At 71.6% G+C, this 56,073-nt stretch carries 46 protein-coding genes; 23 read left to right on the top strand and 23 right to left on the bottom strand.

Annotated elements, in window-relative coordinates; translation table 11 throughout:
* Window positions 1-152: 152 nt before the first annotated feature.
* The 13 genes from uppS to RM704_RS15215 all read right to left on the bottom strand — a co-directional run bounded on the left by uppS (window position 153) and on the right by RM704_RS15215 (window position 19,635).
* Window positions 153-2,012, bottom strand: a complete 1,860-nt coding sequence (uppS, locus tag RM704_RS15275) for a polyprenyl diphosphate synthase (protein WP_033525228.1) — start codon at window positions 2,010-2,012, stop codon at window positions 153-155.
* A gap of 218 nt (window positions 2,013-2,230) precedes the next feature.
* Window positions 2,231-4,783: a polynucleotide kinase-phosphatase gene (locus tag RM704_RS15270; RefSeq protein WP_033525227.1), complete on the bottom strand. Its 2,553-nt coding sequence runs from the start codon at window positions 4,781-4,783 to the stop codon at window positions 2,231-2,233.
* Window positions 4,780-6,264, bottom strand: coding sequence for a 3' terminal RNA ribose 2'-O-methyltransferase Hen1 (locus RM704_RS15265; protein ID WP_033525226.1), 1,485 nt, complete (start codon window positions 6,262-6,264; stop codon window positions 4,780-4,782). The genes RM704_RS15270 and RM704_RS15265 overlap by 4 nt, the downstream gene beginning before the upstream one ends.
* A gap of 128 nt (window positions 6,265-6,392) precedes the next feature.
* Window positions 6,393-9,251 carry an esterase-like activity of phytase family protein gene (locus RM704_RS15260; protein WP_078936930.1) on the bottom strand — a complete coding sequence of 953 codons (2,859 nt, stop codon included), beginning with the start codon at window positions 9,249-9,251 and terminating at the stop codon, window positions 6,393-6,395.
* A 108-nt stretch (window positions 9,252-9,359) separates the two neighbouring features.
* Window positions 9,360-10,295, bottom strand: a complete 936-nt coding sequence (locus RM704_RS15255; RefSeq protein WP_033525225.1) for an ABC transporter permease — start codon at window positions 10,293-10,295, stop codon at window positions 9,360-9,362.
* A complete protein-coding gene (locus tag RM704_RS15250) occupies window positions 10,292-11,446 on the bottom strand; it encodes an ABC transporter permease (protein WP_052145815.1) in 1,155 nt (384 codons plus the stop codon). The genes RM704_RS15255 and RM704_RS15250 overlap by 4 nt, the downstream gene beginning before the upstream one ends.
* Window positions 11,443-13,047, bottom strand: a complete 1,605-nt coding sequence (locus RM704_RS15245) for an ABC transporter ATP-binding protein (RefSeq protein ID WP_052145814.1) — start codon at window positions 13,045-13,047, stop codon at window positions 11,443-11,445. The genes RM704_RS15250 and RM704_RS15245 overlap by 4 nt, the downstream gene beginning before the upstream one ends.
* A gap of 29 nt (window positions 13,048-13,076) precedes the next feature.
* A complete protein-coding gene (locus RM704_RS15240) occupies window positions 13,077-14,168 on the bottom strand; it encodes a BMP family lipoprotein (RefSeq protein WP_033525224.1) in 1,092 nt (363 codons plus the stop codon).
* 120 nt (window positions 14,169-14,288) lie between these two features.
* A complete protein-coding gene (locus RM704_RS15235) occupies window positions 14,289-15,191 on the bottom strand; it encodes a purine-nucleoside phosphorylase (RefSeq protein ID WP_311590645.1) in 903 nt (300 codons plus the stop codon).
* Window positions 15,188-15,937, bottom strand: coding sequence for a glutamine amidotransferase (locus tag RM704_RS15230; RefSeq protein WP_033525223.1), 750 nt, complete (start codon window positions 15,935-15,937; stop codon window positions 15,188-15,190). The genes RM704_RS15235 and RM704_RS15230 overlap by 4 nt, the downstream gene beginning before the upstream one ends.
* 190 nt (window positions 15,938-16,127) lie before the next feature.
* Window positions 16,128-17,171: a LacI family DNA-binding transcriptional regulator gene (locus RM704_RS15225; RefSeq protein ID WP_052145813.1), complete on the bottom strand. Its 1,044-nt coding sequence runs from the start codon at window positions 17,169-17,171 to the stop codon at window positions 16,128-16,130.
* Entirely contained in the window at window positions 17,161-18,534 is a 1,374-nt protein-coding gene (locus tag RM704_RS15220; RefSeq protein WP_052145812.1) for an amidohydrolase family protein, read from the bottom strand. Before RM704_RS15220 ends, RM704_RS15225 begins: the two co-directional genes overlap by 11 nt.
* A 177-nt stretch (window positions 18,535-18,711) precedes the next feature.
* Window positions 18,712-19,635 carry an LLM class F420-dependent oxidoreductase gene (locus RM704_RS15215; protein ID WP_033525221.1) on the bottom strand — a complete coding sequence of 308 codons (924 nt, stop codon included), beginning with the start codon at window positions 19,633-19,635 and terminating at the stop codon, window positions 18,712-18,714.
* 238 nt (window positions 19,636-19,873) lie between these two features.
* Here RM704_RS15215 and RM704_RS15210 point away from each other — a divergent pair, with 238 nt between their 5' ends.
* Entirely contained in the window at window positions 19,874-20,041 is a 168-nt protein-coding gene (locus RM704_RS15210; RefSeq protein WP_192829562.1) for a hypothetical protein, read from the top strand.
* Window positions 20,042-20,274: 233 nt separating this feature from the next.
* On the opposite strand, the gene RM704_RS15205 is transcribed toward RM704_RS15210, so the two are convergent.
* The 4 genes from RM704_RS15205 to RM704_RS15190 form a co-directional block, all read right to left on the bottom strand.
* Window positions 20,275-20,751 (bottom strand): DUF6099 family protein, encoded by a 477-nt coding sequence (locus tag RM704_RS15205; RefSeq protein ID WP_033525220.1) that lies wholly within the window; start codon window positions 20,749-20,751, stop codon window positions 20,275-20,277.
* A gap of 192 nt (window positions 20,752-20,943) precedes the next feature.
* Window positions 20,944-21,261, bottom strand: coding sequence for a nucleotide pyrophosphohydrolase (locus tag RM704_RS15200; protein WP_033525219.1), 318 nt, complete (start codon window positions 21,259-21,261; stop codon window positions 20,944-20,946).
* Between the two features lie 187 nt (window positions 21,262-21,448).
* Window positions 21,449-22,624, bottom strand: coding sequence for an AAA family ATPase (locus tag RM704_RS15195; RefSeq protein ID WP_033525218.1), 1,176 nt, complete (start codon window positions 22,622-22,624; stop codon window positions 21,449-21,451).
* A 218-nt stretch (window positions 22,625-22,842) separates the two neighbouring features.
* A complete protein-coding gene (locus tag RM704_RS15190; RefSeq protein WP_033525281.1) occupies window positions 22,843-23,232 on the bottom strand; it encodes a cell division protein SepF in 390 nt (129 codons plus the stop codon).
* Between the two features lie 435 nt (window positions 23,233-23,667).
* Between RM704_RS15190 and RM704_RS15185 the strand changes: the two genes are divergently transcribed.
* Window positions 23,668-27,933 (top strand): bifunctional nitrate reductase/sulfite reductase flavoprotein subunit alpha, encoded by a 4,266-nt coding sequence (locus tag RM704_RS15185; protein WP_033525280.1) that lies wholly within the window; start codon window positions 23,668-23,670, stop codon window positions 27,931-27,933.
* A gap of 148 nt (window positions 27,934-28,081) precedes the next feature.
* Here the strand turns inward: RM704_RS15185 and RM704_RS15180 are convergent, their stop codons facing one another.
* A complete protein-coding gene (locus RM704_RS15180) occupies window positions 28,082-28,684 on the bottom strand; it encodes a response regulator transcription factor (RefSeq protein ID WP_033525217.1) in 603 nt (200 codons plus the stop codon).
* Window positions 28,681-29,937 carry a sensor histidine kinase gene (locus RM704_RS15175; protein WP_052145811.1) on the bottom strand — a complete coding sequence of 419 codons (1,257 nt, stop codon included), beginning with the start codon at window positions 29,935-29,937 and terminating at the stop codon, window positions 28,681-28,683. The genes RM704_RS15180 and RM704_RS15175 overlap by 4 nt, the downstream gene beginning before the upstream one ends.
* Window positions 29,938-30,230: 293 nt before the next feature.
* Between RM704_RS15175 and RM704_RS15170 the strand changes: the two genes are divergently transcribed.
* The 10 genes from RM704_RS15170 to RM704_RS15125 all read left to right on the top strand — a co-directional run bounded on the left by RM704_RS15170 (window position 30,231) and on the right by RM704_RS15125 (window position 36,740).
* Entirely contained in the window at window positions 30,231-30,908 is a 678-nt protein-coding gene (locus RM704_RS15170) for a hypothetical protein (RefSeq protein WP_033525216.1), read from the top strand.
* A 304-nt stretch (window positions 30,909-31,212) separates the two neighbouring features.
* Entirely contained in the window at window positions 31,213-31,587 is a 375-nt protein-coding gene (locus tag RM704_RS15165; RefSeq protein WP_033525215.1) for a hypothetical protein, read from the top strand.
* Window positions 31,584-32,222, top strand: coding sequence for a class F sortase (locus RM704_RS15160; RefSeq protein ID WP_033525214.1), 639 nt, complete (start codon window positions 31,584-31,586; stop codon window positions 32,220-32,222). The genes RM704_RS15165 and RM704_RS15160 overlap by 4 nt, the downstream gene beginning before the upstream one ends.
* A gap of 73 nt (window positions 32,223-32,295) precedes the next feature.
* Entirely contained in the window at window positions 32,296-32,796 is a 501-nt protein-coding gene (locus RM704_RS15155) for an RNA polymerase sigma factor (protein ID WP_033525213.1), read from the top strand.
* Window positions 32,780-33,229 (top strand): hypothetical protein, encoded by a 450-nt coding sequence (locus RM704_RS15150; RefSeq protein WP_033525212.1) that lies wholly within the window; start codon window positions 32,780-32,782, stop codon window positions 33,227-33,229. Before RM704_RS15155 ends, RM704_RS15150 begins: the two co-directional genes overlap by 17 nt.
* Window positions 33,230-33,418: 189 nt before the next feature.
* Complete coding sequence (locus RM704_RS15145) at window positions 33,419-33,919, top strand: hypothetical protein (RefSeq protein WP_033525211.1); 501 nt, start codon at window positions 33,419-33,421, stop codon at window positions 33,917-33,919.
* Between the two features lie 94 nt (window positions 33,920-34,013).
* Window positions 34,014-34,664 (top strand): DUF305 domain-containing protein, encoded by a 651-nt coding sequence (locus RM704_RS15140; protein ID WP_033525210.1) that lies wholly within the window; start codon window positions 34,014-34,016, stop codon window positions 34,662-34,664.
* Between the two features lie 226 nt (window positions 34,665-34,890).
* Complete coding sequence (locus RM704_RS15135) at window positions 34,891-35,079, top strand: hypothetical protein (RefSeq protein ID WP_311590638.1); 189 nt, start codon at window positions 34,891-34,893, stop codon at window positions 35,077-35,079.
* 360 nt (window positions 35,080-35,439) lie between these two features.
* Window positions 35,440-35,808 (top strand): BlaI/MecI/CopY family transcriptional regulator, encoded by a 369-nt coding sequence (locus RM704_RS15130; RefSeq protein ID WP_033525208.1) that lies wholly within the window; start codon window positions 35,440-35,442, stop codon window positions 35,806-35,808.
* A 20-nt stretch (window positions 35,809-35,828) separates the two neighbouring features.
* Window positions 35,829-36,740: a M56 family metallopeptidase gene (locus RM704_RS15125; RefSeq protein WP_033525278.1), complete on the top strand. Its 912-nt coding sequence runs from the start codon at window positions 35,829-35,831 to the stop codon at window positions 36,738-36,740.
* Between the two features lie 97 nt (window positions 36,741-36,837).
* Here RM704_RS15125 and RM704_RS15120 read toward each other — a convergent pair whose 3' ends face one another.
* Window positions 36,838-37,548, bottom strand: a complete 711-nt coding sequence (locus RM704_RS15120) for a DUF5134 domain-containing protein (RefSeq protein WP_157856641.1) — start codon at window positions 37,546-37,548, stop codon at window positions 36,838-36,840.
* Between the two features lie 246 nt (window positions 37,549-37,794).
* Here RM704_RS15120 and RM704_RS15115 point away from each other — a divergent pair, with 246 nt between their 5' ends.
* Window positions 37,795-38,367: a DUF4396 domain-containing protein gene (locus tag RM704_RS15115; RefSeq protein WP_107072210.1), complete on the top strand. Its 573-nt coding sequence runs from the start codon at window positions 37,795-37,797 to the stop codon at window positions 38,365-38,367.
* Window positions 38,368-38,639: 272 nt separating this feature from the next.
* Here RM704_RS15115 and RM704_RS15110 read toward each other — a convergent pair whose 3' ends face one another.
* Window positions 38,640-39,182 (bottom strand): DUF1707 SHOCT-like domain-containing protein, encoded by a 543-nt coding sequence (locus tag RM704_RS15110; protein WP_033525207.1) that lies wholly within the window; start codon window positions 39,180-39,182, stop codon window positions 38,640-38,642.
* Between the two features lie 482 nt (window positions 39,183-39,664).
* Between RM704_RS15110 and RM704_RS15105 the strand changes: the two genes are divergently transcribed.
* From RM704_RS15105 to RM704_RS15070, 8 genes are all read left to right on the top strand, one after another.
* On the top strand, window positions 39,665-40,087 hold the full coding sequence (locus RM704_RS15105) for an effector-associated constant component EACC1 (protein ID WP_192829564.1): 423 nt from the start codon (window positions 39,665-39,667) through the stop codon (window positions 40,085-40,087).
* A 6-nt stretch (window positions 40,088-40,093) separates the two neighbouring features.
* The gene (locus RM704_RS15100; RefSeq protein WP_033525205.1) at window positions 40,094-44,041 is read left to right on the top strand and encodes a caspase, EACC1-associated type; all 3,948 of its coding nucleotides are present in this window, start codon (window positions 40,094-40,096) and stop codon (window positions 44,039-44,041) included.
* A gap of 439 nt (window positions 44,042-44,480) precedes the next feature.
* Entirely contained in the window at window positions 44,481-44,759 is a 279-nt protein-coding gene (locus RM704_RS15095; protein ID WP_033525204.1) for a hypothetical protein, read from the top strand.
* Window positions 44,749-45,804, top strand: coding sequence for a polyprenyl synthetase family protein (locus RM704_RS15090; protein ID WP_033525203.1), 1,056 nt, complete (start codon window positions 44,749-44,751; stop codon window positions 45,802-45,804). The genes RM704_RS15095 and RM704_RS15090 overlap by 11 nt, the downstream gene beginning before the upstream one ends.
* Before the next feature lie 107 nt (window positions 45,805-45,911).
* Window positions 45,912-47,069: an oxygenase MpaB family protein gene (locus RM704_RS15085; RefSeq protein ID WP_033525202.1), complete on the top strand. Its 1,158-nt coding sequence runs from the start codon at window positions 45,912-45,914 to the stop codon at window positions 47,067-47,069.
* A gap of 136 nt (window positions 47,070-47,205) precedes the next feature.
* On the top strand, window positions 47,206-48,891 hold the full coding sequence (locus RM704_RS15080) for a ribonuclease J (protein WP_033525201.1): 1,686 nt from the start codon (window positions 47,206-47,208) through the stop codon (window positions 48,889-48,891).
* Window positions 48,892-49,000: 109 nt separating this feature from the next.
* On the top strand, window positions 49,001-49,792 hold the full coding sequence (locus RM704_RS15075; protein ID WP_311590634.1) for a polyamine aminopropyltransferase: 792 nt from the start codon (window positions 49,001-49,003) through the stop codon (window positions 49,790-49,792).
* 52 nt (window positions 49,793-49,844) lie between these two features.
* On the top strand, window positions 49,845-50,378 hold the full coding sequence (locus tag RM704_RS15070; protein ID WP_033525200.1) for a TerD family protein: 534 nt from the start codon (window positions 49,845-49,847) through the stop codon (window positions 50,376-50,378).
* A 256-nt stretch (window positions 50,379-50,634) separates the two neighbouring features.
* On the opposite strand, the gene RM704_RS15065 is transcribed toward RM704_RS15070, so the two are convergent.
* Both RM704_RS15065 and RM704_RS15060 read right to left on the bottom strand, forming a co-directional pair.
* The gene (locus tag RM704_RS15065; protein ID WP_033525199.1) at window positions 50,635-51,963 is read right to left on the bottom strand and encodes a class I SAM-dependent RNA methyltransferase; all 1,329 of its coding nucleotides are present in this window, start codon (window positions 51,961-51,963) and stop codon (window positions 50,635-50,637) included.
* A gap of 126 nt (window positions 51,964-52,089) precedes the next feature.
* Entirely contained in the window at window positions 52,090-54,165 is a 2,076-nt protein-coding gene (locus tag RM704_RS15060) for an APC family permease (protein ID WP_033525198.1), read from the bottom strand.
* A gap of 476 nt (window positions 54,166-54,641) precedes the next feature.
* On the opposite strand from RM704_RS15060, the gene RM704_RS15055 reads away from it, so the two are divergent.
* Window positions 54,642-55,313 (top strand): potassium channel family protein, encoded by a 672-nt coding sequence (locus RM704_RS15055; RefSeq protein WP_033525197.1) that lies wholly within the window; start codon window positions 54,642-54,644, stop codon window positions 55,311-55,313.
* A complete protein-coding gene (locus RM704_RS15050; RefSeq protein ID WP_033525196.1) occupies window positions 55,313-55,990 on the top strand; it encodes a potassium channel family protein in 678 nt (225 codons plus the stop codon). The genes RM704_RS15055 and RM704_RS15050 overlap by 1 nt, the downstream gene beginning before the upstream one ends.
* The last annotated feature ends 83 nt before the right edge of the window (window positions 55,991-56,073 follow it).

Raw genomic sequence — 56,073 nt, 5'->3', positions numbered from 1 at the left:
CCGGCGGGGGCGCGCCCCCCGGCGGCCCCGGCGGCGGCCGTTTCTTGGGGTGGGGGGGGGGGGGGCTTCTCGCGCCGTTCCCCGCGCCCCTACCGGGCCGCAGGCCCCTGACGGGGCGCGGCCCTGACGGGGCGCGGGGAACTGGGCGAGAGCTACTCCGCCCCCTCCGCCGGGGCCGGTGCCGACGCCGCGCCCTTGCGGCGTTTGCGGTGGGTGTAGGCGACCACCGCTTCCCACAGGTCGCGGCGGTCGACGTCGGGCCAGGGCTGGTCGGTGAAGTGGAGTTCGGCGTAGTGGGCGTGCCAGGGCAGGAAGTTGGAGGTGCGGATCTCGCCGCTGGTGCGCCACAGCAGGTCGACGTCGGGCAGGGCGTGGTGGGGCAGATGCGCGGCGAAGAGCTGCTCGGAGACGCGGGCGGGATCGACCTCACCCGCGAGGGCGGCCCGGGCCAACGACGCGCCCGCCTGCGCGAGTTCGGCACGGCCGCCGTAGTTCACGCAGACGTTGAGGGTGAGGCCGGTGCGGTTGCGGGTGGCGTGCTCCTGGGCACGGAGGACTTCCACCACGTCCTCCGGGAGGCCGTCGGGGGACCCCACCCAGCGCAGGCGTACGTCGTGGTCGAGCAGTTCGCCGTCGAGGAGCTCGGCGCGCATGATCGCGAAGAGCTTGGAGACCTCGTCGGGCGACCGCTTCCAGTTCTCGGTGGAGAAGGCGTAGACCGTCAGATGGGCGAGGCCGATCTCCAGCGCGCCCTGGACCACGTCACGCAGCGCGACCGCTCCGGCCCGGTGTCCCTCGTCGCGGGGCAGCCCGAGCCCGGTGGCCCAACGGCCGTTGCCGTCCATGACGATCGCCACGTGCTGGGGGAGGTGTGCCTCGGCTATGGCGGGCGGGCGGGCGCCGTCGCGGTGCGGGCGCGGGGGCAGCGGCGGTTCGGCGACGCGCGTGGTGAGCCGTTCGGGCCCGGCGAGCAGAGCCGGTGCCGAGTCGTCACCCGACGCACCGGCGGGCCGGTGCGCGGCCGTCCTCGACGCCTCGGCGGCCGCGTCCCTGCCGGGCGGGAGCGTCAGCCGCCACACCACGGCCGCCCGCGCCCGCGCCGGACCGAGGATCCGCCACTCGATGGGCCGGGGCACCCGTACCTGCCGGTGCAGGGCGGCCGAGCCGGCCCGGACGAACGCGTCCAGCTCGGCACCGAACAGCGCGACGGCGGAGTCGAGCACGATGGCGGGACCCAGCGGCAGCGTGTTCCGCAGCGCGCGACGGGAATCCTCCAGCCATTCCCGTGCCTGGTCGGCGAGGTGGGCGACGAGTCGGCGGACGGCGGGGGTCCACTCACGGGCCAGCAGCTCCGCCCGGGTGACCTGGAAACGGTCGAGGACCTCCGTCGGGAACCACACGTGCCCGCCGTCGAGGTCCTCCGGGAGGTCGCGGAGCATGTCGGTCAGGAACAGCCCCTCCACGAACCGGGTGAAGCCGGGCAGATCCCTCAGCCGCACGGGGACGGGGAGTCCGACGCGGACCAGCATCCGCATGAGTTGTTCGGGCCAGCTCATGTTCTGGGCGTGGGCCCGCTCCCGCCACTCCGCCCAGGTCGCGACGGACCCGCGGTCGTCGTCGCGCTGGAGCGCGTCGAGGGCGCCGAGCAGATCACCGAGGTCCAGCCCCCAGTGCCACACCGCGTCGGTCAGGGCGAGCCGGACCGGGTCGTCGCTGGTCCCGCTCGCGAGGTCCGCCTCCAGCGCGGCCCGCCACTCCCGCAGCAGGCGGCCCCGCTCCTCGGGGGCCTCGACGGAGCGGTCCAGCAGGTCGTCGGCGAAGGCGAAGGCGGCGTACAGGGCCCAGGAGACAGGGCGGGCCACCGGCGGCATCAGCTGCATCAGGGCGTACTCGGTGGGCCGGGTCGTGCGGACCAGGCGGCGGCACTCGTCGTACGCGGCGTCGAGTGCCGACAGCTCTCGTCCGGACCGCGTTCCGGGCCGTGTTCCGGACCGCGTGGTGGTGCGACGCATGGGAAACCCCACATACCTTCGACTGGGACCGATGGGACCGACTCGGGTGACAGCGGTCGCCTGCGATCGGCTGCGATCGCTGTCCCCCCGAGCACCGCCGGAACCTCTCGAACGCGGAACACGGCCACGCCTGCTCGCGACATTATCAGCCGCAATGTCACGTCCCGGGCGCGGGTCCGCCCGCCACGGACGAGGGTCGTCCGTGGCGGGCGTCGCTCTCACAGCCGGGGGTCGACCGGCTCCGACTCCAGGGCCAGCACCCCGAACACCGCCTCGTGCACCCGCCACAGCGGCTCCCCCTCGGCGAGCCGGTCCAGCGCCTCCAGGCCCAGGGCGTACTCGCGCAGGGCGAGGGACCGCTTGTGGTTGAGGAAACGCCCGCGCAGCCGGGCGAGGTTCTCCGGGCGGGTGTACTCCGGGCCGTAGATGATCCGCAGGTACTCCCGGCCCCGGCACTTGATGCCCGGCTGGACCAGTCGTCCCCGGCCGTCGCGCACGAGCGCCCCGACCGGCTTGACGACCATGCCCTCGCCGCCCCGGCCGGTCATCTCCAGCCACCAGTCGACGCCCGCCCGCACCGAGGCCTCGTCCCCGGTGTCGACGAAGAGGCGCCGGGTGGTCTGCAGCAGGCCGCTGACGTCGTACTCCACGAGCCGGTCGAGGAGGGCCAACTGCTCGTCGTGCGGGAGCCCGGCCAGGCTGCGGCCCTGCACGGCGAGGATCTGGAACGGGGCGAGCCGGACGCCGTCCAGGCCCTCGGTGGGCCAGCAGTAGCGCCGGTAGGCTTCGGTGAACGCGGCCGCGTCGGCGGCCCGCTCACGCTGCCTGCCCAGCAGGTCGCCCACGTCGACGCCGCGTGCCGCGGCGCCCTCCAGGGCGGTCAGCGCACTCGGGAACACCGCGCCGGAGGCGGCGCCGACGGCCGCGTACTGGGTGCGCAGCAGCCCGGACGCCTTCAGCGACCAGGGCATCAGCTCGGCGTCCAGCAGCAGCCAGTCGGTGTCGAGTTCGTCCCAGAGTCCGGCCGCCGTGACGGCTTCGCGGATCCGGGCGAGGACCAGCTCGGTGCGCGCCTCGTCGTCGAAGAACGGGCGGCCGGTACGGGTGTAGAGAGAGCCGGTGTGCCCGTCGACACCGAAGCGGGAGCGGGCCGCGTCCGCGTCACGGCAGACCAGGACGACCGCCCGCGAACCCATGTGCTTCTCCTCGCACACGACCCGCGCGACACCGTCCTCCTTGTACTGCGCGAACGCCTCCGCCGGGTGCTCCAGATAGCCGTCGACGCGCGAGGTCGCGGTCGGGGCCATGGTCGGCGGCAGGTACGGCAGCACACGCGGGTCGACCGCGAAACGGCTCATCACCTCCAGGGCGGCGGCCGCGTTCTCCTCGCGCACCGAGACCCGGCCCGCGTGCCGGGTCTCGACGACCCGGCGGCCGTGCACGTCCGCCAGGTCCAGCGGCCGGCCCTCGTGTCCGCCGGGCGCCTCGGTGGCGAGCGGCCTGGCCGGCTCGTACCAGACCTTCTCCGCCGGGACCTCCACGAGTTCGCGCTCCGGCCAGCGCAGCGCGGTGAGCTTGCCGCCGAAGACGGCGCCCGTGTCGAGGCAGATGGTGTTGTTCAGCCAGGTGGCGGTGGGCACCGGGGTGTGGCCGTAGACCACCGCCGCGCGCCCCCGGTAGTCCTCCGCCCACGGGTAGCGCACCGGCAGTCCGAACTCGTCGGTCTCGCCCGTGGTGTCGCCGTACAGGGCGTGGCTGCGGACCCGGCCGGAGGTGCGGCCGTGGTACTTCTCCGGCAGACCGGCGTGGCAGACGACCAGCTTCCCGCCGTCGAGGACGTAGTGGCTGACGAGCCCGTCGATGAACTGCCGCACCTCCTGCTTGAACTCCTCGCTCTCGTCCTCCATCTGCGCGATGGTCTCGGCGAGCCCGTGGGTGTGCTGGACGTTGCGGCCCTTGAGGTAACGGCCGTACTTGTTCTCGTGGTTGCCGGGCACGCAGAGCGCGTTGCCGGAGCCGACCATCGACATCACCCGGCGCAGCACGGCCGGGCTGTCCGGGCCCCGGTCGACGAGGTCACCGACGAAGACGGCCGTACGGCCCTCCGGGTGGACGCCGTCGACGTAGCCCAACGTGCCGAGCAGCGTCTCCAGTTCGTTCGCGCAGCCGTGGATGTCGCCGACGATGTCGAACGGGCCGGTGAGGTGGGTGAGGTCGTTGAAGCGCTTCTCGGTCACCACCGTGGCGTTGTCGACCTCCTCGACCCCCCGCAGCACGTGCACCTTGCGGAAGCCCTCGCGCTCCAGCTGCCTGAGGGAGCGGCGCAGTTCGCGGATGTGGCGCTGGATGACACGACGCGGCATGTCGGCGCGGTCGGTGCGGGCCGCGTTGCGCTGGGCGCACACCTCCTCCGGTACGTCGAGCACGACGGCGATCGGCAGCACGTCGTGCTTGCGTGCCAGGTCGATCAGCTGCCTGCGGGACTCCTGCTGCACGCTGGTCGCGTCGACGACGGTACGGCGGCCGGCCGCGAGGCGCTTGCCCGCGATGTAGTGGAGCACGTCGAAGGCGTCCTTCGTCGCGCTCTGGTCGTTCTCGTCGTCGGAGACGAGGCCCCGGCAGAAGTCGGACGAGATGATCTCGGTGGGCTTGAAGTGGCGCCGGGCGAACGTGGACTTGCCCGAGCCTGAGGCGCCGATCAGGACCACGAGGGAGAGGTCGGTGACGGGCAGGGTGCGCCCCTTGCCGGTCTGCTGGGTGGTCTCGCTCATGCTGCCTTCGCCTCCTTCTCGTCGGTCCTGTCGGTGTCGCGCTGCTTGAACACGCCCATCTGGGTGGGCGGGCCGACCTCCGGGTCGTCGGGGCCGACGGGGACGAACTCGACGTCGTAGCCGTGCCGTTCGGCGACCATGGACGCCCAGGTCCGGAACTCCTCACGGGTCCACTCGAAGCGGTGGTCCCCGTGACGGGCGTGGCCGGCGGGCAGGGTCTCCCACCGGACGTTGTACTCGACGTTCGGAGTGGTCACGAGGACGGTGCGAGGACGGGCCGAGCCGAACACCGCGTACTCCAGGGCCGGCAGCCGGGGCAGGTCGAGGTGCTCGATGACCTCCGAGAGCACGGCCGCGTCGTAGCCCTTGAGCCGCTTGTCGGTGTAGGCGAGGGAACTCTGGAAGAGCTGGACGCGCGAGGCCTGTCGCTCGCCCATGCGGTCGAGCTTGAGGCGGCGGGAGGCGATGGTGAGCGCGCGCATCGACACGTCCGTCCCGACGATCTCGGTGAAGCGGACGTCCTTGAGCAGCGCCTGCACCAACTGGCCCTGGCCGCAGCCGAGGTCGAGGACGCGGGCGGCCCCGGAGTCCTTGAGCGCGGCGATGATCGCGTCCCGGCGCTGCACGGCGAGCGGCGTCGGCTTCTCCTCGGCCTCGTCGTCCGCGGGCTCCTCGACGGCGTTGTCGATGTCCTCGACCTCGCTGTCGTCGGCCTCGGCCAGCCGTACGAGTTCCAGGCGCTCCATGGCCTGCCGGGTCAGCGACCAGCGGCGGGAGAGGTAGCGGCTGGTGATCAGCTTGTGCTCCGGGTGGGCCGGGAGCCAGCCCTCGCCCGCCCGCAGCAGCTTGTCGACCTCGTCGGACGACACCCAGTAGTGCTTGGCGTCGTCGAGGACCGGCAGCAGGACATAGAGGTGACGCAGCGCCTCGGCGAGCGTCAGCGACTCGGATTCCAGGACGAGCCGTACGTAGCGGGAGGCGCCCCACTCGGGGAACTGGGCGTCCAGCGGCACCGCCTCGGCGGTGACGCTCCAGCCGAGCGGCGCGAAGAGCTTGACGACGAGGTCGGGCCCGCCGCGGGCGGGCAGCGCCGGTATCTCGACGCGCAGCGGCCGGACCTGCTCCGGGAGCTCGGGGCGGGCCTTGCACTGGCCGCGCACGGCACTGGAGAAGACGTCGTTCAGCGCGACGGCGAGCAGCGAGGAGGCCGCGTACGGGCGGTCGTTGACGTACTGGGCGAGCGCCGCGTCCGGGGCGCCGCCGCGGCCCTTGCCCTTGCCCCGTCGGACCAATGCCACCGCGTCCACCTCCAACAACAGCGCGGCCGTGCACCGCTCGACGTCCGCCTCCGGATAGAGGACGTGCGCCTTGCCGTAGGAGGTGCTGAACGCCTGCGTCTTGTCGGGATGCTTGTGCAGCAGGAAACCGAGGTCGGTCGCTGGGCGCTCTGGGGAGCCGGTGGTACTGATCGTCAGGAACACGGTGGAGTGGCCTCATGGTGGGTGTCTGATGGACGCCCAACGTACAGCGAAGGATCGGGGCGCACTCAGGCATTTTCGCCACGTCGTGGCCGCGGCCGTGCCCCGCGGCCACGACGTGGGTCCGGACGTCAGGGCAGTTCGGTGACCCGGTCGGTGCCCGGTGGGGCGACGGGACTCCTCGCGGTGAGGTAGTCGGTGAGGGCGGTGATGTCGTCGCCGCCGCCGACCGTGTTCCTGCCCTCGGCGAAGGTCGTGAAGCCGTCACCGCCCGCCGCGAGGAAGGTGTTGGCGGTCACCCGGTAGGTGGCGTCCGGGTCCAGGGTCTCGCCGTCGAGCTCGATCGACGAGGGGTCGACGCGGTCGCCGACCGGGGCGCTGCGGGAGTAGGAGTAGGTCAGGCCCTTGGAGACACCCAGCATCAGGGTGGGCGCGCGGGTCCCGGAGTCGTCGAACTGTTCCTCCAGGATCTTCTCGATCTGCGCTCCGGTGAGGTCCACCGACACCAGGGACCCGGCGAAGGGCTGCACGGCGAAGGCCTCGGCGTAGGTGATCTCGCCGGGTGCCTCGCCGCCCGTCGAGGTGGCGTGGGTGAGGTCGGCCCGTACGCCGCCGGGGTTCATCAACGCGATCTGCGCGCCGCCCCGTTCGGGTGCCGATGTCGCCGCCAGCTGGGCGTCGGCGACGAGGTTGGCGAGGTCCGACTCGGCGTCGCGGGTCTCGGAGCGGGTGATGTCGGCGGTGACGCTGCCGACGACCCGGTTGGCGAGCGGCGCGGCGAGTGCCTTCCACTTGTCGATGACGGCGCTCTGGTCGGTGTCCTTGGTGCCGGTGCGGGTGACCAGGTGGTTCATCGCGGCGACCTGCTCGCGTACGACGTCGCCGGTACGGCGGTCCACCGGGAGCCGTGTCTCGGTCACGACGCGGCCGAAGGAGGAGGCCGAGGTGACCGTGCGCGGGTTGCCGGCGGGGTCGGGCAGGGAGCAGATGTAGGGCTGGTGGGTGTGGCCGGTGACGACGGCGTCGATGGCCGGGTCCAGGTGCTCGGCGATGTCGACGATCGGACCGGAGATGCCGTCGCACTGCCCGTAGGAGCCGGCCTGGACGCCGCCCTCGTGGAGCAGGACCACGATCGCCTCGACGCCCTGGCGGCGCAGCGCGCGGGCGGCGGCGTCGGCGGTCTCGACCTCGTCGGTGAAGCGTACGGACGTGATGCCGGACTGGCCGGTGACCGCGGGGGTGCCCTCCAGGGTCATGCCGATGAAGCCGATCTCGACGCCGTCGACCTCCTTGACCCAGGTCGGCGCGAGGAGCGGCTCGCCGGTGGTGCGGTCGAGGACGTTGGCCGCGAGCCACGGGAAGGCGGAGCCGTCGTAGGGCCGGCCCTCGATGTAGCAGCCGTCCTCGGGGTGGCAGCCGCCGTGCTGGATGCGCAGCAGTTCCTCGGTGCCCTCGTCGAACTCGTGGTTGCCGACGCCGGTGACGTCCAGCCGCAGTTTCTCCATGGCCTCGACGGTCGGTTCGTCGTGGAAGAGGCCGGAGAGGAAGGGGCTGGCACCGATGATGTCGCCCGCGGCGACGGTCAGGGAGGCGTCGGTGCCCTCACGGAGCTGTCCGAGCCGGGTCGCCAGGTACTCGGAGCCGCCGACCGGGGTGGACTTCGGGTCCAGCTTGGAGCCGAGGGTGGCGTCGCGGCCCGTGGGCGGCTCCAGGTTGCCGTGGAAGTCGTTGAAGGAGAGGAGTTGGACGTCGACGGTGTCCGGCTGCTTCGGGGTGGCGGGGGCACCGTCGGCCAGGGTGCCGGGGCGCAGCGAGAGCAGGTGGAACTTGGTGACGCTGCCGTTGAAGCCGAAGTTGTCGTCGGCGACGAGGACGAGGGTGCGGGAGCCGTCGGGGAGGGTCGGGCCCCAGGTGATGCCCTCGACGTTGTCGGCGTCCGTGCCGGAGAGGGTGAAGTCGTAGAGCAGCTTCTTCGGCATGGGTCGCTCCGTGCCGGACAGTCTTCGCTCGCCGTGCACGTCCGTCGCGCCGCGTGTGGTGGTCCAGTAGAGGCGGATCGCGAAGCCCACGCCGGAGGCGAAGGAGCGTTCGACGGTGAGGTAGTCGGTCCTGTTGATCGCGAGGATCTCCGAGACACCCCGGTCCGCCGCGTAGGTGCCGACGGGGGCCGGCAGCGGGGCGGTGGGCGCGGCGGATATCGGGTCGACCTCGTAGACGTGTTCGGCCTCGGGCTTGCCGGTGCGGCGGTCCATGACCAGCAGACGTGAGGGGCTCTTCGCGGTCAGTCCGGCCGCCGGGCCGTCCTGGACGAGCGCGTTCTCGGTGATCGTGACGGCCTTGCGGCCGTCCGGGGAGAGGGTCAGCCCTTCGAGGGCCTGGTTGTTGCGGACGCCGGCGGTGAGGGTGCCCGACTCCGCGCGGACGGGGGCGTACGCCTTCGGCAGCGGCAGTTCGCGTACATACGCGCCGGACGCGGACGTCTCGCGGACGAAGGCCGGCTGCCCGGAGGCGGAGGCGCCCTCGCTGGTCCACAGCAGGCCCTTGCCGCCGGGGTTCCAGCGGATGGCCTCCGGGTCGACGGCCTTGGCGGCGAAGGGTTCACCGGTGGTGTCGTCGAAGACGGTCAGGGCGTCCAGGGTGGGCTTGTCCTCGGCGAACTTCTGTCCGCTGAGGGGCAGTCGGAGTGTGTAGAAGCGTGCCTTGCCGTTCTCCGAGCGGTCGTCGCTGAGGGCGGCGTACGTGCGGGTCTTCGGGTCGTAGTCGATGCCGGACAGGCCACCGAAGGGCATACCGAGTTCGGTCGTTCCGGCGGGGACGGTGAGCGTGTCGAGGAGGGTCACACCGTTCTGGGTCTTCCGCGGGCCGCCCGGTGCGGGGGCGGCGTCCGCCGCGAAGCCGCCGGCGTGGGCGAGGCCGCCGAGGAGGGCGGAGGCGGTGAGGCCGGCGAGCGCGACGTGTCCGCGGCGCACCCGCTGTCGGTGTCGGGGCATGGGTGGGTCCCTTCCGGGTGGGGTGAGGGTGGTCTTCCGGGCAGGCCGGAGCAACGGACGGCTCGACCGCCTTGCGCACGCGGTCGGTCGAACCTTGGGAGGGTGAGCTCAGAGCGAGGCCGGAGCCACCTCGCCCACGCCCCGCCGCTTCCTGCGCCACGCGTACAGCGCGAGGGCGACGAGCGTCATGGCGTACGGGATGGTCGACACCAGCTGCGGTGGTACGTCGAGGGTGCCGAGTTGTACCGCCAGGGCCTCGGCGGCGCCGAAACCGAGGGCGGCGAGGAAGACGCCCCAGGGGCGCAGGCCGCCGAGGAAGACCGCGGCGAGCGCGATGAAGCCGCGGCCGGCGGTCATGTCCCGGACGAAGAAGGAGACGTACCCCATGCTGAGGAACACCCCGGCGAGGCCGGCCAGCGCGCCGCTGAGGGCGAGGCCCGCGTACTGGACGCGCCGCACCGCGATGCCGACCGAGGCGGCCGCGTCCGGCATCTCGCCGACCGCGCGGAGGTGGAAGCCGAAGCGGGTGCGGTAGAAGAGCCAGGCGACGAAGGGGGCCGCGAGGAAGGCCAGCCAGGTCAGGATGTTCTGGCCGCTCAGCACGTCCCCCACCACCGGGATGTCCTCGATGCCCGGCAGGGTGACCGTGGGAAGCGTTCCGCTCTTCAGGCCCGAGGTGCCGCCCTTGTCGCCGAGGAGGGTGAAGACGGCGTAGGCGGTGGCGCCGGACGCGAGCAGGTTGAGGCCGATGCCCGCGATGATCGCGTCGGCGCCCAGTTCGAGACGGAGCGCGGCGAGGAGGAGGCCGAGGAGGACGGCCACCGTCACGCCTGCGAGGGCGCCGGCCGCGACCGATCCGCTGTAGCCGGCGACCAGCGCGCCCGTGCAGGCGGCGCTCAGCATCTGGCCCTCCAGGGCGATGTTGCTGATGCCGGCGCGTTCGGCGACGAGTCCGCCCATGGCGGCGAGCAGGTAGGGGGTCGCCACGCGCAGCACGGCCGCGAGGAAGGCGCTGCTGAGGACGACGTCGAGGACGGAGTTCATCGGGTGCCCGCCTTCCCGCGCGCGGCGCCCGCCTGCCCTCGCGAGGTGTCGGCCTGCCTGCGTGCGAGGCGGCGTTTGAGGAGGTCCGGGAGGGCCTGGGCGGTGACCAGCAGGACGATGACCGCCTGGATCACGACGACGATCTCCGTGCCCACGTCCGTCTGCTGTTCCATGATGTCTCCCCCGGCACGCAGATAGGAGTAGAAGAGGCCGGCGACCACGACGACCAGCGGGTTGTTCCGGGCGAGCAGCGCCACCACGATCCCCTCGAAGGCGAGGCTCCCGGCGAGCCCGGGTTCGAGGCGCCCGTACACGCCCTGCACGAGATGCGCTCCGGCCAGGCCCGCGACGGCCCCGCCGATGACGAAGCTCCACTCGATGGCGCGGGGCACCCGGATGCCGCCGTACTCGGCGAAGTGCGGATTGGATCCGGTCATGCGGATGCGGTAGCCGAGCGGGGTGCGGGTGATGAGCAGCCACAGGGCGACGGCGGTGAGCAGCATCACCAGGAAGCCGACGTTGGCGCGGCCGAGGGGAACGCCGAGCCATTCGGTGAGCGGGGTGAGGGCCGAGTCCGGCTGGATGCGCTCCGAATGGACGGCGCTGCTGCCGGACTCCTTCAACGGTCCGTTCACCAGGTAGTCGTAGACGCGGACGACGATGGCGTTGAGCATCAGCGTCGCGACGATCTCGTTGGCGCCGAGCCGTGCCTTCATCGACCCGGGTACGAAGCCCATGCCGGCCCCGGCCGCCGCCGCGGCGACCAACGGGACGATCACGGCGGCGACGGGCGGCAGCGGCAGGAAGATCGCGACCGTGGCCGCCGCCAGGGCGCCCGCGTACAGCTGGCTCTCGGCGCCCAGGCTGATCTGGCGGGCCCGAAAGGGAATGGCCACCGACAGACCGAGCAGGGTGAGCGTGGTCGCGTCCTCCAGCCAGCGGCCGACGCGGAAGGAGCGCTCCAACGGGCCGGTGAGCAGGGCCTCGTAGGCGGCGACCGGGTCCTTGCCGGTGGCGAGCATCACGAGGAAGCCGATGACGAGGGCCGCCAGGATGGTCGCCAGGGTCATGCTGAGGTCGACGACGAGGCCGCGGCGCCGGGTGGCCCGGTACTCCCTGCGGTCCTCGCTCTCGATGAGGGTGCTGGTCACGAGGCCGCCGCCTTCCCCGGGTCGCCGGAACCGCCGTCGTCCAACCCGGTTCTCAGCCGTTCCCGTGCGTGGTGCTCGACGCCGAGCATGTAGAGGCCGACCCGCTTCTCCGTGAGGTCCGTCGTGTCGTCGAAGCGGCCGACGAGCCGGCCGTCCTTGAGCACGAGCAACCGGTCGGAGAGGGCGAGGAGTTCGGTGAGGTCGGCGGAGATGAGGAGGACCGCGGCGCCCCCGTCGCGGGCGGCGACCAGCCGCTCGTACATGAAGCGCATGGCGCCGATGTCCACGCCGCGCGTGACCTGGGAGGCGATCAGAAGCCTCGGCTCGGCGGAGAGTTCGCGGGCGACGACGACCTTCTGCATGTTGCCGCCGGACAGGGCGCGCACCGGGACGGACGGGTCGGGGGTGCGGATCGCGTAGTCCCGGACGAGTCCCTCGGCGTGGGCCCGCACGGCTGCCGGGCGCAGCACGCCGCGGCGCGCGAGGGGCGGGCGGTCGTGCCGGTCGACGACGAGGTTGTCGGCGATGGACTCGTCGAGCGCGGCCCCGTCGTGGAGGCGGTCCTCGGGGACGTACCCGATGCCGGCCCGGCGGTGTCCCGCGACGTCCAGCCCGGCGGTGTCGGTGTCGCCGACCCGTACGGTCCCCGTGCTCGGTCGTCGCAACCCGGCGAGGATCTCGGCGAGTTCGGTCTGCCCGTTGCCCTCGATGCCGGCCACCCCGACGATCTCGCCGGCGGCGACATCGAAGTCGAGGCCGTGCAGGGACTGACCGGTCGGGGCGGTGTATCCCAGGTCCCGCACCCGCAGCGTGGTCCCGGCTCGCCGGGGCGGGGCCCGGTCCACGTCGAGGGACATCTCGCGGCCGACCATCATCGCGGCGAGTTCGCGCTCGGAGGTGTCCGCGGTGGCGACGGTCCCGGCGAGGGCGCCTGCCCGCATCACGCTCACCCGGTCGCTGATCTCCCGCACCTCGCGCAGCTTGTGGGAGATGAACAGCACGGTCATCCCGCCGTCGCGCAGGCGTCGCACGGCGGCGAAGAGGTCCTCCGTCTCCTGTGGGGTGAGGACGGCGGTGGGCTCGTCCAGGATCAGGGTCCGGGCGCGGCGGTGGAGGGCCTTGAGGATCTCGGCGCGCTGGCGCATGCCGACCGAGACCTCGTCGATGCGGGCCAGTGGGTCGACGGCGAGGCCGGCCTCCTCGGCGAGCCGGGCGGTGGCCTCGACGGCCGCCTTGGCGTCGACCAGGCCGCGCCGGCCGGGCTCGACGCCGAGGACGACGTTCTGGGCGACGGTGAAGGACGGCACCAGCATCAGGTTCTGGTGGACCATGCCCACGCCGAGCGCGATCGCGGCTGCCGGGCCGCGCAGGACGCGGGGCCGGCCGCCGATCAGGATCTCGCCGGACGTGGGCTGCTCCAGACCGTAGAACAGCTTCATCAGCGTGGACTTGCCGGCGCCGTTCTCGCCGACGACCGCGCGGATCTCGCCGGCCGGTACGTCGAGGTCGACGCCCCGGACCGCGCGGACGCCGTTGGCGTAGGTCTTGGTGACCGCGCGGGTGGCGACGGCGGGCCCGGCCGGGTCCCATGACTCGTTCATCTCAAGGCCGTTCGGGGTGGGTTCGGGGGTCAGAAGGCGCTGGGGACCGTGAGGGAACCGGACTTCACGCGGTCGGCCGCCTCCTGGAGCTCGGTGCGGATCTTCTCCGGCACGATCTCCTGGAAGTGGGTGTCGTCGACGTAACCGACCGCGTCCTCGGCGAGACCGACGCTCTCCACCGCGCCGTACTTCACGGCGTCCTTCTTGTCGTCCTCGGCGGCCTGGTAGAGGGCGTTGCCGACGTTCTTGAGGATCGAGGTGACGACGGTGTTCTTCTGGGCGTTGTCGGTGAGGGTCCGGTACTGGTCGGAGTCGACGCCGAAGGTGTAGCGGCCGGCCTTCGCGGCCGACTCGAAGGTGCCGAGTCCGGAGAGCCCGGCGACCGGCCAGACGAGGGCGGCGCCCTGCCCGTACATCGCGGTGGAGATCTCCTTGCCCTTGGCGGGGTCGCCGAAGGGCTTGTCGCCCCCGACGTACTGGGTGAGGACGTCGGAGTTCTTCCCGCCGGCGGCCTTGAATCCGGCCTTGAATCCGACGATGAAGTCCTCGATGACGGGGATCTTCACGCCCCCGACGACGCCGACCTTGTTCAGGGATTCGGCGCCCTTGAGGGCTTTCTCGGCGACCAGCTTCTCGGCGAGGAATCCGGCCAGATATCCGCCCTCGTTCTGCTTGAACGTCACCGAGTAGACGTTCTCGCACTTGTTGGAACAGCCGTTCTTGCCGGTGTAGTCGACGGCGGAGTCGAACACCCAGAACTTCTTGTCCGGGTACTGCGGGGCGAGTTCACCGATGTAGTCGGTGACGTCGAAGGTGCCGGCCGCGAGGATGTCGTAGTCGTCGGCCGCCGCCGCGTCCTCGAATCCCGGCTCCCACTTGGTTCGGTCCTGCCCCAGTTCCACCACCTTCAACTCGTAGCCGAGCTCGCCCTCGGCACGCTTCAGCCCCTCGTACGCGGAGTCGAAGAACGACTTGTCGCCGAGCCCGCCATTGACCACCAATTTGATCCGGGGCTTTCCGGAGGACGCCTCCCCGGAATCGTCCGAGCCCGATCCGCCGCACGCGCTCAGCACGAGCATTCCCGCCACCACGGCAGCGGCTCCCGGCCCGTAACTTCTCATCGCCCTCGGTCTCCTGATCATTTTCCCTGCTTTCTCTTTACTCGCTGACAGCGACAGTAAGAAGTGCAAAACGTTTTGGCTACGTCGAACGGTTTCTGTTTGATTTCTTCCAGGGGAATTTCAGTCGTCGGGCAGCAGTGCGGCCGCGGCGATGCGAACGGCCCGGTCGAAACCGGTCTCCCGGTCCGCGGCGGACAGGGCCTCACCGGTGCGGACGTGGTCCGACACGGTCAGTACGGCCAGCGCCTCGCCGCCCTCCGCCGCGGCCACGGCGTACAGCCCGGCCGCCTCCATCTCGACGGCGAGGGTGCCCCGGCGTTCGAGGGCGTCGAGGACCGCGGGCCGGTCCAGGTAGAAGTGATCGCTGGAGAACACCGGGCCGATGTGCACGGCCGGGCGTTCCGATCCGCCGGAGCCGCCACCGGAGCCGCCACCGGAGTCCGCCCGTCCTCGCGGTGCGTCCGGGCCGTGCCGGTCCTCCCGTTCGACGGTGCCCGCCGCGTCCACGGCCGCGCGCAACGACAGGTACGACGCGCCGAGGGACAGGGTCACGCCGTCCACCAGGAGGCGGCTGACGCTGGAGTCGGTGTGCGCGGCGGAGGCGATGACCACGTCCCGGAGGGCGACCGAGGTGGACAGCGCGCCCGCCGTGCCGACCCGGACGATCCGACGGACCCCGTAGTGCCGGAACAGCTCCGTCGCGTAGATCGACACCGACGGGATGCCCATGCCGGAGGCGAGCACCGACATCGGCACACCCTTGTACGTGCCGGTGTAGCCGAGGATGCCGCGCACCTCGGTCACGAGCCGCGCGTCCTCGAACACCGTCTCGGCGATCCGCCGGGCCCGCCGCGGGTCACCGGGCATCAGCACGAGCGGCGCGAAGTCGCCGGGGGCGGCGGAGATGTGGGGGGTGCCGACGGACACGGACGGGCCGACGGACGCGGACGGGCCGACGACCCCGGGATCGCCGAGGGCCCCGGCGGTGCCGACGGGTTCGGCTGCGGCCTCGGCGGCCGTCACAGCTCCTCCCCCGCGAGCCAGCGGACGAGGCGGTCCCACAGTTCGGGGTAGCCGTCCCATTCCAGGAACGGGGGCGGGGCCCAGTGCGGCGCGACATCGGAGGTGAAGGCGGCCGAGCGGCCGCTTCCATGGCCGCCGACGGCCAGCAGCGGATGTCCGGCGCACTCGGCGAGCAGCGCGGCGTCCGGTCGTACGGTGACCTCGTTGAGGCCGAGGAGCGCGGGCCAGGTCCGGTCGAGTCCGGCGACGACCGGGTGCGGGCCCACCACCTCGGGGACGGCCCCGGCCGTCAGCTCCACCCGGTCGTCGCGGTCGAGCATCGACACCGGCAGGGCGGCGGCCAGTGGTGTACGGCCCCAGCGCGCACGGGCGTCGATGCCGCTGAAGGTCAGATAGCCGCCGATCATCAGCACGCCTCCGCCACGCTCGACGAAGTCCCGCACCAGCTCCGAGCGGTCGGTCGCGGGCTCGGACCGATTGAAGGTCTCCGGCGGCAGCTGGAAGCTGTTCGCGCCGACATCGCTGATGACCACGACGTCGAACGCGTCGAGGCCGTCGGGGGTGTCCGGGACCCGGGCGGGTATCTCGTGCGCGGGCACGTACGTCACCTCGTGACCGCGTGAGCGCAGCGCGCCGAGGAAGACGCCACCACCCTCGGTGTACTCGGCGGTGTGGAAGGCGTCGAAGCCCTTCTGGTGGACCGTGTACGTGAACCAGGACTCGCCGACGACGAGGACTCTGGGCATGGGCGAACCGCTTTCTCTCGGGGGATCGGGGGGCTCGGAGCCGTGTCCGGGCATCTCGGGCAGGGCACAGGGACATGGCCGCGCGTCGCGGTGACCGTGATCGCGGAGGGTGTGCTCGTGGTGGATGTGCTCGGTGGGGTGTGGTCGTGGTGGGCGCGATCGTGAGGGACCCGGTCGCGGTGGGCGTGGCTCAGCGGGCGGCGGGCGGCGCCGTGCTCCCCCGTACCTTCAGCTCCACGGGGAGGGTGTGCCGGGACGCGGGCGGGACCTCGCCCCGGGAGACGTACTGGAGGAGTTGCGCGGTGGCCGTGCGCCCGACGTCGTAGGCGGGCTGGTGGACGGTGGTCAGCGGCGGGTTGATCAGCGAGGCGGCCCGGATGTCGTCGAAGCCGACGACGGAGACGTCGTCCGGCACGGACAGCCCGGCCTCCCGCAGCGCGGCGAGCGCGCCGAACGCCATCAGGTCGTTGGCCGCGAACACGGCGGTGCGGTCCGCGAGCCCGCCGTCGTCGAGCAGTTCGGCGACGAGGCGGTGTCCGGACTCCTCCTTGAAGTCGCCCGTCCGCTCGACGACATCGCCGTGGAAGGCCTGACGGAAGCCGTGCGCGCGGGCCGCCCCGCTTCGCAGGTCGCGGGGGCCGGTCAGCATCAGGGCCCGGCGGTGGCCGAGCGCCCGCAGATGCTCGCCGACCAGCCGCCCGCCCGCCTCGTGGTCGGCGCTGGCGATGAGCGCCCCGCTCAGGCCCTCCACCTCCTCGTCGGCGAGCGCGATCGGGAACTTGCCCATCAGCGCCTCCAGCCGCCGCCGGGACGGGGGCGACCCGGAGGCGTACACCATGCCGTCGATGAACCGGCTGCGGATCATGCCGAGGTAGCGGTCCTCGCGGTCGGCGTCGAACTCGGTGTTGCACAGGATCAGCCCGTACCCGAGGTCGTGGGCGGCGTCCTCGGCGCCCTTGGCCAGCTCGGCGAAGAAGGTGTTGCTGATGTCCGGGATCAGCAGGCCGATCACGGAGGTGGCACCGGCCTGGAGGCTGCGGGCCAGCGACGCCGGCACGTACCCCAGCCGGTTGACGACGCTCCGCACCCGGGCGGCGGTCTGTTCGTTGACGGGACGGTTCCCGCTCAGCACGTGCGAGACGGTGGTGGGGCTGACCCCGGCCGCCGCGGCCACGTCCTTGATGGAGGCGGCCCGGCGCACGGCGGACCGGTCATGGGCGGTGTCACGGGTCATAGTGCTGCACCGCCCTCCCGTGGGAGGTGTCGAGGATCCGCGCCACGCGCGCGTCGGCCTCGGCGAGCAGCGCGGGCTCGTCGACGGTGAGGAGCCGGCCGTCGCGCATCAGCACCCGCCCGTCGACGACCACCGTGCGGACGTCACTGGCGCGGGCGCTGTAGACGAGCGCGGCACGCGCGTCGTGCAGGGGACGGCAGTGCGGGCCGGACAGGTCGGTGAGGACGATGTCGGCGCGCATGCCGGGCTCCAGCGCACCGATCCGGTCCTGGAGCCCCAGGGCCCGGGCCCCGCCCCGCACGGCCGTCCGCAGGGTGTCGGAGACCGTCATCCAGGTCGCGTCCCGCACCGCCTGCTTCTGCGTGAGCGCCACCAGCCGGAGCGCCTCCCACACGTCGAGGGTGTTGTGCCCGGCGGCGCCGTCCGTGCCGACGGCCACCGTGATCCCGGCGCCCAGCAGGTCGCGGACCGGCGTCAGCGGGGACAGCGCGTGCTTGAGATACACCTTGGGGCAGCAGGCCACGGCGGTCCTGTCCGCGTACTCGGCCAGCAGCGACAGATCCCGCTCGACGATCCCGCACCCGTGCGCGATGAGGGCGCCCGCGTCCAGGACACCGGTGTCGTACAGCACCCGGACCGGGGTGATCCCACGCCGCTCCAGGCTGGACTGTGTCTGCTCCAGGTGCTCGGCGGCGTGGATGTGCATCCGCACCCCGAGCCGCCGGGCGTGGTCGGCCAGGGTCCGCAGGTCCTGGTCGTCGACGGTGTACGGCGCGTGCGGCCCGAGCGAGACGGTCACCCGGCCGTCGGCCCCGCCGTGCCAGGCCTCGGCGAACGCGACGCCGGCCTCCAGCGCCGACGCACCGCCGCTGCTGAAGTAGGTGGGCGCGATGTCGGCGCGCAGCCCCGTCTCGGCCACCGCCTCGGCGATGCGGTCGGGGAAGAAGTAGTGGTCCGCGAAGGTGGTGACGCCCGACCGGATCATCTCCGCACAGGCCAGCAGCGCACCGGTCCGCACGTCCTCGGCGGTCAGATTGGACTCCATCGGCCAGACGCGGTCGTTGAACCACCCCTCGACCGTGACGTCCTCGGCCGCGCCCCGCATCAGCACCATCGGGCTGTGCGTGTGCGCGTTCACCAGCCCGGGCAGGGCCAGCAGGCCCCGCCCGTCGACGACCTCCGTGCCCGGCTCCTCCGCCCGCTGCGCCCGCGTCGGCCGTACGTCCACGATGACGCCGTCCGCCACCACGATGTCCCGCCCGGACAGGACGTCGCACTCGCCCTCCACCGGGACGCGCAGCACGTCACAGCCACGCACCAGGAGGCGGCGCCGGGTGACGGAAGGGGGCGTTCTGTCGCTCATGCGGCACAAGCTAGATATCCAAAACGTTTTGCACAACAACCGGACGCTTCGGATATCGGAGCGGCCCCCGGTGCTCCGGGGCCTGGCCGGGACCGCTGCGGACGGCACCGTCCCGCGCCTCCACCGTCCCGCGCCTCACCGTCCCGCGCCTGACGGGGCGCGGGACGGAATGCGCGCTTACGACAGCTGCGACTGCACCTGGCCGGAGATCAGCTCCAGATGGTCCAGGTCGTCGAGGTCGAGGACCTGGAGGTAGACGCGCTGGGAGCCGATGGCCCGGTAGCGGCCGAGCTTGTCGACGACCTCGGCCGGGGAGCCGGCGAGGCCGTTGGCCTTGAGCTCGTCGACCTCACGGCCGATCGCGGCGGCGCGCCGGGCGACCTCGGCGTCGTCCTTGCCCACACAGACGACCAGGGCGTTCGAGTACACGAGGTCGTCGCCCTTGCGGCCGGCCTCCTCGGCGGCCTTGCGGACCCGGCCGAACTGGCGCTCGCTGTCCTCGATCGACGCGAACGGCATGTTGAACTCGTCGGCGTACCGCGCGGCGAGCCGCGGGGTGCGGACCGCGCCGTGGCCGCCGACGAGGACGGGCAGCTTGGCCTGCGCGGGCTTGGGCAGCGCGGGCGAGTCGGTCAGCTGGTAGTGGGTGCCCTCGTACGAGAACGTCTTGCCCACCTCGGTGGCCCACAGGCCGGTGACGATGGCCAGCTGTTCCTCCAGGCGGCCGAACTTCTCCTTGGGGAACGGGATGCCGTACGCCTTGTGCTCCTCCTCGAACCAGCCCGCGCCCAGGCCGAGTTCGACCCGGCCGCCGGACATCTGGTCGATCTGCGCGACCTGGATGGCGAGCACACCCGGCAGGCGGAAGGTTCCTGCAGTCATCAGGGTGCCGAGGCGGATGCGCTTGGTCTCGCGGGCGAGTCCGGCCAGGGTGATCCAGGCGTCGGTGGGTCCCGGCAGGCCGTCCGACGAACCCATGCGGAGGTAGTGGTCGGAGCGGAAGAAGGCGTCGAAGCCGAGGTCCTCGGTGGCCTTGGCGACGGCGAGGAGGGTGTCATAGGTCGCCCCCTGCTGGGGCTCGGTGAAGATGCGAAGATCCATGCCTCCATCCTGCCCGCTCACCCCCCGGTCAACGGCACCGGTCCCACCGGTGCCTTGGGGCCACGGTCGGGTGAAAATCCGTCAACCCGGCTCCCGGCACGGACGAGGTCAGTGACCGGCCGGAACGGTGATCGTTGCTCGGGAGGAGCCGGACCGCCCGGCACCCGTCGCCGGCGGCCGCTGCCGGGACGCCCGCACCACGTGCCCCTCAGGGGGCGAGGGCCGAGGAGGCCGTCACATGTCCCAGGAAGCCGTGCCGGAGCAGGCTGCCGTGCCTGCGCAGCCGAAGGGTCTGCTCCAGCAGATGGAGGAGCTGATGGCTGCCCTGAACGCGGACCTGTCCCAGCTCGACGCGGAGTTCTCCGCGCCGCGTGCCGCCGCCGCGGAGGAGAGCGACCCCGCCTGACCTTCTCCGAGCCACGAACCCCGACGCCCGGCCACGCCTTCCGGCCGGGCGCTCGCCGTGTTCGGGGCCGCCCCACTTCTCCTGCCCCTGGGGCGGGTCCGTCCGGCGCGGGCGGGTGGGCAGGGGCCGGTGGCGCAGTTCTCCACACCCCCGGCAAAAGCCCGCGGGGGCCCCCGCTTTCGAAGAGCTCGGCGGCGGCGTGCGCGGCCGGGGAACACCGTCGGCCGAACAACTCACCCCGCCGCCGCGTCTCTCTCCGACAGCACCTGGTCTCTCACGGCCAGGCGCCGCAGCATTTCCAGCACCCGGTCCCGCGCCTCGTCCGCCGCGTCGATCGCCTCCATGCACTGCCAGTACGTCGCCTCGTCGTCCGCCCCGCTCGCCAGACCCACGAGCGCGATGCCGACCTCGCCCAGCAGGCCCCCGAGCCGCAGCAGCGACTCGTGGGCGTCGCCCAACTCGGTGAGCTGGGCGGCGCGTAAATCGCCCACACCGAGCGGCGGGGCGCCGAGTATGCCGCAGCCGCTGCCGGCCAGCTCGGTCAACCCCAGTGCCTCACCGCGCAGTTCGGGAGGTCCCGAAACCGCGAGGCGGCTCCCGATCGCCTGGGCGAGGGCATAGGACTGCCACGCCTCCGCCATGATCTGAGGTCCCTCGACGCTGCCCGCCAGAGCGCGCCTGCTCGCGAAGATGAGCCGCACCGCATCCATGCGCTGTCCCCGACTTTCCCCGACGCGCTCTCACACGTCCGCCCGAACTCCTGCCTGTTCATTACCCACAGTGAGGGCCGCTGAGACAGAAAGCCAGAGGAAGCCTGAAATCTGTGGATAACAAGTCGGCTGTGGACAACATTTCAACTCCGGAGAGTGACAACCGGGCGGGGGTGCTCGGTTCGAGCGTCCTCAGGCCTGCCCCGGCGCCGGAAATCTCCGTTCGTTGCGGTCGATCTTCGCATCCAGCGCTGACAACGGATCGATCCCCAGCACCTCGCAGAGCTGGAGGAGATAGGCGAGCACGTCGGCCACCTCGTCCGTGACGCGGTGGGCGGTCCCGGGGTCCGACATCACGCGCGCCGACTCCTCCGGCGTCAACCACTGGAAGATCTCGACCAGTTCGGACGCCTCGACGCTCAGCGCGGAAGCCAGGTTCTTGGGCGTGTGGTACGGCTGCCAGTCGCGGGCGGCGGCGAACTCGGCGAGCCGCCGCTGCAGTGCCGCCACGTCAGGCTTCCGCTCGGGTCCGGCGCCTGCCCCGGTCGCGGGTCGGGGAGCGAGTCCGGCACCCGACCCCGTCGCGGGTCCGGCACCCGACCCGGTCGCTGGTCGGGGTGCGGGGCCGGCACCCGCCTCGGTCGCGGGTCCAGCATCATGCGCGGCTTCGGGCCGACGGCCTCGCCCCGTCTCGGCTTCAGGATCTTTCACGGTCCAGGTCTACCACCGTCACCCCCGCCACTCCGGCGGCCCGGGCGGCGTCGCTCACCGAGCCGACGAGCCGGATGTGCCCCCTCTCGCACATCCGGGCCGCCAGCCGCACCAACTCCCCCGCCTGCCGGGGGTCGAGGGCCCGGTCGAAGCCGTCGGCGAGGACCGTCAGGGTCTGGAGTGCCGCCGGTACCTCCGCGACCTGGTCGACCTCCAGCACGCCGGGACCGGTGAACAGCACGAGCGCCAGCGCGAGGTACCTCAACTCACCGTCCCCGAGCAGGCCCAGGGCCGTCCGCACGCCGTCCCCCCGGTCCAGCACCGCCCGTACCGCGCCGTCCCTCACCGGTTCGGCGAGCAGATCGAGGACCGGCCCCGCGCAGCCGTCGCGCACGGCACCGACGAGCAGCGCGTGCCGCCGGCCGCACTCCGTCCGCGTACGCCACAGCACGTCGGCGAGGTTGTCGCAGCCCCGCAGCAGTCGGCCGGAGCCGCGCGGCACGGCGGCGCGCATCCGGCCGGGGCGGGGGTCGCAGGCGTAGACCGAACGGAGGGCCACCACCATCTGCTCGGCGGCGGCGAGGACCCGGCGCTGTCCGTCCGTCTTGCCGGCTACGCGGAGCGGGAGCAGCGCGGTGCCGAGGCGGTCGTCGGGCAAGGGGCCGCGGGTGACCGGCGAGGAGCCGGCCGTGTGCCAGGCGGCCTGGACCACGGGGCGGCGCGGGTCGACGAGCGCCGTCTCCAGCAGGGTGAGCCCCCCGCACGTCAACCGCTCGCCCACCACGCGGAGTTCGGGCTCGGCCTGCACGGCGACGTCGAGGTGCACGGGCCCTTCGGGCCCGTCGGCCGTGCAGCCGATGCGGAAGCCCCGGCGCCGCTGGGCGTCGGGGCGGGCCCGTTCGGGGACGCAGCCCAGCGGGTCGGGGAAGGCCTCGTCGAGGCGGGCGCCGCCCCCGAGCACGGCCAGCGCCTCGTACGCCCTGAGCGCGGTGGTCTTGCCGCTGCCGCTGTGCCCCGCGAGGAGGGTCAGCGGGCCGAGCGGGAGGAAGGCGTTCCGGTGCCCGGCGAAGGCGGAGAGCCGCAGTTCGGTGACGCTCGGCCGGTCCGGACGCGTCCCGGCGTCCACGCCGGGCACCATCGGCGACAGGGATGACACGGTCATATGCGGACACTAGGGGCCCACACCCCAGGCAAACCGTTCCGCCGAGTGGATCTTCCTACGATCGAGGGAGCGCCCCGCCCGGGACGAGGGCGCCCCGCCGCCGCGGGAGCGCCCCACTCCCACGGCACGCCCTGCAACCGGCCCACCCGGGAATACCTGGACCAAGGCCCACCGGAGCACCAGCACCAGCACCAGCACCCAGTCAGGGCCGCCGCGCGTCACACCCCGGGGACCCCGGCGCCTTCCATCAACCCCCGCACCTCGGTTCCCGGTGGCGTGAGAAGGAACACGTTCCGGTCGACCCGGTGCATTCCGGACGCCAGGCCGAAGACGACGCCGGTGCTGAAATCGAGCACGCGCTTGGCGGTGTCGGCCTCCGCGCCCGACAGGTCCAACAGCACCGGAACGCCCGCCATCAGCGTCTCCGCGACCTCGCGGGCGTCCGCGAAGACGTTGACGCGCAGCACCACGAAGCGGCGTCGGGCCTCCGTCTCGGCTTCCGGTATGGTCCGGTGGCCGACCGCGGAAGGCCAGGCGTCCCGGCCCCGCAGCGGCACGACCTGGGCGAGCCCCTCCCACTGTTCGTCGGTGACATCGTGGCTGTTCACCCTGTTCACCGGCCCTCCCCCTGGCTCGCACTGAATGACTGCATCGGCCAATTCTTACGCATGGTCACCCGTTCGGCCCAACAGCGACACGGACCGCGACCCCTGCGTTCCGGACGACGGCCGGAACTCGCCCTCACAGCCCCTTGCGCGGCCGTGTGTGGCGGGCGTAACGCCTCATGATCAGATCATGTGACACAGGCGTAACGGGCAATTCGTACGATCGAGCCTGCCGGGCGTGATCCGGAGACTGAGCGGAAGCCGACCGGCGGCCGTACCGGAGGGCGACCGGCCGCAGCGCCGGAGAGCGAGGGGCGGTCACGCCGGACAGCGCCGACCGCCGCACCGAAGCGACCGGTGGACCGACCGGACTCCCGACCGGCCCGCCGAACGGACGACCGACCGGACACCCCGGACGCCGACAGAGAGGGGCCGCCCGTGGCCGCACAAGGCCCGCAGAGCACCACGAGCCAGGTGCGGACCGTGTGCTCGTACTGCGGTGTCGGCTGCGGCATGCTGCTGGACGTCGGGATGGGTCCCGACGGCCGACGCACGGTCCTGAAGGCGTCCGGCGACAAGTCCCACCCGGCGAACTTCGGCCGCCTCTGCACCAAGGGCGCGACCACCGCCGACATGCTCGCCGCGCCCGGCCGCCTCACCACCGCGCTCGTGCGCGACGACCGGGGCGACGAACCGGTCCCCGCGCCCGTCTCCGACGCGATCGCCGAGACCGCCCGGCGGCTGCGCGCGATCATCGACGAGCACGGGCCCGACGCGTTCGCCTTCTACGTCTCCGGCCAGATGAGCCTGGAGGCCCAGTACCTCGCGAACAAGCTGGCCAAGGGCTTCATCCGCACCAACCAGATCGAGTCGAACTCCCGGCTGTGCATGGCGAGCGCCGGCACCGGCTACAAACTGTCGCTGGGCGCCGACGGGCCGCCCGGCTCCTACGAGGATCTCGACAGGGCGGACGTCTTCCTCGTCATCGGCTCCAACATGGCGGACTGCCACCCCATCCTGTTCCTCCGGATGATGGACCGGGTCAAGGCGGGCGCGAAACTGATCGTCGTCGATCCGCGCCGCACGGCGACGGCCGACAAGGCCGACCTCTTCCTGCGGATACGCCCGGGCACGGACCTCGCCCTCCTCAACGGGCTGCTGCACCTGCTGCACGCGGACGGGCACACCGACCCCGACTTCATCGCCGCCCACACCGAGGGCTGGGAGGCGATGCCCGACTTCCTCGCCGACTACGCGCCGGACGCCGTCGCCGAGATCACCGGCATCCCGGCGGACGACCTGCGCGCGGCCGCCCGGCTGATCGGGGAGGCCGCCGAGTGGACGAGCTGCTGGACCATGGGGCTCAACCAGTCCACGCACGGCACCTGGAACACCAACGCGCTCGTCAATCTGCACCTGGCGACCGGCGCGATCTGTCGCCCCGGCAGCGGCCCGTTCTCGCTCACCGGCCAGCCCAACGCGATGGGCGGGCGCGAGATGGGCTACATGGGGCCGGGGCTGCCCGGTCAGCGGTCCGTGCTCGTGGCCGAGGAGCGGGCGTTCGTCGAGGAACTGTGGGGCCTGGAGCCGGATTCGCTGCGCACGGACGGTGTCGGCAAGGGCACGGTCGAGATGTTCCAGAAGATGGCCGACGGGGAGATCAAGGCCTGCTGGATCATCTGCACCAACCCGGTCGCCTCGGTCGCCAACCGCAGGACCGTCATCGAAGGGCTCGAAGCGGCCGAGTTCGTCGTCACCCAGGACGTCTTCGCGGACACCGAGACCAACGCGTACGCCGACGTCGTGCTGCCCGGCGCGCTGTGGACCGAGTCCGAGGGCGTCCTCGTCAACAGCGAGCGCAACCTCACGCTGGCCGTGCCCGCCGCCGACCCGCCGGGCGAGGCGATGGCCGACTGGCGGATCATCGCGGCCGTCGCCCGGGCGATGGGCTTCGAGAAGGGCTTCACGTACGACAGCGCCGAGCAGGTCTTCGAGGAGATCAAGCAGGCGTGGAACCCGAAGACCGGGTGGGACCTGCGGGGCGTGACGTACGACCGGCTGCGGTCGGGGTCCGTGCAGTGGCCCGCGGCTTCGGAGGACGGTCCGGCGCGCAATCCGATCCGCTACGTGGTGGGGAACGGTGACGCGAGCGGTGACGGCGCGGCGGACGGCGACGGTGCGGGCGGTGAGGGTCCGGCCGGCCGGGGGCTGCTCTTCCCGACGGCCAGTGGCCGGGCCGTGTTCCACGCGCGGCCACACCTTCCGGCCGCCGAGATGCCGGACGACGACTATCCGTTCGTGCTCAACACCGGGCGGTTGCAGCACCAGTGGCACACGCTGACGAAGACCGGCCGGGTCGCCAAGCTCAACAAGCTGAACCCGGGACCGTTCGTTGAGGTGCATCCGCGGGACGCGGGTGAACTGGGCGTACGGGACGGGGACTCGGTGGAGGTCGCCTCGCGGCGGGGCCGGGCCGTCCTTCCGGCGGTGGTCTCCGACCGTGTGATGCCCGGGTGCGTGTTCGCGCCGTTCCACTGGAACGACCTGTTCGGGGAGTACCTGAGCATCAACGCGGTGACGAGCGACGCGGTGGACCCGCTGTCGTTCCAGCCGGAGTTGAAGGTGTGCGCGGTGTCCCTGGCGAAGGTGGCGGCGCCGGCGAGGGTGCCGGCGCCGGTCGACAGCGAGCCCACCGGGACGTCCGCGCCGGTGTCCGCCCCGACGGCGGCCCCCGTACCGGCGTCGCCCCCGGTGCCCGCGTCGGTGACCGTGCCGACCGCGGTCGGCCCGGGTGCCAACCCGTTCGGTCTCGAACCGTCGCCACCGCCCGTCCTCTCCGCCCAGGAGCGGCAGTACCTCACCGGGTTCCTCGCCGGACTCGGATCGGGGGTGCGGGGGGTGCCCGTGCTGCCGGCGGACGCGCCGTTCGCGCCCGAGCACGCGGTGTGGGTGAACGGGGTGCTCGCCGGCATGTACTCGCGGTCGGCGGCGCCGAGCGCGCCGCCCGCCGCCGAACCGGCCGGACGCGAGGTCGTCGTGCTGTGGGCCTCGCAGACCGGGACGGCCGAGGAGTTCGCGACGGCGGCCGCCGAGCATCTGGGGGCGGCGGGGCACCGGGCGACGCTCGTCGGGATGGACGAGGCCGCGCCGGACCGACTGCCGCGCGGCGCCGACCTGTTGCTGATCACCAGCACCTTCGGGGACGGCGACGCGCCCGACAACGGCTCCGGGTTCTGGGACGCGCTGTCCCGGCAGGAGGCTCCCCGCCTGGACGGGGTGCGCTATGCCGTGCTGGCCTTCGGTGACTCCTCGTACGACGACTTCTGCGGACACGGCCGCCGACTGGACGCCCGGCTCGACGAGTTGGGCGCGGTGCGGCTGGCCCCCCGTACGGACTGCGAGCCGGACTACGAACCGTCCGCGGACGCCTGGCTGGGCCAGGTCATCACCGCGCTCGGCACGGGCCCGGACGGAGGCGACGGCGGAAGCCTGCCCACGGCTCCGGGAACGACGCCGCAGGGCTCCGCCACCCTCACCGTCCCCCCGGTCACCACGCCCACGCCCGCGCCCGCCGCCCCCCGCTCCACGAGGCCCGCGCCCACCGCCGCCCGACTGGTCGGGAACCGGCTGCTGAGCCTGCCCGGGGCGGGCAAGGAGGTGCGCCGGTTCACCTTCGACACCAGCGGGACGGGACTGTCGTACGAGGCGGGCGACGCGCTCGGGGTGCGGCCGGTCAACTCCCTCGACCTGGTGGCGGAATGGCTGGCGGTGACCGGCCTGGACGGTTCGACTGCCGTGACCGTGGACGGGCTGGGCGAGCTGCCGTTCGCCGAGGCGCTGCACCGGCATCTCGACATCACCCGGATCACCCCGGACCTGCTTCGCTTCGTCGCCGAACGCACCCGGGACGACCGGGAGTTGAAGAAGCTCATGCGTCCCGACAACAAGGACGGGCTGGCCCAGTGGTCCTGGGGACGGCAGGCGGTCGACGTGGTCGCCGAGTTCGCCGTACGGGCCTCGGCCCAGGAGTGGGCCGGCGTCTTCAAGAAGCTCCAGCCCCGCCTGTACTCGATCTCGTCGAGCCCGCTCGTCGACCCGCACCACATCTCGCTGACGGTGTCGGTCGTACGGTACGAGAACCTGCGCGGGCGCCCGCGCGGCGGGGTCTGCTCGCCCTTCCTCGCGGACGGCGAGGCGGACCTGGAGGTGCCGGTCTTCGTCCAGCGCTCGCCGCACTTCCGGCCGCCGGCCGACCCGGTGACCCCCATGATCATGGTCGGTCCGGGCACCGGCGTCGCGCCCTTCATCGGCTTCCTGCAGGAACGGCGGGCCCTCGGCCACCGGGCGCCCAACTGGCTGTTCTTCGGGGAGCAGCACCGGGCGACGGACTTCTACTACCAGGATGAGCTGACCGACCTTCAGGAGTCGGGCGTGCTCAGCAGGTTGGACACCGCCTTCTCACGTGACCAGCGCGCCAAGGTCTACGTCCAGGACCGGATGCGCGAGCACGGGCCCGAGCTGTGGCACTGGCTCCAGGACGGCGCCCGCTTCTACGTGTGCGGCGACGCCTCCCGGATGGCGAAGGACGTCGACCGTGCGCTGCGGGACGTCGCGGTCACCCACGGCGGGATGACCGAGGACGAGGCAGCCGTGTACGTGAAGCAGCTGGCCACGGAGAAGCGGTACGTGCGGGACGTGTACTGAGACGTGTACTGAACGGTGCCGCGCACTGAGGGGTTCCGTGACTGATCGGTTCCGCGCAGTGAGCGGTTCCGCGCACTGATCGGTTCCGTGTACTGCGCGGTTCCGCGCACTGATCGGTTCCGTGTACTGCGCGGTTCCGGTCACCCGCTCAGATCCAGCCCTGCTGCCACGCGTGGTGCGCCGCCGCGTGCCGGGTGGGGGCGCCCAGTTTGGACATCGCGGCCGACAGGTAGTTGCGGACCGTGCCCTGGGCCAGGTGGACCTCGACCGCGATCTCGGCGACCGAGGCGCCGGTGCGGGCCGCGCGCAGCACCTGCAGTTCGCGGTCGCTGAGCGGGCAGTCGTCCTCGGTGAGGGCGGACGCGGCGATGTCGGGGTCGACGTAGCGGCGTCCGGCGGCGACATCGCGGATGATCTCCGCCAGCCGGGCGGCCGGGGTGGTCTTCGGTACGAAGCCGCGCACTCCGGCGCTGAGCGCCCGACGCAGCACCGCCGGGCGGGCGTGCCGGGTCACCAGCACGACGCGGGTGGGCAGTTCGGCCCCGATCTCCTCGGCGGCGCGCAGCCCGTCCGTCGGCGGCATCTCCAGGTCGAGCACCGCGATGTCCGGGCGGAACTCGCGGGCCAGGCGCACCGCCTCGGTGGACGTGGTCGCCTCGGCGACGACCGCCAGGTCGTCCTCCAGCGCGAGCAGGGCGGCCAGGGCGCTCCTGAGGAGGTCCTCGTCGTCCGCGATGAGCAGCCGGATCATCGTGCCGCTCCCTTCGTACGGTCGTGCGAATCCGGTGCGGGCGGCCCGCCTCCCGCCCTCCCGGGTACGAGCGGCAGACAGGCCGTCACCTCGAAGCGGCCACCCTCGCGGTGCCACGTCAACTCGCCCCCCGCCGCCCGTAGTCGCTCGTCGAGCGTGGTGAGCCCCGTACCGTCCGTGCCGACGGGGTGCCCGTCGGCGCCGTCGTTGGTCATGCGCAGCCGGGCACGCCCGTCGACGACACGGCAGTCGACCTCGGCGTACCCGGCCCGGCTGTGGCGCAGCACGTTGGTGGTGGCCTCCCGCATCACCAGCCCGAGGAGATGCCTTCCGGTGTCGGTCAGGCCGGCCGGGAGCGAGGCCGGTTCGAGGGCCGTACGGGCGTCGATGCCGGCGGCGGCCAGCACCTTGCCGGCGTTGGCGATCTCGTCGTCGAGTGTCGTACGGCGGTAGCCGCGCACCACGGCCCGGGTGTCCCGGAGGGCGTCCGCCGCCAACTGGCGTACCTCACGCATCTCGGCGGCGGCCCGCGCGGGGTCCCGCTCCACCAGCCTTGCGGCCAACTCGCTCTTCAACGCGATGACTTGGAGGTGGTGGCCCTGGATGTCGTGCAGGTCGGCGGCGAAGCGGAGACGTTCGTCCTTGACCGCGGACTCGGCCTCCAGCCGTCGCGCACGGTCCAGCCGACCGGCGATGTTCCACGCCCACAATGGGCCCAGCACCATCCACACGGTGAACGCGACGAGACCGGCCGGGAAGAGCGCGGCATGCGCCAACTCGCCGTCCTCGGCGGCCAGACTGACGGCAGCGCCGGGCAACAGGGCCAGGACCACGGCACCGACTGTCAGCGTCCGACGGCGTCGCGGGCCGAGGTGTGCCGCCCAGATCGCGACGGTCACGGCGGGGGCGACCGCCCACAGCTCGTAGTCGCGCCGGGCCAGAGGCAGCACCGCGAGCACGATCGTGGCGGCGACCGAGACCGCCGTCCAGGCCCTCGGCGGCCGTACGGGAGGTGCGGCATCGGTGGCGGTCGGCAGCGCCAGTCGGCCGCCCAGCAACACCGCGCTCGCCACCGCGTCGGCCACGAGGGCCACGGCGACGGGGACGCGGATCCGGACGGGCACCTCCGGGTCCAGGAGCCACTCGCCGAAGAACAGCACCAGAAGACACACGGTGGTCCCCGGCACGGTCCACCAGGTGAAACGACGAAGACTCGTCAGCCCCGCCCCGTGCTCGCCCGCCCCCTCACGCATCCGCCCATTGTCGCAGCCACGGGCCCCGGGGCCAGGGTCGTCGCACAAGCGGTCGAAACGGCCCCGCAGGCAAGCGGTCGAACCCGACCCGCATGACAGATGTCACGCCGAGACATGACACCGCCACACGGGGACGTGCGCATACGGCACTACTGACGCCCCCTCTCCACCAGCAGGCTTACGGCCGTACGCCCCTTCGGGCCTTCGTCCTCCTGCTCATTCCTGAGCACTCACTGCTCAGCCGTCACTGCCCAGCCTCACTGCTCATTCCTCACTTCCTCGGGAGAACAGTCATGTCCGCCACCCATTCCACCAGCGCCTCCGCAGGCCGGAGCCCCGTCCGGGCGCTGTCGCGCCGCTGGCCCACGATGCTCGCTCTCGCGCTGACGGTCCCGGGCCTGGTCCTGGGCGCGTCGGCTGATCCGGCGCCCGCCGAATCCGCCGCGACGGTCGACGGTTACGCCGAGTTCCTGCCACTGCTTCCCCTGCTGTACGTGGTCGTCCACCAGATCGGAAACCCCCGGGCGACCTGGCCGGTGCTCGTGGCGGGCGCGTCGTTCGCGTTCGCCCTCCAGGTCCTGGACCTCGTCTCGCCGGCCGGCGTCATGGTGGGCACGGCGCTGGCGGTGCTGCTCTGGGGGGCGGTTCGGGGGGCGGTTCAGGGCGCGGCCCGAGGAGCTGCCCGGGGGACGGCCGGAGACGCGACGGCAGGGGCAACTCCGCACGGCCCGTCCGTGTTCCAGCTCCAGGCCGCCGGAGCGGTCGTCTTCGGGGCGCTGGCCGTGACCGGGCTGGTACTCGACCCGGATCTGGGCCGGTATCTGGTCGCGGCCGGCTGGTTCTGCCACGGCGTATGGGACTTCGCCCATCTGAGGATGCGCCGGCTCCAGGGCGTCGTGGCGCCCACCTTCGCCGAATGGTGCGCCGTCGTGGACGTGGTGGTCGCCGTGGAGTTGCTGTTCCTCGCGTGAATCCCTGCCCCCTGCCCCTGTCCCCTCCCCAGACCGTGTCCCCGTCCCCGTCCCCGGCCCCGTCCCCGTCCCCGTCCCCGGCCCTGTCCGAGCACCCGGCGGACGACTCCAGAACCCAGCAGACGACTTTGCCATCTCTTTACAACGAGTTCCGCCGCTGTCTCGTCTCTCCGCTCGGTACGTGACGCCGCCGCAGGCCGGGCAACCGACCGGGCGGCGGCCCACGGAGCCGTTCCACCGAGCCGTCCCTCTGCCGAACCCGGCCGGACGGCGGCCCGCCGAACCCGACACGAAAGAGCGACCCATGCGCCGAACCGTCCTCAGTGCCACGGCACTCGCCTTCACCGCCGTGCTGGCGACCGCGCTGCCCGCGTTCGCCGACGGCACGAGCCCGACGGCCGTACCCCAGGAGGCCTCCAAGGCGCCGACCCCGGCCCCGTCCGCCCCCGCCACGGAACACCCCTCGCCCGGCCCCGCCGAGGCCACGGACGACGACGCGAGCCCCGTACCGAGCCAGGTCTCCGTCGTCCCGAGCGGAGCTCCCGACACCGGTACGGCGCCGAAGTCGGAGGGGTCCGGCGGCGCCGGCGTGCTGGCAGGCACGGGCGCCACCGCGGTGCTCCTCGGCGGCGGCGCGGCCGTCGTTCTCGTACGTCGCAAGCGGGCGAACCAGGCGTGACTCCGCTCTCCAGGCGCGCCTTCGCCGTCGCGGCGGCGGCCTCACTCCTGGTGAGCTGCGACGACGGCGCCACCGACCACGCCACGACCGCCCTTCCGAAGGACGAGGCGACGCCACCTCCGTCCTCGCCGTCCTCGCCGTCCTCGCCTGCGCCCAGTGGCGCCGTCCGCCCGCTGGGCCGTTCGGTCCCGGTGCGGCTGCTGATCCCGGCGATCGAGGTCGACACCCCGGTCATCCGGCTGGGGCTGGCCCCGGACGGCACGGTGGAGGTGCCGCCGGTCACGGACCACGACAGGGCGGGCTGGTACCGGCATTCGCCGACGCCGGGCCAGACCGGCCCCTCGGTGATCCTGGGCCATGTCACGGTCGGGCCGTACGGCGACGGGGTCTTCCGCCGGCTCGCCCGACTACGGCGGGGCGAACGGATCGAGGCGCGCCTGGAGAACGGCACGACAGCGGAGTTCACCGTCGACTCCGTACGGACGGTCGCCAAGGCCGACTTCCCCGCGAACGACGTCTACGGCGACGTGAACCGTCCCGCGCTGCGCCTCATCACGTGCGGCGGCCCACGCACGGGCGAGGAGTACCGGGACAACGTGATCGTCTTCGCGACGCTGAGCCCGACGGCCCGGTGACCCACCCCCCAACCACACCCCACCCACCCCCTCCCCTTTGCCTCTTGTCGCACCATCACGACCATGGAGAGCGTTGAAACGGTCCCGTGAGAAGGCCGCGTCCGAGTTGTTCGCCGCCCTCTACCCGCGCCTCGCCGGCTGGTGCCGTCGGCTGGTCGACGACGACGAGACGGCCCACGAGATCGCGTCGGAGGCGTTCACCCGGCTCTGGGCCCGGTGGACATCCGTGGCGGAACCGCACGGCTTCCTCTACGTCACCGCGGCCAACCTCGTACGGGACCACTGGCGCAAGCTCGAACGCGAACGCAGGGCGATGCACCGGGTGACCGCCGAGGCCGCGGTGCGCCCGCGGTACGACCAGGCCCAAGAGCCCGACCCCTCGGTCCGGTTGCTCGTGCAGTCACTGCCGGAACGACTGCGCGTGCCGATCCTGCTGCACTACTACGCTGACATGCCGATCCGGGAGGTGTCCGCGCTGACCGGACGCAAGGAAGGAACCGTCAAGGCCGACCTCCACGCGGCCCGCGAACTGCTCCGCGCCCACCTGAGGAGAAGCCTTGATCACACGCCCTGACGAGGGCCCGGACTTCGAGCCCGACGACCCGCTCGCCATCCTCCTGCGTCCCCCGGCCGACCGCCTCGGCCCACCGCCGGGCCGCTACGAGACGATCCGCCGCGGCGCCGCCCGCCGCCGTCTGGCCCGGGCCGCGGCCGGTGCCGCCGCGGCCTGCGCGGTCGTCGCCCTCATCGCCCTTCCCCTGCACCTCAGTCGGGACGGGGCCCCCGCGACCCCCTCGGTCCCCCTGGCCCCACCCTCCACGACCAGCACGTCCCCGGCTCCGCCGTCGACCCCCACCTCCGACACCGGCGCGCCCTCCGAAGGCCCCGCGAGCCCGGTCCCCTCGGCCCCGCCCACCAAGGGCGGCGCCGACGCCGTCGCCCCGTCGGCGACTCCGCCCATGCCCGCCGAACCCTCGGCCCTGGACCGCACCCCCGACGCGCCCTGACCACGCCCACACACCCACGCGGCAGCGCCGATGCCCTCGCCGTCACCGTCATCGTCACAGGCGCCACGTGACCTTCACCACGAAACCGTTTAGTAGAACAGTAGAAAACGCCCCTTCGCCCGACACGACGATCGTTCCCTGGGTACGGTCGTGGCAGCAGATCCAGAACGGTCGGTGACGGAGTCGGGCATGAAGGCGAGTCGACGCGTACGCGCAGGTGGCACCCTCGGCCACCTGCTGCTCATCGCCGTGCTCGCCCTCAGCGTCTTCGCGATGCACAGCACGGGGCACCCCGACGAGTCCGCACACCCTGGTGGCGAGTCCGCGCACGTCAACGAGCCCGCGCACATCAGCGGGTCGATGCACGTGAGCGAGTCGGTGCCCTTCAGCGAGCCGGTGCCCTTCAGCGGATCCGCGCACTCCATGAACACCGCTGCCCATGCGACGGCGACGGATGCGGCTCCCACGGGGTCGCAGTCCTCGCACGAACCGGCCCCGACCATGGACATGCAGTCCCTCTGCGTGGCGATCCTGCTCGGCGCATGGGTTCTCACCGCCCTGCTCATGTCGGCGTTCGCCCGCCGCCACGAGGAATGGGCGGAGCTGCTCGCCCAGGTCGCCGCCCTCGCGCGACCCCGCCCGCCGCCACGCGGGCCCGATCTCACCCGTCTGTCAGTTCTGCGGCTGTAGGCCGAGCCGTTCACGCGGGCGCGCGTCCAGCGCGACCCCACGGCTCCGCCTGCCCACGAACAGCCCAGAACGCACACCCCGAGGTGAATCGACCATGACAGCCCTTACGCGAACCCCCCGCCGCACGCGCCTGCGCCGCGCCGCCGCCACCGCGAGCGTCGTCGCCGTCGGCACTCTGCTGCTCACCGCCTGTGGCGACGACATGAACGACATGGAGCACGGGAGCGGCAAGAGCTCGACGTCCACGTCCGGTGAAGCCGGATCCGCCGACTTCGTCGACGCGGACGTCACCTTCGCGCAGATGATGATCCCGCACCACGAACAGGCCCTGGAGATGGCCGAACTCGCCGACGACCGGGCGTCCGACACGGAGCTCAAGGACATCGCCGAGCAGATCGAGAAGGCCCAGGACCCGGAGATCAAGACGATGAAGGGGTGGCTGCGGTCCTGGGACCGCCCGACCGCAGCCGAGTCGATGCCCGGCATGGACCACGGCAGCGACGGCGGCAGCGCCGACGGCATGATGTCCGGCGCGGACATGCGGCGACTCAAGACCATGAAGGGCACCGACTTCGACAAGCTGTTCGCCCAGCTGATGATCGAGCACCACAACGGCGCCATCAGCATGGCCGAGGACGAGCGGAAGAACGGCAGGAACGGTGCCGCCGTGAAGATGGCGGGCGCCATCGTGAAGAGCCAGACCGCCGAGGTCGAGCAACTCAACGACATCCTCGACCGACTCTGAACACCCCCGGCGCGGGCCGACGTACGGCCCGCGCCGGTCCAGCACAAGGTCCGTGAAGCGGTTGCCGACCGTGACGTCAGTGGCATGTGTTGAGATGACGGGACTTCGTTCGCCGACTTGCTGGGAGATCATCTCGATGCCTGGTGCGTACCCCTCCTTGACGCGAGCCCTGGCGGAGTCTCTGGTCGATGTCGTCTGGTTCGTCGAAGGCTGTGAAGACGAGCAAATGGATCCAGACGACGCGGTCAAGGTCCTGGAGGGCGTCGCTCACGTCGTGAGCAAGCTGTCGCGTGAGCAGCAGGACGAGTTCCTCGGCCTGCTCGCCACCATGGCCCGCGAGGAGTCCGACCCGTCGCGGCGAGCGTTTCTGGAGGAGTTCCCGGACGGCTTCGGACTGGTGGAAGACGTGGCCTGACCACCACTTCAGGAGTGCGATCAGCCTGGAGGCTCAGCAGGTTCTGGTGCAGATCGCCGGCGTTGAGGTGTACGTGAATCACCCGGTGCCGCAACTGGGCGCGACCGATTGGGTTCCCATCTCCCTCGGCCTGGGGGACGCTGACGCGGCCACTTGCGACACTCGTGTTGCGGTCCGTGTTCGGCCTCAGTCGGGCCTGATTGAAGTACGAGTCTGACGACACAGGCGTAGTCACCTCACGAAGCTCTTGCCAGACCCCCTCGCCGGCCTCACCGGCTGCCGAGGAGTCCTGACGAGCAAGCCATCTACTATGCCCCTGCGTATACGCGTGCGCGTCAACAGCCAGAAGGAGTCAGGGCCATGCGACGGCTGGGGGAACTGGAAGCGGAGATCATGGACCGCCTCTGGACGTGGAACCGTCCGGCGACGGTGCGCGAAATCGTGGACGATCTCAACAAGACCCGCCCGCTCGCCTACACCACGGTGATGACCGTCACCAACATCCTCTACAACAAGGGCTGGCTGTTGCGGGGCAAGCAGGGCCGCGCCTGGCTGTACACCCCGGTGCGCAGCCGTGAGGCGTACGCCGCCGCGCTGATGGAGGACGGATTGGACGCGAGCAAGGACCGACCGGCCGCGCTGGTCCACTTCGTCGAGAACATGACGGAGGAGGAGCAGGCCGCCCTGCGCAAGGCCCTGCGCGCGGTGGGACGGCAGCCGAAGTCGTGAACGGGGCTCCCCTCCTGGGCGTGAACGCGGCTTCCCTCCTGCTCGTCTACACGGCGACGGTGGGCTTCGTCGCCCCTGCCCTGGTGCTGCGAGCCTCCTGGCCGCACCGGGCACCCGCCCTTGCCCTGGCGGTCTGGCACACCCTGACGGCCTCCTTCGTCCTCGGGGCCGCACTGACCGCGTACCACCTGCTCATGCCCACCGAGCACACGCACGAGGGACTCCTGGGCCTGCTGCACTCCTGCGGACTGGACCTGGGCGCGAGCGGGCCCGGTCACGACACGGCGGGCGGCCTCGCCGCCGTCGTTCCGGCGGCGCTCGGGGCAACGCTCGCGGGCAGCTTCGCCTTCCACGTCGTACGAGCCCGTCGAGCGCGGACCCGGCACCGGGAGGCGGTGGATCTGGTCGGCCGCCGCTCCGCACGGCTGGGTGCCACCGTCCTGCCGTACGACGTACCCGCCGCCTACTGCCTGCCGGGCCGCCGGCCGAGGATCGTGATCAGCGACGGCGCCGTACGGGAGCTGGCTCCTGAGCAACTCGCGGCGGTTCTGGAGCATGAACGGGCGCATATCGCGGGCCGCCACCATCTGGTGATCGCCGCCGCCGCGGCGTTCCAGTCGGTCTTCCCCCTGCTCCCCCTGGCCCGTCACGCCCGCGCCCAGACAGCACTCCTGCTGGAGATGGTCGCCGACGACCGCGCCTTGCGCGCCCACTCCGACGGGGCCCTGGCGAGCGCGATGTACGAGATGGCGACGGCCCGGACCCCGCAGGGCGCCTTCGCGGCGGGCGGCCCGGCGGTCGTGATCCGGATCCGGCGGGTACTCGGGCCGCGCCGCCCTCCGCACCGCGCGTTCTGGGGTTCCGTCGCCACCGTGACCGCGACCGTTCCGCTGTTGCCGCTCCTCGTCGTCTGCCCACTCGGCGCCACCTGACGTCGCCGGCGACGCAGACATTGACGACGCCGCATCCCGAGCCCTGCCGCCCGCACTCGGACCCCCACGACCCGCCGACGCGCAGCGCCCGTTCGGATCAGACGGTCATCATCAGCAGCATCGTCGCCATCGAGCCGCCCATGCCGATGTGACCGGCCAGGCGCGCGTTCGGCACGGACAGCACTGCCGGGGTACGGGTCGCTCGACGGTGGCGGGCCCCGGTGACCGATCCGGAGGACGATCCGCCCGTCTCCCGCATCCGGGCGCGTACGGCCAGCGCCACGGCCGCCAGGAAGTAGGCGGCCAGGGCCCAGAAGGCGACGCGCCACAGCATCGCGGAGCCCGAGGTGGCGGCCGCCTCGGTGACGCCGTGGGCACCCATGCCCTCCACGCCCTCCGCCCCGGCCGCACCTCCATGGCCGTGCCCGGAGGAGCCGGCCAGGGCGAGCGTCGGCCCCGAGGAGGCGCCGGGCATGGCCAGGGTCATCACCACCATGGCGGCACTGCCGATCACGAGATGGGCGCCGTGCCGCACCTGCCGCACACCGCCACGTACGGCCTGCCGTACGGACAACGCCACTCCCCCGAGACAGAGCAGTCCGAACACGGCCGCCCACCACACGCCGTACGTGCCGTACAGGGTCGCGGTCGGAGGCGCCGCCATGACGGCCATCCCCCCACCCATGACCGCCTCGGCCCCTGCCTCGAACCGGCCCCAGCCGCTGACCAGCGCCAGCCGTACGAGGTTCCCGACGGCCACCCCGGTTCCCAGCACCACCAGCGTCCAGCCAAGAAGGTGTCCAGCCACGTCGCCACTCCTCACGGGACCCGGAGATCCGGCTCACCGATCGTCGACCACTACGTACCCGCTTAGTACGTAGCGGCCGCCCGTCCGACTCAGCCAGGCGAACCACGACCGCCTCAAGAAGGACCCGCCGTCCTCGTACGCACCGCTCGCCAGATACCCCCTGGGGGTATAGTCTGGCCAAGCGCTCGAAGAAGGACCACCATGGATGAGAATGGGGAGGAAACGGCCATGGACCACAAGGACCACATGGATCAGGTGGGCCACAGGACTCACCACGAGGGCACCGCACACGACCAGACGGCCCCCGACCACACCGCTCACGACGAGAACCGGCACAGCCACACCGACCAACCGCTGCCGCACGGGGCACACGGGACGCACGGCGGAGCGTCCTGGGCCACGGCGACAAAGGCGACCCTGCACTGCCTCACCGGGTGCGCCATCGGCGAGATCCTGGGCATGGTCATCGGCACGGCTCTGCTGTGGGACAACGTGCCGACCATGATCCTGGCCATCACGCTCGCGTTCCTCTTCGGCTACTCGTTCACCCTGTTCGCGGTGCGGCGAGCCGGCCTGGACCTCAAGAGCGCGATCAAGGTAGCCCTGGCCGCCGACACCGTCTCGATCACCGTCATGGAAGTGGTCGACAACGCCATCATCGCCCTCACTCCCGGCGCGATGGACGCCCATATCGACGACGCCCTCTTCTGGTCAGCCCTCCTCGGCGGCTTCGCAGTCGCCTTCCTCATCACCACACCGGTCAACAAGTGGATGATCGGCCGGGGCAAGGGTCACGCGGTCGTCCACGCGTACCACTGACTCACGCACCCCGAGGGAATGATCTTCGCTCCGCCTAGGAGATCGACCTTCCCGTTCGCCTCGTCCAAGGTGCCGCGTCGCCTCTCCCGGCCAGGCTCTCCTCCGCACCGCAGCACATCGACGCACAGCCGACCGCACCCGTCGGAACGCTGCCTGACGACACGGCAGGATCACCTGGTACGGCCCATGGCTCTACACCGGCGTCGGCGCCCTTCTCGGCCATCCGCCTGTGACCAAGCACCGGGTGTGTGGTCCTCGTGCCGGCTGACGGCTCAACGCCAGGCGTGGCGGACCTTCAGCCGTCCGAATCCCATGGTCCCGGAGATGCGGATGACCGGCCCGCCCGGGCGGGAACGCCGTGGGGCCCGGTAGCGCAGATCTTTCCACCCCGTGCTCAGCGCCTCGACGTCGACGACCGCGTCGCGGGGCACCGTGATTCTGGCCCCACCGGTTCCGAGTTGCAGCTCGATGTCGACGACCTGATGCTCGATGATCGCCCGGAACAGATCCAGGCGCACACGTCCGACCGCGGACCCGACCTTGAGGATCCGAGGCACCCGCCACGCGCCGCGCCGCTTGATCCGTCCGCCGACGACGGCGATCGTCGACGTGGTGGCCGGCTGCTCCTCCGGGAGGGAGGCCAGAGCCGACACGAGGTCACTGTGCGCCTCGGAGGTGAGCACTTGGTGGAGGTGTTCGTCCAACTCCTCGTGCGAGATGAACCCTTCGGCGTACGCCTCCTGCAGGCGCCGCACCGCCGTATCGCGGTCGCCTTCGCCGATCGACGACGATGGGTCTTCCGGTAAGGGGGCCACCGTCTCACCCTACTGCCGTGCCGACGACGCGCGGCTCGTCGTAACGACCCCTTGGTGGCAGCGTGATGGACAGTGCTGGCCCGGTACACATCGGTGCGCCCGCTCCACTCCGCCAGAAGAAGCGGGGAGTGGGACGTGAGCCGTCACCGACCACCTGACCGGCAAGCGCATCGGCCCGCCCGAAAAACCAAAGCGGAGTTGCCGTCTCGACCACTCCAGCGGCAGCATCCGTGGCCTCAGCCGACACCTTGGGGCCGCACCCGTCTGCGCTGCCCCATTCCTGGTACAGGGCACTTCCCTGGCCCCATGACGAAGCGACAATGAGCACGTCATAAGCGTTTCTCAGCCACTTCCCCGTCGGCGCCTGAGGGTTTCGGAAACACGCGTGCCCGCTGTCCGACCCGCCGACTATCGTCGTCCGCTCATGCTCCGTCAGGACATCAGAACCACACGGCAGATCGAGGGGACGCGCTGTGACCACCATGCCCGAGCAACGGACCGGGTGCCGGATCTCCATCGTCGACGAGGACCCGTTGCGTGCGCGCAAGGAGGCGCGTGAGCTGCTTGCCGGGATCGCCGACGTCGATCCCGGAGCGGCTCTGGACGTTCCCCGGCGCGGCACGGGCGCGGCGGCCGACGGGGCAGTCAAGGGCGGGCTGACGGCCGACACCGTCGGCGTGCTGGTCGGCGCCGGCTCGCTGGTCGCCGCCGGAGTCCAGATCTGGCTGGCCAGGGTGCCGCAGCGGACGATCGTCGTGCGGCGGCCGGACGGAGCGACTCTGCACATCACCGGGAAGGAGGCCCGTGAGGACGACGAGCGGATCGAGCGCTTCCTCGCGGGCGGCGGTGAGGCTGCTCGCCGTACGGAGCACGATGGCCTCGGCGACACCCCTGCGGCGGGCTGAGCGCACATGACCGACAATGACCGGTTCGCGATGCTCGTCGGCGTGTCGACGTACGACAGCCACGCGTACCGCGATCTGCCGCCCGTGCGCGCCGATCTTCACTACATGCGGGCGGTGCTGGAGAACACCGAGATCGGCATGTACAACGACTGCGCGATGGTCGCCGAGCCGACCCGGGCGGAGATGCTGCACGCCGTCGAGACGTTCCTGAACGCGCGACAGGCGAGTGAGACGGCGCTGCTCTACTTCAGCGGGCACGGGGAGTTCTGCGAGGACGACAACCAGCTGTACTTCCTGACCCGGGACACCGACCCGGACGACCTGCCGGGTACGGCGGTCCCGGCGGAGTTCCTGGAGCGGATGCTCCAGTCGTGCCGGGCCGCTTCGAAGCTGGTGCTGTTGGACTGCTGCTCCAGCGGCTCCGTCGTCCAGGGCTGGACCGCGAAGGGGCCGGCCGAAGAGCCCGCGCGGCCCGCGCCGAGCACGCTGCTGCGGCCGACGGGCGTGTACTTCATCACCGCCTCCGACGCTCTTCAGTCCGCGTCCGCGATGGCGCCGGACGGGTCGAACCTCGGTACGTCCCGGTTCACCGGGGAGATCGTGGAGGGACTGCGCAACGGCCGGATCAAGGAGGGCGGCTGGATCACGCCGGACGACCTCTTCGAGTACCTGACCGCGCAGATGAGGCGGGACGGCGTACCGGAGGAGCAGCGTCCCACCAAGTCCACGATCAGGGCCACGAACCAGCTGCCCTTCGCCCGATCGGTGGCCCGGCCGGTTCGTCTCCCGGAGCTGCCGCGCGACGCTGCCGAGGCCGCCCGGCGCTCCCCCGCCCTGCTGAAGGCCCGGGAACTGGCCGCGCTGGACGCACGGGACGGCGTGGACTGGGAGCGGCTGCTGCGGTACTACGCACACTGCCTCACCGCTCAGTCGGCGGCCGGCATGCGACCCGACCGGGACAGTGGGCGCGGCTCGAAGTACTTCCTGCTGGGTCAGGGCCAGGAGACCATCCAGTCCGGGCGGGGTTCCGCCTTTCCGGCGCCCGGGAGCCTGCCCAGGCCGCAGGACGTTTCGGCGGGTACGGGCAGAGGTGACACGGGCGCCCAGCAGGAGTACTGGTACGGCTATCCGGCGATCACGCTGCCCGTGCGGGACGGCGGGGCAAGGGGGCGCCGTACGTCGGTGGAGCTGGCGCCGCTGCTCATCCAGCAGCTGGAACTCGCGCCGGACGAGGAGGGCCGGGACGTACTGCGGCCCAGTGGCGTTCCCTCCCTGCACACGGGTGTCGTCGCGGAACTGCTGGACGCGGGCGACGCGGCCGACCTCGTCGCCCGCTGGCAGCCGTCCTGGCAGGAGGGCAACGACGCGCAGATGCTGCGCGCCGTACGGGAGCTGTTGGACGAGCTGGGGCTGCCGGAGCTGGAACCGCTCGACCCGTCCGCGCTCAGCGAGCGAACGGTGATGCAGGCGCTGCGGCCCGGCGCGCACAACGCGGCCGTACTGCTGGTGCCTTCGGGCGTGGAGGCCAAGGCCACCGAAGCCCTGGTGGACAACCTGCTGCGGATCTCGACCCGGACGGGACAGATCCCCGGCACCGCCATGGACGCACTGCTGAGCGGTGGCGAGGGCGGTGCGGGGGACACGTCGTCCGTCACCGTGGTGGCTCCCGGACCGTGCAACGAGAGCCAGGAGTCGGTCATCTCCTCGGCGATGACACGGCCCCTGACGGTGGCGACCGGGCCGCCCGGCACGGGCAAGAGCGAGGTCGTCACGGCCGTCGTCACCACCTGTGTCGCCGCCGGACAGTCCGTTCTGGTCGCCTCCACGAACAACGAGGCCGTGGACGTCGTCGCCGAACGCTGCGACGACATCGCGCCCGGCTTGCTGATGCGGACGGGCAACGCGGAGGCACTGGAGCGGGAGGCCGCGAAACTGGAGCGGCTGCTGGGCGAACCCGCCCGGGCGCCGCGGCGCGGATCGGTCACCGTGGGCGGGCAGTTGCGCAGTGCGCGCGAAACCTCTGACGGACTGCGGACGGAGGCCACGCGCCGGGTCGGCGAGGAGGGGCTCCTGCTGGAGCTGCTGTGGGAGCGGACGGAACGGACGGAAGCACTGGAGCTGCCGCTGGCGCTCCTGGAAGGTGTGTGGGCGGCGGCGGACGAGGGCGGCACGGCCGCACTGGGACGCTGGGAGGACCGGGCACGGAAGGCGGCCGGGGCCCCCTGGTGGCTGCTCGGCCCGTGGCGTCGGGGCCGGGCGCTGGCCGCGCTCGTCTCGGCGGTGGCCGATCACGACGACGCGGCGGAGGACCGACCGGCTGCACCGAGCCTGCCGTATCCGCCAGATCCCTCGAACCGGCCGTCGTGGCCGGAGTGGGCGTCCGGGCGACCGGTGCCGGCGGAACTGCTGGAGTCGCTGGCGGACACGGTGGCCGTGGAACGGAAGGTACGGACGCTCGTCCCCCACCACACGGGATGGGACGAAAACGGGCTGCACCAGTCGCGGCTGGAGGTGGCGCGCACGCTCTCCGAACTGTCAGCGGAGCTGTCGAGGGCGGTGTCCACCGAGACAATGGCTCGGGCACGCGGGCTCATGCAACAGCGGCTCCAGGCACTGCGGAGCCGCTCGGGCTTCCAGCGCAGCCAGAAGAACCTCATGGCGCACATCAAGGGATGGGCCGTCAGCACGCACTCGGTGCGGCAACTGGAGCTGACGCCCAAGCTGTTCGACCTCGTCGTCATCGACGAGGCGAGCCAGTGCTCCATCCCCTCGGTGCTGCCCCTGCTGTTCCGGGCCCGCCGGGCGCTGATCATCGGCGACCCGATGCAGTTGGGGCACATCCCCGGCGTGTCACCGCAGCAGGAACAGCAGGCACGGGTCAGGGCCGGACTGAGCGCGGCACAGCTGGAGGACCACCGGCTCACGTACCACGTGTACTCCTCGTACCACGCGGCCGAGCAGCACGGTGACTCCGCGCTGCTCCTCGACGAGCACTACCGGTGCCACCCCCGGATCGCCGACGTCGTCAACGGCTACTGCTACGCGGGGCAGTTGCAGGTGCTCACCGACGTCCGGCGGCAGGTCCCGGCCCTCGACCCGGTGGGGGCGGCCGATCCGGCGCCGGCGCTGGGATGGGTCGACGTACCGCGCGGCGAGTCGGCGCGCGGCGGCGACGGGCGGTCCTGGCGCAACGCGGCGGAGGCGGACGCCGTTCGGCGGGTGGTGGACGAACTGCTGGCACGGCTGCCGCAGGACGCCACGGTGGGTGTGGTCACGCCCTTCCGGGCACAGAAGGAGGCGTTGGCGCGGGTGTGGCGCGACGACGACCGCGTGCGGGTCGGCACCGTGCACGCCTTCCAGGGCGGGCAGCGCGACGTGATGGTGCTGAGCCCGGTGGCCACGCGCAACACCCCGCCGAGGACCACCCACTGGGTCGCGAGCCAGGTCAACCTGTGGAACGTGGCGGTGACCCGGGCCAAGTCGCAGCTGATCATCGTGGGCGCGCACGCCTTCTGGGAGGGACAGAGCGGACTGCCGACCCTGCTCGCGGGGCGCTCGACGCTCCTGGGAGCGGACGCGGGCGAGGCCGAGGGACCGGTGGGGACGGCCGTCCCGGCGACCGGCTTCCGCGAGGAGCTGGCCGACCGGCTCCAGCACTACCTCGCCGAGCGCGGCATCTCCGACCTCGAGCGGGCGGCGGTGGTCGGCGGCCACCCGGTCGACCTGCTGTTCACCGAGGCCGGCGAGAACACGGCGGTTCTGATCGACCCCGGCCCGCCGCACGGCATCGACCCGGCACGGCACCTGCGGCTGTCCCATGCGCGGGGTGACCTCCTGACCGGGTTGCCGTCCGGGGGTTACGGGGCGAAGGCGTGCCCGGTGGGCCGCACCGTGCGGGTTCCGGCGTGGCGGATCCTGGCGGGTGAGGAGGTGCTGGCCCCCCTGTTCGACTGAGCCGGGAGACAGCCACGCCGGGGCTGGTTCAGGTGCCGGCCAGGGCCACGGGAGGCGGCATTCCGTGATCGCCGTATCTGAGCCGCGAGAGGCGTTCGCGGCGTGCCGCCCGTGAAAAGAAGTCGAACGACCCATAGGGGCCGGAAACGCGCGGGTCAGCGGCTTTGCACTGCGGCCTCCAGAAGCGCCGGACACTCCACCTGATCCAGCCCGCGCGGAAGGCCCCGGAGCGTCAACCGAGCGTCACGACAGAGCCCATCCCGTGTGCCCGCCCCAGCAGTAGCGGCACCCATGATCCGCACGGTCGAGCGGGGGGATCACTCGATCGTGAGTTCTTCCGCTGTCGCACCCGATGGGACGCGATGCTCGGAAGGGCGGTGTGCGCCCCAGGGCTTCCTGGATGCACGACCGATGACGGATGCCGGATGAGAGGGGTGGCGTGACGCGAGAAGCGGAACGGCGCGGAGGCTTGGACAGTCAGGCGCTGCTGTTGGCTGCCGGGCTGGCCGATCTGGCGGTGAGCACGGTGGGTTCGGCTCTGGGGACGGTGCGCGGGCTGCTGCGCCGGTCGGACGCACCGGATCTGGCGGCGGAGGCCGAGCACGAGCTCATGGCGCGTGGGCGTCTGGTGCTGGACCGGTACGCGGCCGTGCCACCGGCCCACTTGGAGATCCTCGCCCGGCGTGCCCTGGCCCGGAAGGCCGCCGGTGGCGTCTGACCGGTGGGAGTCGGCCGCGTTCAAGGTCCGCGTGGACGAGGTGCTGCGCGGGTTCGTCACCCGGGAGGCCGACGAGTTCGCGGCGGTCGATCCGATGCTCGACGCGGTCGCCGAGGGGTTGGAGGCGGCGGTCTCCGACGGCAAGCGGCTGCGGGCGGCGTTCTGCTACTGGGGGTGGCGGGCGGTGGGCCAGCCGGACAGCGACGCGCTGGTGCGGGCTGCTGCCTCGATGGAGCTGGTGCATGCCGCCGCGGTCGTGCACGACGACCTCATCGACGACAGCCCGCTACGGCACGGGCGGCCCACCACCCACGTAGCCCTGCTCGGGGCCGTAGGGGCGCGTCCGGACGCCGAAGCCGCCGCGCGGTCGTTGGCGATGCTGGTGGGGGACCTGCTGATGGCGCTGGCCGGGCAGTTGTTCGCCACCAGTGGTCTGCCCGCCGCGTATCTCGTCCGGGCCCGACCGTTCTGGGCGGTGATGGCCCGTGAGCTGATCGCAGGCGAGTGTCTGGAGATCCTGCGGACCGGAGTCGGTCCGGACACCGAGGCAGCGCTGAAGGTGATCCGGTACAAGACCGCCAAGTACACCGTCGAACAGCCCCTGTTGATCGGTGGCGCGCTGGCAGGCGCGGGCGCGCGGCTGCGCGAGGGCTACTCCGCGTACGGGCTGCCTCTGGGGGAGGCGTTCCAGCTGAGGGACGACCTGCTCGGGCTGTTCGGCGACCCCGCGCACACCGGCAAGGCCAACGCCGACGACGTGCGCGGCCGACGGCCCACCGCACTGCTGGCAGAGACATGGCGACTCGCCGACGACTCGCAGCGGGAACTGCTGCACTCGCTGCTGGGCCGGGACGACCCGGGCGGGGAAGGGCTGGACGCGGTGCGCGAGGTGATGCGCCGGCTGAGGGCGCCCGACCGCATCGAGGACATGATCAGGGCACGGGTCGAGGAGGCTCTCGGTGCCCTCCACGAACTGGATCTACCGCCGCACGCCGTCACCGGACTGACCGCGCTGGCTCATTCCGCGGCGGTACGCCTGTCCTGACCGCTCGCATCGGGGCGGCGCGCGAGCCCGCGCTCTCCCGGGGCAGACGCCGCTCCCGCCTGTCGTGGACGCTCCCGAGGAAGATGAGGAACCCTGCCATGCCTGCCATGCCCCACACCGACGCATCGCTGGACGCCCTGCGGCGGGCCGGTGACGAACTCGCCGACGCCACCGTCGCCGAACTCTTCGAACGCGGGGAGGTGGGCAAGTTCAACACCCTGATGCGCTACGTCTCCACCGCCGGCGCTCCCCTGCCGGACGGACTGCCCGACGTCGCACACGCATATCTGGAGGCCACCCGCACCCCGCCGGCCTGGGTGGACTGGGCGGAGATGGAGAAAGCCCGGCTGTTCTTCATCGACAACAACGTGCACATCTCCACCGCGCTGTCCTTCGCCTCCATGCCCGCCTGCTATCTCGTCCCGCACGTGGCGAAGCTGCTGTCGGCCACCCATGGGCTGCGGTATCCCTCCAAACGGATGGCGGAGACCGGCCAGTTCACCGTCCACCTGATGCAGCCCGACGCCTTCGAGGCCGGCAGCCGATTCATCCCGGCCGCCCAGAAGGTCCGCCTCCTGCACGCCTCCATCCGCCATCACCTCACGCGTGAGAACCGCTGGGACACCGCGGCCCACGGGACGCCGATCTGCCAGGAGGACATGATCGGCGGGCAGATGTTCTTCTCGCTGCTCGTCCTGGACAGCCTGCATCGTCTCGGTATCCACATGTCGACGGAGGGCGCGGAAGCGTACTACTACGCCTGGCGCGTCGTCGGCGCCATGCTCGGCGTCGACCAGGACGCCGTTCCCCGAGATCTCGACGAGGCCCGCCGGTTCCTCGACCTGTACATGGTGCGGCACATGGGGCCGTCCGACGAGGGCACCCATCTGACCCGGCAGCTGATCGACCTCTACGAGGAGGTGGTGCCCGGCACCTTCTTCGACCCGGTCGTCTCCGCCCTCATCCGCCATCTCATCGGCGACACCTGCGCCGACTGGCTCCATGTGCCGCGCACGTCGTGGGACACCCTTGTCAAGGCAGTGCCCCACCTCCTCGGCGTCCTGGAGACCATCGAGGACCGCTCCCCGCTCGGCGCCTGGGCCCTGGACCGCCTCGGCCACCTCACCACGGTCCTGGAGCTGTCCTCACTCACCCGTGGGCGGGTCATGCACTACGCGATCCCCGAAACCCTCAAGAAGGACTACGGCCTCTCGCCCACGGTGCCTCGCACCCGCCGGTGGGTCCCGCCGGCCGCCGGTGTCTGACGCCCCGCGCGCTCCGTGAGAAGGGGTCGCGGCTCGGCAGCCGTGCCGGGCAGAGGCACCCCGGCAGCACACCGCACATCGCGTCCACGGTGCGGGCAAGCGATCAGCGCGGCGCAGTCTTCGATAACGTGAGCGTATGAGCCATCCGCACCCAGAACTCAAAGCCGCCCCGCCGCTGCCGGACGGAGGACTCAGGGTCACCGCCCTGGGCGGCCTGGGCGAAATCGGCCGGAACATGACCGTCTTCGAGTACGCAGGCAAACTGCTGATCGTCGACTGCGGTGTGCTGTTCCCGGAGGAGAACCAGCCCGGCGTGGACGTGATCCTCCCCGACTTCACCTCCATCCGGGACCGCCTCGACGACATCGTCGCCGTCGTCCTCACCCACGGCCACGAGGACCACATCGGCGGCGTGCCCTATCTCCTGCGGGAGCGGGCGGACATCCCCCTCGTCGGCTCGAAGCTCACCCTCGCCTTCATCGAGGCCAAGCTCAAGGAGCACGGGATCAGGCCCCGCACGGTGCGTGTGCGCGAGGGCGACCGGCGCGGCTTCGGCCCCTTCGACTGCGAGTTCGTAGCGGTCAACCACTCCATCCCGGACAGCCTCGCGGTGGCCCTGCGCACCGGAGCCGGCATGGTGCTGCACACCGGTGACTTCAAGATGGACCAGTTCCCCCTGGACGACCGCATCACCGACCTGCGTGCCTTCGCCCGCCTCGGCGAGGAGGGTGTGGACCTGTTCCTCACCGACTCCACCAATGCCGAGGTCCCCGGCTTCACCACCTCCGAACGCGAACTGAACCCCGCGATCGAACAGGTGATGCGCACCGCACCCCGGCGGGTCATCGTCTCCAGCTTCGCCAGCCACGTGCACCGCATCCAGCAGGTCCTGGACGCCGCCCACCAGCACGGCCGCAAGGTGGCCTTCGTGGGCCGCTCCATGGTCCGCAACATGGGCATCGCCCGCGACCTGGGCTACCTCAAGGTTCCGCCCAACCTGATCGTGAACACCAAGGAGCTGGAGAAGCTCCCCGCCAACCAGGTCACCCTGGTGTGCACCGGGTCCCAGGGCGAACCGATGGCCGCCCTGTCCCGGATGGCCAACCGCGACCACCAGATCCGCATCGGCAAGGGCGACACCGTCCTGCTCGCCAGTTCCCTCATCCCCGGCAACGAGAACGCCATCTACCGGGTGATCAACGGCCTGACCCGGTGGGGCGCCAACGTCGTCCACAAGGGCAACGCGAAGGTGCACGTCTCCGGCCACGCCAGCGCCGGCGAACTCGTCTACTGCTACAACATCGTCCGCCCCCGCAACGTCATGCCCGTACACGGCGAGTTCCGTCACCTGCGGGCCAACGCCGATCTCGCCATCCGCACCGGCGTCGATCCCGATCGGGTCGTCATCGCCGAGGACGGGGTCGTCGTCGACCTCGTCGACGGCCGCGTCTCCATCACCGGCAAGGTGCCCGCGGGCAACGTCTACGTGGACGGCATGGAAGTCGGCGGTGCCACCGAGGCGTCCCTCAAGGACCGGGTCACCCTCGCGCAGGAGGGCGTCATCACGGTCGTGGCCATCGTCGACGCCGACACCGGCGGGCTGGCCGAGGCCCCCGACTTCCTGGCTCGCGGCTTCGTGCACGACGACACCACCTTCGAGCCGGTGATCCCCGTCATCGAGAAGACGCTGGCCACCGCCGCCCAGGAGGGCGTCGGCGACGCCCACCAGCTCGAACAGCTCATCGCCCGGGCCGTGGCCAACTGGGCCTTCCGCACCCACCGCCGCAGGCCGCTGATCATCCCCGTCATCATCGACGCCTGAGAGCGGGCCGTCACCTCGACTCCCCGCTCCCGCACCGGGAGCGGGGAGCTCGCGTCACCACGCCCGGCCACCGCCCCGGTGCGTCCACGAACGTCAGAAAGGTGAACGGATGAGCCTGCGCCTGGAGGAGATCGACTGGCAGCCGACGCCGATGGGCGAGATCAGTCTGCGCCGACGCCGTCACCCGGTCTCCGCGGAGGACGTGTACGAGGTGAAACTCGGCGACGAGTTCCTGATGTCCAGCCTCTTCACCGCCGGCGAGATCGCGCTCGCGGAACTGGCCCTGGCGCAACTGCCGGACGCCGACATGGACGTGGCCGTCGGTGGACTCGGACTCGGCTACACCGCCCAGGCGGCCCTGGACGATCCCCGGGTGCGCTCGCTGACCGTGATCGACGCGCTCGCCGAAGTCATCGGCTGGCACCGACGGCACCTGGTGCCCCTCGGAGCCCGGCTCACGTCGGACGACCGCTGCCGCCTGGTCCACGGCGACTTCTTCGCACTGGCCGCCGACCCCCGCGGTCTTGACCCCGAGGAGCCGGGCCGTCGCTTCCACGCCATCCTGCTGGACGTCGACCATTCACCACGCCATGTGCTCCACCCGCGCCACGCGGCGCTCTACCAGCCCGCCGGGCTTCGCGCTCTCGCCGCTCACCTCCACCCAGGCGGCGTGTTCGCCCTGTGGTCCAACGACCCGCCCGACGAGCAGTTCACCTCCGCCCTCACCGAAGTCTTCGCACGCGCAGAGGCCCGTGTCGTCGCCTTCGACAACCCCCTGCAGGGCGGCACCTCGACCAACACCGTCTACCTGGCCGGCAAGGCACCGACTCGCTCGCACTGCCACACGTCGAAGGAGCCGACCGTAGAGGGCGTCAACGAAGGGGCGGAGAAGCATACTTGACCATGCGGGGGACCACCCCGCAGGGGCTTGGCAGAGGAAAGGCGGCAAACCGGTGAGCGGCGGCAGCCAGGCAGTGAAGAAGGCCGAAGTACGGCTCAAGTGGGACCCGAGTCACTGGGAGCAGCCACACCACCATCTCGACATCATCGCCACGACCTACTCGACGGACGCCCCCCACGGGCGGCCGGTGTACGTCGTCCATTTCGACAGCCGCTCACCGGACGGCACCATCAACGTGAGCCGGCACAGCCAGACCGGTCAGGGCTTCGGCTACGTCGAAGTGATGACCCTGGAGCTCGATCGCCTCGCTCCCTCCTTCGCCCGGGTGGTCGTAGGCGTGGCGATCCACCAGGACAGCGGCCCCAAGACCTTCGGCGACCTGTCGAACGCCGGGGTGCTGGTTGTCGAGGGGTACAGGGAACTCCTGAAGGCCGACCTCGCGCGGGTCTCCGGATCCACCGCGGCGACGGTCGCGGAGTTCACCCGGGATGCTTCGGGAGCCTGGGAGTTCCACGAGATGGTCCGAGGGTTCGACAGCGACCCCAAGATCTTCACCACGGAGATGGGCAGCGCCCCACAGCCCTGAGTGACGCAACAGCCGCGCCATGAGCGGGGATACCGGCGGAGCGCTCGAGCACCGGACGACGTACGTCATGTGCTGGACCAGGACGGGAAGTCGGGCAGACCGCGGATCCGGCGGACGGCGGCCCGGGGGGCTGGACCGCACGGCGGGCATCCCGCGAGGGGCGTTCGCGGCGGGTGCTCTCCCGCCGTCCGCAGGTCGGGCGAAGTCATGTCCCGAAAAGAGGTCGAACGACCTACGGAGGCCGAAAACCTGCAGGTCAGCGACTCTTTGCGGCCGGCTCCAGGATCGCCACGCACTCCACATGATGCGTCATCGGAAACAGATCGAACGCCCGAAGCATCCGCACCCGGTACCCGCCCTCCCGGAAGTACCCCAGGTCGCGCGCCAGCGCGGCCGGGTCGCAGGCCACGTAGGCGATGCGGCGGGCGCTCAGTGACGACAGGTGCTGGACGGTCTTGCGGCCCGCCCCGGCGCGCGGCGGGTCCAGGACGATGAGGTCGACCTCCGTGATACCCGTGCGCGGCAACACCGCCTCGACCTTGCCCTGTTCGATCCGCACCCGGTCGAAGTCGGCGAGGTTGTGCCGCGCGTCCTCGACCGCGCGCTTACCGGACTCGATGCCGAGGACGGCACCCTTGTCGCCGACGCGGTCGGCGAGGGCGCCCGCGAACAGGCCCACCCCGCAGTAGAGGTCCAGCGCCATGTCGCCCTTGCGCGGCAGCAGGCCCTGCATGACGGCCTTGACCAGGGTGTCCGCGGCCATGGGGTGGACCTGCCAGAATCCGCCGCTGCCCACCCGGTACGTGCGGTCGTCGGCGCGCTCACGGACGAAGGGGCGGCCGTGGACGCGGTGCACGCCCCCGTCCTTCTCCTCGACCCGCATCACGGACACCGGCTTGTCCAGCTCCACGATCGGCAGGCGCGCACCCGGCCGGGGTTCGAGGATGACCTGGCGGTCCTGGGAACCCGTCGCCGCGATCGCGTCGATCGACGCCATGCCCGTCCAGTCGCGCTTCTCGATGCCCAGCTCGGACACGCCCGGTGCCGCGATCATGCAGTGGTCGATCGGCTCGACCTCGTGCGAGCGGTGGCGGCGCAGACCGGCGCGCCCCGACTCGTCCACCGCGTACTGCACCCGCGTCCGCCACGCCGGGACCTCGCCCGCCGGCAGCTTGTCGCCCTCGGCCGGCATCACGGTGCCGTCCCAGCCCGCCTCCTCGGGGGTGAGACCCGCGAGGCGCTGCAGCTGTTCGGCGATGACCTCGCCCTTGAAGCGGCGCTGGGCGCCCGGCTTGGCGTGCTGCCAGTCGCAGCCGCCGCAGCGGCCGGGGCCGGCGTAGGGGCAGGGGGCCTCGACCCGGTCCTTGGAGGCCGACAGGATGGAGACAGCGTCGGCCCGCAGGAAGCGGGCACCCTCCTCGCCGTCGGTCACCCGCGCCACGACCCGCTCGCCGGGCAGCGCGTGCCGGACGAAGAGGACCTGTCCCTCGGAGGTACGGGCGATGCAGTGGCCGCCGTGGGCGACGGGGCCCACCTCGACCTCGTACTCCTCTCCCACCAGCGATTTCTTCGGTTCTGCCTGCATGGTGGGGTGACTCCAGAGAGAGGAAAGCGAAAACGGCCGGACAACAGCCCACCAGTCTACGTGGGTGCCGTCCGACCGTTTACCACGAGCGGCGGCTCGCGGGTGAACTCCGGCTCTCGGCGAGCGTCAGTTCTCGTCGGCCGAGGACGTGGTCGACGTCCTGGCCGGTGGCTCCTTGGGACGCTCGTCCGCCGGACCACGCCGTACCGACCCCGGCGCACTCCAGTCCTGCCGCTTGCGCGCCCGGCGCTTGGCGACCTCGGAGGACTCCAGCTGGTAGGGCACGGAGGTCACCATGACACCCGGCGTGAAGAGCAGCCGGCCCTTGAGCCGGAGTGCGCTCTGGTTGTGCAGCAGGTGCTCGTACCAGTGGCCGACCACGTACTCGGGGATGATCACCGACACCGCGTCGCGCGGGGACTCCTTGCGCAGCCCCTTGACGTACTCGATCACGGGCCGCGTGACCTCGCGGTACGGCGAGTCGAGGACCTTCAGCGGTACGTCGATGCCGCGCCGCGTCCACTCCTCCTGGAGTGCCCTGGTCTCCACCGGGTCGACGTTGACGCTCAGCGCCTCCAGCGTGTGGGAGCGCATCAGCTTCGCGTAGGCGAGGGCCCGCAGGGTGGGACGGTGGATCTTGGAGATCAGCACCACCGAGTGGACCCGGGACGGTCGGACGACGTCGTCGCTCGGGCCGTCCGGCGCGGCGAGTTCCGCGGCGACCCGGTCGTAGTGCTTACGGATGGCCGTCATCGTCGCGTAGAAGATCACCATGCCGAGGAGGGCGACCCAGGCGCCGTGCGTGAACTTGGTGCCGAGGACGACGATCAGCACCAGGCCCGTGAAGAAGGCGCCGAAGGTGTTGATCGCCCGCGAGCGGATCATGTGGCGGCGCTTGGCCGGGTCCTTCTCCGTCCGCAGGTGCCGGTTCCAGTGCCGGACCATGCCGGTCTGGCTGAGTGTGAAGGAGACGAACACACCCACGATGTAGAGCTGGATGAGGCGCGTGGAGTCGGCGCCGTAGATCCACACCAGGAGCACGGCGGCGCCCGCGAGGAGCACGATGCCGTTGGAGAAGGCGAGGCGGTCGCCGCGGGTGTGCAGCTGGCGCGGGAGGTAGCGGTCCTGGGCGAGGATCGAGCCGAGCAGCGGGAAGCCGTTGTACGCGGTGTTCGCGGCCAGGAAGAGGACCAGCGCGGTGGCGGCGGCCAGTACGACGAAGAGGAAGGTGCCGTCACCGAAGACGGCCGCCGCGACCTGGGAGATCACGGGGTTCTGGACGTAGGAGTCGCCGACCGGGGTGCCGTCGCGCACCAGGTCGACCGCCGGGTTCTCGGCCATCCGCACGTTGGTGGCCATGGCCAGGCCGATGATGCCGCAGAACATGGTGACGGCGAAGAAGCCCATCAGGGCCAGGGTGGTGGCCGCGTTCCTCGACTTGGGCTTGCGGAAGGCGGGCACGCCGTTGGAGATCGCCTCGACACCGGTGAGCGCGGCGCAGCCGGAGGAGAAGGCGCGCAGCAGCAGGAAGACCAGCGCGAAGCCGGCGAGCCCCTGGTGCTCGGGCTTGATCTCCAGATCGGCGGTGGGCGCCCGCATCGTCTCGTCGAGCACCAGCCCCCGGAACGCGCCCCACGCGATCATCAGGAAGACGCCGACGACGAAGACGTACGTCGGGATCGCGAACAGCTTCCCGGACTCCTTCACCCCGCGCAGGTTCATCAGCGTGAGCAGCACGATGATGCCGATCGCGCACAGCACCTTGTGCTCGACGAAGAAGGGGACGGCCGAGCCGAGGTTCTCCACGCCGGAGGAGATGGACACGGCGACGGTGAGGACGTAGTCGACGAGGAGCGCGCTGGCGACGGTGAGGCCGGCCCGGGGGCCGAGGTTGGTGTTGGCCACCTCGTAGTCGCCGCCGCCGCTCGGGTAGGCGTGCACGTTCTGCCGGTACGACGCCACCACGGTGAACATCAGCACGACGACCGCGACGGCGATCCAGGGGCTGAAGTGGTAGGCCGACACGCCCGCGATGGAGAGGACCAGCAGCACCTCGCCGGGTGCGTACGCCACGGAGGAGAGCGGGTCGGAGGCGAAGACGGGGAGTGCGATGCGCTTCGGCAGGAGCGTTTCGCCCAGCCGGTCGCTGCGCAGAGCGCGCCCGATCAGAATCCGTTTGGGCACGTCGGTCAGTTTGGACACGGAGAGGATCGTAAGCGCCCCGACTGGTTCTGGGCACATCCGGGTGAAATCCCGGCGGGCCCCGGGGTGAAATCGGTCCGGCGACGGCTGCGAAGTGCGTCACGTCACGCATCCTCCGGTCTGATGAACTGCGTCCTCACGTCTGTATGACGAAATTCCGTCGGTCCCGTGCACGTGCCGTGTGTGTGGCGGGTGTCCGACGGAACCCGTGACGTTTCCGCCCCCCCTCACTCCCTGGAGGCCCCATGCAGGCCGCGACCGCTGAGCTGATCGGCGCTCTCGCCTCCCTCGTCGGACTCGGCTTCCTGACGAGGACCAGCGTCCGCCGGATCAGTCGTCGACGTCCCACGATGTGACGACCCATGGATGCACGGGGGTGCCCCCGGCGGACCGCGCGTGTGTAGCTTGGGCGACGGTCTGAGACCCTGTTTCGACGTTTCGGCTGAACAGTAGCTATTGACACCGGAAGGACGGTCGTGCACATCGTCATCATGGGCTGCGGGCGAGTGGGTTCCACCCTCGCCCAGACCCTGGAGCAACAGGGGCACACGGTCGCCGTGATCGACCAGGACCCCACGGCCTTCCGTCGTCTGGGCTCGGGTTTCGGCGGCCGGCGCGTCACCGGGGTCGGCTTCGACCGCGACACCCTGCGTGAGGCGGGCATCGAGGAGGCGGGCGCGTTCGCCGCCGTCTCCAGCGGCGACAACTCCAACATCATCGCCGCCCGGGTCGCCCGCGAGATGTTCGGCATCGAGAACGTGGCGGCACGGATCTACGACCCCCGCCGCGCCGAGGTCTACCAGCGTCTGGGCATTCCGACGGTCGCCACGGTCCGCTGGACCGCCGACCAGATGCTCCGCCGACTGCTGCCGTCCGGCGCCGAACCCCTGTGGCGCGACCCCACCGGCGGCGTCCAACTCGCCGAGGTGCACGCCTCGTCGGCCTGGGTGGGCCACAAGATCAGCAAGATGCAGGAGGAGACCGGTGTCCGGGTCGCCTTCCTGACCCGCCTGGGCGAGGCGATCCTGCCGTCCTCGCAGACGGTGCTGCAGGAGGGCGACCTCGTGCACGTGATGATGCGGACGGACGACGTGGAGAAGGTCGAGGCGTCCTTCGCCGAGGGCCCCGACGAGGAGGGCGGTCACTGATGAGGGTCGCCATTGCCGGAGCCGGAGCGGTCGGTCGCTCGATCGCGGGCGAACTGCTGGAGAACGGCCACGAGGTCCTTCTCATCGACAAGGCGCCGACCGCCATCTCGGTCGAGCGCGTGCCCCAGGCGGAGTGGCTGCTGGCCGACGCCTGCGAGATCACGTCCCTGGACGAGGCGGCACTCCAGCGCTGCAACGTCGTCATCGCCGCGACCGGTGACGACAAGGTCAACCTGGTCGTCTCGCTGCTGGCGAAGACGGAGTACGGGGTTCCGCGTGTCGTCGCCCGCGTCAACAACCCCAAGAACGAGTGGCTGTTCAACGAGTCCTGGGGCGTGGACGTGGCCGTGTCGACCCCCCGGCTGATGTCGGCGCTGGTCGAGGAGGCCGTGAGCGTCGGCGACCTGGTCCGGCTGCTCCGTTTCAGCCACGGCGACGCCAACCTCGTCGAGCTGACCCTGCCGCCGGAGTCGGCGCTGGCGGGCACCCAGGTCGGTGAGGTCGAGTGGCCGGAGGACACCTCCCTGGTCACCATCATCCGCGGCACCCGGGTCCTCACCCCGACCTCGGACGACTCCCTGGAGGCGGGCGACGAGCTCCTCTTCGTGGCCGCCCAGGCCCGCGAGGAGCAGCTGGAGGACCTGCTGTCGGTACGCCGCGAGGACGCGACGAGCTGACACGGGGGCCCACGATCACGTGGTGCACGACGGCGAAGGGGCGCCCCGAATTCTCGGGGCGCCCCTTCGCGTCATGTACCCGG

Source organism: Streptomyces gottesmaniae (assembly GCF_031845845.1).
In the GTDB taxonomy this organism is placed as follows: Bacteria; Actinomycetota; Actinomycetes; order Streptomycetales; family Streptomycetaceae; genus Streptomyces; species Streptomyces akebiae.
Note: the sequence above shows the minus strand (reverse complement) of the source record. Positions and strands in the feature narration are given on the sequence as shown.

Bases quoted from the DNA above. Each gene is read 5' to 3' on its own strand.
- RM704_RS15180 (WP_033525217.1), bottom strand. From the start codon at position 28,684: ATGATCCGGCTGCTCATCGCGGACGACGAGGACCTCCTCAGGAGCGCC.
- RM704_RS15220 (WP_052145812.1), bottom strand. From the start codon at position 18,534: ATGAGCGACAGAACGCCCCCTTCCGTCACCCGGCGCCGCCTCCTGGTG.
- RM704_RS15210 (WP_192829562.1), top strand. From the start codon at position 19,874: ATGTCCCAGGAAGCCGTGCCGGAGCAGGCTGCCGTGCCTGCGCAGCCG.
- RM704_RS15195 (WP_033525218.1), bottom strand. From the start codon at position 22,624: ATGACCGTGTCATCCCTGTCGCCGATGGTGCCCGGCGTGGACGCCGGG.
- RM704_RS15260 (WP_078936930.1), bottom strand. From the start codon at position 9,251: ATGCCCCGACACCGACAGCGGGTGCGCCGCGGACACGTCGCGCTCGCC.
- RM704_RS15065 (WP_033525199.1), bottom strand. From the start codon at position 51,963: ATGCAGGCAGAACCGAAGAAATCGCTGGTGGGAGAGGAGTACGAGGTC.
- RM704_RS15175 (WP_052145811.1), bottom strand. From the start codon at position 29,937: ATGCGTGAGGGGGCGGGCGAGCACGGGGCGGGGCTGACGAGTCTTCGT.
- RM704_RS15255 (WP_033525225.1), bottom strand. From the start codon at position 10,295: ATGAACTCCGTCCTCGACGTCGTCCTCAGCAGCGCCTTCCTCGCGGCC.
- RM704_RS15240 (WP_033525224.1), bottom strand. From the start codon at position 14,168: ATGAGAAGTTACGGGCCGGGAGCCGCTGCCGTGGTGGCGGGAATGCTC.
- RM704_RS15230 (WP_033525223.1), bottom strand. From the start codon at position 15,937: ATGCCCAGAGTCCTCGTCGTCGGCGAGTCCTGGTTCACGTACACGGTC.
- RM704_RS15145 (WP_033525211.1), top strand. From the start codon at position 33,419: ATGAAGGCGAGTCGACGCGTACGCGCAGGTGGCACCCTCGGCCACCTG.
- RM704_RS15225 (WP_052145813.1), bottom strand. From the start codon at position 17,171: ATGACCCGTGACACCGCCCATGACCGGTCCGCCGTGCGCCGGGCCGCC.
- RM704_RS15080 (WP_033525201.1), top strand. From the start codon at position 47,206: ATGAGCCATCCGCACCCAGAACTCAAAGCCGCCCCGCCGCTGCCGGAC.
- RM704_RS15075 (WP_311590634.1), top strand. From the start codon at position 49,001: ATGAGCCTGCGCCTGGAGGAGATCGACTGGCAGCCGACGCCGATGGGC.
- RM704_RS15165 (WP_033525215.1), top strand. From the start codon at position 31,213: ATGCGCCGAACCGTCCTCAGTGCCACGGCACTCGCCTTCACCGCCGTG.
- RM704_RS15140 (WP_033525210.1), top strand. From the start codon at position 34,014: ATGACAGCCCTTACGCGAACCCCCCGCCGCACGCGCCTGCGCCGCGCC.
- RM704_RS15245 (WP_052145814.1), bottom strand. From the start codon at position 13,047: ATGAACGAGTCATGGGACCCGGCCGGGCCCGCCGTCGCCACCCGCGCG.
- RM704_RS15170 (WP_033525216.1), top strand. From the start codon at position 30,231: ATGTCCGCCACCCATTCCACCAGCGCCTCCGCAGGCCGGAGCCCCGTC.
- RM704_RS15205 (WP_033525220.1), bottom strand. From the start codon at position 20,751: ATGGATGCGGTGCGGCTCATCTTCGCGAGCAGGCGCGCTCTGGCGGGC.
- RM704_RS15115 (WP_107072210.1), top strand. From the start codon at position 37,795: ATGGATCAGGTGGGCCACAGGACTCACCACGAGGGCACCGCACACGAC.
- RM704_RS15135 (WP_311590638.1), top strand. From the start codon at position 34,891: ATGGATCCAGACGACGCGGTCAAGGTCCTGGAGGGCGTCGCTCACGTC.
- RM704_RS15130 (WP_033525208.1), top strand. From the start codon at position 35,440: ATGCGACGGCTGGGGGAACTGGAAGCGGAGATCATGGACCGCCTCTGG.
- RM704_RS15100 (WP_033525205.1), top strand. From the start codon at position 40,094: ATGACCGACAATGACCGGTTCGCGATGCTCGTCGGCGTGTCGACGTAC.
- RM704_RS15105 (WP_192829564.1), top strand. From the start codon at position 39,665: ATGCCCGAGCAACGGACCGGGTGCCGGATCTCCATCGTCGACGAGGAC.
- RM704_RS15050 (WP_033525196.1), top strand. From the start codon at position 55,313: ATGAGGGTCGCCATTGCCGGAGCCGGAGCGGTCGGTCGCTCGATCGCG.
- RM704_RS15215 (WP_033525221.1), bottom strand. From the start codon at position 19,635: ATGGATCTTCGCATCTTCACCGAGCCCCAGCAGGGGGCGACCTATGAC.
- uppS (WP_033525228.1), bottom strand. From the start codon at position 2,012: ATGCGTCGCACCACCACGCGGTCCGGAACACGGCCCGGAACGCGGTCC.
- RM704_RS15085 (WP_033525202.1), top strand. From the start codon at position 45,912: ATGCCCCACACCGACGCATCGCTGGACGCCCTGCGGCGGGCCGGTGAC.
- RM704_RS15270 (WP_033525227.1), bottom strand. From the start codon at position 4,783: ATGAGCGAGACCACCCAGCAGACCGGCAAGGGGCGCACCCTGCCCGTC.